Origin of the sequence: Cryobacterium shii, assembly GCF_004402595.1 — a bacterium.
GTDB classification, from domain to species: Bacteria; Actinomycetota; Actinomycetes; order Actinomycetales; family Microbacteriaceae; genus Cryobacterium; species Cryobacterium shii.
Genome location: NZ_SOFY01000018.1, coordinates 1 through 40,481, shown reverse-complemented (window position 1 = coordinate 40,481; position 40,481 = coordinate 1). Strand labels below are relative to the sequence as shown.

General features: G+C 69.6%; 33 protein-coding genes. 15 read left to right on the top strand and 18 right to left on the bottom strand.

The window, feature by feature from the left end; all coding sequences use genetic code 11:
* Nucleotides 1-276, top strand: a 276-nt coding sequence (locus E3O49_RS04785) for an ATP-binding protein (RefSeq protein WP_160141021.1), incomplete at its 5' end; no start/stop codon positions are given.
* A gap of 638 nt (nucleotides 277-914) precedes the next feature.
* On the opposite strand, the gene E3O49_RS04775 is transcribed toward E3O49_RS04785, so the two are convergent.
* The 7 genes from E3O49_RS04775 to E3O49_RS04745 form a co-directional block, all read right to left on the bottom strand.
* Complete coding sequence (locus E3O49_RS04775) at nucleotides 915-1,523, bottom strand: histidine phosphatase family protein (RefSeq protein WP_134367824.1); 609 nt, start codon at nucleotides 1,521-1,523, stop codon at nucleotides 915-917.
* A gap of 29 nt (nucleotides 1,524-1,552) precedes the next feature.
* Nucleotides 1,553-2,353, bottom strand: coding sequence for a class II fructose-bisphosphatase (gene glpX, locus E3O49_RS04770; protein WP_160141020.1), 801 nt, complete (start codon nucleotides 2,351-2,353; stop codon nucleotides 1,553-1,555).
* A gap of 158 nt (nucleotides 2,354-2,511) precedes the next feature.
* A complete protein-coding gene (locus E3O49_RS04765) occupies nucleotides 2,512-5,871 on the bottom strand; it encodes a DEAD/DEAH box helicase (protein ID WP_134403254.1) in 3,360 nt (1,119 codons plus the stop codon).
* 57 nt (nucleotides 5,872-5,928) lie between these two features.
* A complete protein-coding gene (locus tag E3O49_RS04760) occupies nucleotides 5,929-7,488 on the bottom strand; it encodes an APC family permease (protein WP_134367818.1) in 1,560 nt (519 codons plus the stop codon).
* A 16-nt stretch (nucleotides 7,489-7,504) separates the two neighbouring features.
* A complete protein-coding gene (locus E3O49_RS04755; protein WP_160141019.1) occupies nucleotides 7,505-8,392 on the bottom strand; it encodes a universal stress protein in 888 nt (295 codons plus the stop codon).
* 10 nt (nucleotides 8,393-8,402) lie between these two features.
* Nucleotides 8,403-10,367, bottom strand: a complete 1,965-nt coding sequence (locus E3O49_RS04750) for a primary-amine oxidase (protein WP_134451068.1) — start codon at nucleotides 10,365-10,367, stop codon at nucleotides 8,403-8,405.
* 64 nt (nucleotides 10,368-10,431) lie between these two features.
* The gene (locus E3O49_RS04745; protein WP_134367813.1) at nucleotides 10,432-11,871 is read right to left on the bottom strand and encodes a gamma-aminobutyraldehyde dehydrogenase; all 1,440 of its coding nucleotides are present in this window, start codon (nucleotides 11,869-11,871) and stop codon (nucleotides 10,432-10,434) included.
* A 266-nt stretch (nucleotides 11,872-12,137) separates the two neighbouring features.
* Here E3O49_RS04745 and E3O49_RS04740 point away from each other — a divergent pair, with 266 nt between their 5' ends.
* A complete protein-coding gene (locus tag E3O49_RS04740) occupies nucleotides 12,138-14,327 on the top strand; it encodes an ATP-dependent Clp protease ATP-binding subunit (RefSeq protein WP_134367811.1) in 2,190 nt (729 codons plus the stop codon).
* 203 nt (nucleotides 14,328-14,530) lie between these two features.
* Entirely contained in the window at nucleotides 14,531-15,577 is a 1,047-nt protein-coding gene (locus E3O49_RS04735) for a zinc-dependent alcohol dehydrogenase family protein (protein ID WP_134367809.1), read from the top strand.
* Between the two features lie 156 nt (nucleotides 15,578-15,733).
* Here the strand turns inward: E3O49_RS04735 and E3O49_RS04730 are convergent, their stop codons facing one another.
* The 7 genes from E3O49_RS04730 to E3O49_RS04700 all read right to left on the bottom strand — a co-directional run bounded on the left by E3O49_RS04730 (nucleotide 15,734) and on the right by E3O49_RS04700 (nucleotide 23,541).
* Nucleotides 15,734-16,327, bottom strand: coding sequence for a nitroreductase family protein (locus tag E3O49_RS04730; protein ID WP_134403252.1), 594 nt, complete (start codon nucleotides 16,325-16,327; stop codon nucleotides 15,734-15,736).
* 140 nt (nucleotides 16,328-16,467) lie between these two features.
* Complete coding sequence (locus E3O49_RS04725; RefSeq protein WP_134403251.1) at nucleotides 16,468-18,159, bottom strand: long-chain-fatty-acid--CoA ligase; 1,692 nt, start codon at nucleotides 18,157-18,159, stop codon at nucleotides 16,468-16,470.
* Nucleotides 18,159-19,244, bottom strand: a complete 1,086-nt coding sequence (locus E3O49_RS04720; protein ID WP_134451066.1) for a threonine aldolase family protein — start codon at nucleotides 19,242-19,244, stop codon at nucleotides 18,159-18,161. Before E3O49_RS04720 ends, E3O49_RS04725 begins: the two co-directional genes overlap by 1 nt.
* A 118-nt stretch (nucleotides 19,245-19,362) precedes the next feature.
* Nucleotides 19,363-20,496 carry an ABC transporter permease gene (locus tag E3O49_RS04715; RefSeq protein WP_241976202.1) on the bottom strand — a complete coding sequence of 378 codons (1,134 nt, stop codon included), beginning with the start codon at nucleotides 20,494-20,496 and terminating at the stop codon, nucleotides 19,363-19,365.
* A complete protein-coding gene (locus tag E3O49_RS04710; protein WP_134451064.1) occupies nucleotides 20,493-21,377 on the bottom strand; it encodes an ABC transporter ATP-binding protein in 885 nt (294 codons plus the stop codon). Before E3O49_RS04710 ends, E3O49_RS04715 begins: the two co-directional genes overlap by 4 nt.
* Before the next feature lie 60 nt (nucleotides 21,378-21,437).
* Nucleotides 21,438-22,157: an SDR family oxidoreductase gene (locus tag E3O49_RS04705; RefSeq protein ID WP_134367799.1), complete on the bottom strand. Its 720-nt coding sequence runs from the start codon at nucleotides 22,155-22,157 to the stop codon at nucleotides 21,438-21,440.
* 4 nt (nucleotides 22,158-22,161) lie between these two features.
* Nucleotides 22,162-23,541, bottom strand: coding sequence for a DUF6421 family protein (locus tag E3O49_RS04700; protein WP_134367797.1), 1,380 nt, complete (start codon nucleotides 23,539-23,541; stop codon nucleotides 22,162-22,164).
* Nucleotides 23,542-23,945: 404 nt separating this feature from the next.
* Here E3O49_RS04700 and E3O49_RS04695 point away from each other — a divergent pair, with 404 nt between their 5' ends.
* Complete coding sequence (locus E3O49_RS04695) at nucleotides 23,946-24,374, top strand: DUF1622 domain-containing protein (protein WP_134367795.1); 429 nt, start codon at nucleotides 23,946-23,948, stop codon at nucleotides 24,372-24,374.
* Between the two features lie 28 nt (nucleotides 24,375-24,402).
* Here E3O49_RS04695 and E3O49_RS04690 read toward each other — a convergent pair whose 3' ends face one another.
* Nucleotides 24,403-25,668, bottom strand: coding sequence for a methyltransferase (locus E3O49_RS04690; protein WP_134411038.1), 1,266 nt, complete (start codon nucleotides 25,666-25,668; stop codon nucleotides 24,403-24,405).
* A gap of 137 nt (nucleotides 25,669-25,805) precedes the next feature.
* Nucleotides 25,806-26,798: an LLM class F420-dependent oxidoreductase gene (locus E3O49_RS04685; RefSeq protein ID WP_134367792.1), complete on the bottom strand. Its 993-nt coding sequence runs from the start codon at nucleotides 26,796-26,798 to the stop codon at nucleotides 25,806-25,808.
* Between the two features lie 74 nt (nucleotides 26,799-26,872).
* On the opposite strand from E3O49_RS04685, the gene E3O49_RS04680 reads away from it, so the two are divergent.
* Nucleotides 26,873-28,075 carry a glycerate kinase gene (locus E3O49_RS04680; RefSeq protein WP_134367790.1) on the top strand — a complete coding sequence of 401 codons (1,203 nt, stop codon included), beginning with the start codon at nucleotides 26,873-26,875 and terminating at the stop codon, nucleotides 28,073-28,075.
* Here E3O49_RS04680 and E3O49_RS04675 read toward each other — a convergent pair.
* Nucleotides 28,072-28,941: a 2,3-bisphosphoglycerate-dependent phosphoglycerate mutase gene (locus E3O49_RS04675; protein ID WP_134405979.1), complete on the bottom strand. Its 870-nt coding sequence runs from the start codon at nucleotides 28,939-28,941 to the stop codon at nucleotides 28,072-28,074. The genes E3O49_RS04680 and E3O49_RS04675 overlap by 4 nt on opposite strands.
* 184 nt (nucleotides 28,942-29,125) lie before the next feature.
* Nucleotides 29,126-29,740 (bottom strand): hypothetical protein, encoded by a 615-nt coding sequence (locus E3O49_RS04670; protein WP_134367788.1) that lies wholly within the window; start codon nucleotides 29,738-29,740, stop codon nucleotides 29,126-29,128.
* Between the two features lie 139 nt (nucleotides 29,741-29,879).
* On the opposite strand from E3O49_RS04670, the gene E3O49_RS04665 reads away from it, so the two are divergent.
* From E3O49_RS04665 to E3O49_RS04620, 10 genes are all read left to right on the top strand, one after another.
* On the top strand, nucleotides 29,880-30,722 hold the full coding sequence (locus E3O49_RS04665; RefSeq protein ID WP_134403246.1) for an SDR family NAD(P)-dependent oxidoreductase: 843 nt from the start codon (nucleotides 29,880-29,882) through the stop codon (nucleotides 30,720-30,722).
* Nucleotides 30,723-30,908: 186 nt separating this feature from the next.
* Nucleotides 30,909-32,456: a GGDEF domain-containing protein gene (locus E3O49_RS04660; RefSeq protein WP_134367784.1), complete on the top strand. Its 1,548-nt coding sequence runs from the start codon at nucleotides 30,909-30,911 to the stop codon at nucleotides 32,454-32,456.
* A 141-nt stretch (nucleotides 32,457-32,597) separates the two neighbouring features.
* Nucleotides 32,598-33,632, top strand: coding sequence for a LacI family DNA-binding transcriptional regulator (locus E3O49_RS04655; protein ID WP_134367782.1), 1,035 nt, complete (start codon nucleotides 32,598-32,600; stop codon nucleotides 33,630-33,632).
* Between the two features lies 1 nt (nucleotide 33,633).
* Nucleotides 33,634-35,142 (top strand): sugar ABC transporter ATP-binding protein, encoded by a 1,509-nt coding sequence (locus E3O49_RS04650; RefSeq protein ID WP_134367780.1) that lies wholly within the window; start codon nucleotides 33,634-33,636, stop codon nucleotides 35,140-35,142.
* Between the two features lie 17 nt (nucleotides 35,143-35,159).
* Entirely contained in the window at nucleotides 35,160-36,131 is a 972-nt protein-coding gene (locus E3O49_RS04645; protein ID WP_134367778.1) for an ABC transporter permease, read from the top strand.
* 70 nt (nucleotides 36,132-36,201) lie between these two features.
* Nucleotides 36,202-37,146 (top strand): substrate-binding domain-containing protein, encoded by a 945-nt coding sequence (locus tag E3O49_RS04640; protein WP_134367826.1) that lies wholly within the window; start codon nucleotides 36,202-36,204, stop codon nucleotides 37,144-37,146.
* Nucleotides 37,143-38,117, top strand: coding sequence for a ribokinase (locus E3O49_RS04635; RefSeq protein ID WP_134367776.1), 975 nt, complete (start codon nucleotides 37,143-37,145; stop codon nucleotides 38,115-38,117). The genes E3O49_RS04640 and E3O49_RS04635 overlap by 4 nt, the downstream gene beginning before the upstream one ends.
* Nucleotides 38,114-38,497, top strand: coding sequence for a D-ribose pyranase (gene rbsD / locus E3O49_RS04630; RefSeq protein ID WP_134367774.1), 384 nt, complete (start codon nucleotides 38,114-38,116; stop codon nucleotides 38,495-38,497). The genes E3O49_RS04635 and rbsD overlap by 4 nt, the downstream gene beginning before the upstream one ends.
* Before the next feature lie 77 nt (nucleotides 38,498-38,574).
* A complete protein-coding gene (locus E3O49_RS04625; protein ID WP_134367772.1) occupies nucleotides 38,575-39,105 on the top strand; it encodes a pyridoxine/pyridoxamine 5'-phosphate oxidase in 531 nt (176 codons plus the stop codon).
* Between the two features lie 234 nt (nucleotides 39,106-39,339).
* Nucleotides 39,340-40,032: a hypothetical protein gene (locus tag E3O49_RS04620; protein WP_134367770.1), complete on the top strand. Its 693-nt coding sequence runs from the start codon at nucleotides 39,340-39,342 to the stop codon at nucleotides 40,030-40,032.
* The last annotated feature ends 449 nt before the right edge of the window (nucleotides 40,033-40,481 follow it).

Genomic DNA, 40,481 nt, shown 5'->3' with positions numbered 1-40,481 from the left:
GCCGATTTGATCGTGGTCGACGATATCGGGCTGCTCGAAGTCGGAGCCGACGCGGCCGAAGGACTTTACCGGCTCGTCGATGCCGCCTACGAGAAACGCTCCATCGCGGTCTCCTCGAACCTGCACCCGGCCGGCTTCGACGCCCTCATGCCCAAGACCCTCGCGACCGCGACCGTCGACCGGCTACTGCACCACGCGCACGTTTGCCAGACCTCGGGCGACTCGATCCGCCTCACCCAGGCCCTCGCCGGGAAGGGCGTCACCGCGATGAGTTAGAACGAGCACAACCACGCATGGCCAACGCCACCAAACCCCAGGTGGGCAGATCTGTTGGCCATGAGTGGGCAGTTTTCATGGCCACCAGCGGGCATTCCTACTGGCCGCCAGTGGGCAGTTCGGATTGGCCATTGACACCGGGCGGGGGCGCCGTCGCGGCGCAGGTTCGGTGCGCCGGCGCACGGTGGAACCTGCGCCCGCGCGCACAACCTGCGCCACGACAACGACAACGGGGGAGGGACGGTGCTCGGCCGGCCTCGGCGCGCAAGACCACGACCACCGGGACCAGAATGTCCTCGTGGGGGAGCCTGATAGTGAGTCGCGCCTCCGCCTCCGCCTTCGCCTCCACAACCGTCTGCCAGGTGCACGCAGAGGGCTACTGGCATGCGAACCATCGGGCGAGAGTGCCCATTCCGGTCGAGAGTTGTCAACGACTGGTGAATACTGACCCCGTGGCACCGGCCACTCTCGACCGGAATAGGCACAGTCGAGGCACGAGGCACGAGGCACGAGGCACGAGGCACGAGGCACGAGGCACGAGGCACGAGGCGGGGCCCAGAGGTCTGGGAAGTTAGAGGGCTGGGTGCCTGGGGATCCGGGTGGCTGGCGGTGCCGTGCCCTGGCGGGCGGGCGGGCGGCTACGGGGCCGGGGCCAGGGCGGTGGAGGAGGGGGCGCCGTTGAGCACGTCGAGAGTCCAGCCGGCCTGGTCGTGGGCCACGACCGTGAGGGCCGCGTTGGAGATGGTGCCGATCGGGCGGTCGAGGATGCGCATGAGGCTCAGCCGGATCAGCGTGCCGTGGCTGACGACGATGATGCGGGCACCGGGGTGCTCCTCGGCCAGCGCTAGCAGGGCATCCGCGCCGCGCGCGGCGACCGTCGCTTCCGCCTCGGCGCCATGGAATCCGCCGATGCCGGTGGGGTCGCCCGGGAGACGGAGCGCGTCCAGCTCCGGGCCGGCGCCGAGGCCCTCCGCGGGGCCATAGTCGCGCTCGACGATCTGCCCGATGCGACGGGTGACGGTGAGGCCGAGACCGTCGGCGATCAGATCGGCCGTCTCGGCCGCGCGGCTGAGGGGCGAGGAGACGACGAAGTCCCACTCGTAGTCGGCCAGGTGGCCGACGGCATCCGCTGCCTGGCCCCGTCCGGTGTCGTTGAGCGGGATGTCCGAAAGACCCTGGATGCGGAGCGCGGCATTCCAGTCGGTCTGGCCATGGCGGATAAGGGCGAAGGTAGTTGTGGAACTCACCGCTCCATTGTCCCTCGGCGGCAGGCCGTTCAGGTGACCGGGGCCGACGCGAAGAGCACTCGCGCACTGGAAACGAGATCGGTGGCGGTGAAGATCCGGGTGAGATCCAGGCCGGTGGCGCGTGCTCCGCGTTCCTCGGCGTCGCTCTGCGGGGCCAGCCGTCCCAGCATGACCCCTCCCAGGGCGCGCACGGCGCACGCCGCGATCACGCCCTCCGGCGTGCCGCCGATGCCCATGACCAGGTCGATCTCACCGCCCGGGGTGGCGGCGACGATGGCCGGGGAGACGTCGCCTTCCCGGGCGCGGATCACCCGGGCGCCGGCGAACTCGAGCTCCCGGATGAGTTCGACGTGGCGGGGCTTGTCGAGCACGGAGACGGTGAGTGCGGACTCCGGTACGCCGCGAGCGGCCGCCAGGGCACGCAGGTTCTGCGTCGCGGGGGCACTCAGGTCGAGCACGCCGCGCCCGACGGCGGCGGAGATGAGTTTGTCCATGTAGAAGACCCCGGCCGGGTCGAACATCGTTCCCCGCGGGGCGAGGGCGATCACGCAGACCGCTCCCGGCAATCCGAGGGCGGCGAGGGTGGTGCCGTCGAGCGGGTCGACCGCGATGTCGCACTCCGGTCCGAGGCCCGAGCCGAGGCGCTCCCCATTGGCGAGCATGGGTGCCTGGTCCTTCTCGCCCTCGCCGATGACGACGGTTCCGGTGAACGGCGCGGTCATCAGGACGGCGCGCATGGCCGAAACGGCGGCCTGGTCCGCGGCGTTCTTGTCGCCGCGGCCCACCCACGGCCGGGCCGCGTGCGCGGCCGCCTCGACCGAGGCGCGCACAGCCTCGACCAGCTCGGACGGCCACCCGGCGGCGCCGATGACGGTGGGGTCGGTGCGGGGGCTGGAAGGGGTGTGCTGAGGAATGGGGCACCTCGTTGATCAGGCTGCAGCCAGGTGACTGTTGCTCAAAAGCCTACCGGCGCGGGGCCGTGAGGGGATCAGGCGAGGAGCTCGCGGATGTCGGCGGCGGTGAGCGCCGTGCCGCGGGCCGCCCCATCCGTCATCACGCTCTCGAACAGGCGGGCCTTCGTGGCCTTGAGGGCCATCACCTTCTCCTCGATCGTGTCGCTGGACACCAGCCGGTAGACGAAGACGTTCTTCGTCTGCCCGATGCGGTGCATGCGGTCGACCGCCTGGGCCTCCGTGGCCGGGTTCCACCACGGGTCGAGCAGGATGGCGTAGTCGGCCTCGGTGAGGTTCAGCCCGAAACCGCCGGCCTTGAGGCTGATCAGGAAGACCGAGTCGTCGCCGGTCTTGAAGTCGCTGATGACCTTCGCCCGGTTGCGGGTCTTGCCGTCCAGGTAGGAGTAGCTGATCCCGGCGGCATCCAGTCGGGTGCGCGCCTTGCCCAGGTACTGGGTGAACTGGCTGAAGATGAGGGTGCGGTGCCCGCCGGCCACGATGTCGCCCAGCAGTTCGAGGAGCACGTCGAGCTTGGTCGACGGGGTGTCGGCATACTTCTCGTCGTAGAGACTCGCGTCCAGGCTGAGCTGGCGCAGCATGGTGAGCGAGCGGAAGATCTCGAACCGGTTCGAGTTCAGGTCGTCGATCAGCCCGAGCACCTTCTGCCGTTCCCGCTGCAGGTGGGTGTCGTACACGACCCGGTGCTTCGGGTGCAGGGTCACCTCCAAAACCTGCTCCTGCTTGGCCGGCAGGTCACCGGCCACCTGCTCCTTGGTGCGGCGCAGCATGAACGGGCGGATGCGGCGGCGCAGCTGGTCGAGCTTCTCACCGTCGGCATCCTTCTCGATCGGTTTCTGGTAGTAGTCGACGAACCTCCCGGGGCTCGGGAAGAGCCCCGGCGCGGTGATCGAGAGCAGCGACCAGAACTCCATCAGGTTGTTCTCCAGCGGGGTGCCGGTGATCGCGAGCTTGAACGGGGTCGTCAGGCGGCGGGCGCACTGGTGGGCCCTGGACTTGTGGTTCTTCACGAACTGGGCCTCGTCGAGGAGGAGCCCCGACCAGGCCAGGGCGTCGTAGTCGCCGAAATCCAGGCGGAACAGCGTGTACGAGGTGACGACGACATCGGCGCCGGCGTGCAGGGAGGCCAGGGTGCGGCTGCGCTTCCCGGCGGTCTCCGTGATCGCCTCGACGCGGAGGCCGGGCGCGAACCGGGCGCACTCGGCGGCCCAGTTGGAGACGACGCTGGTGGGTGCCACGACCAGGAACGGCGCCGAGGGCCCCGGCTGCTCCCGCACCCGTTCCATCAGGGCGATCGTCTGCAGGGTCTTGCCGAGCCCCATGTCGTCGGCCAGGATTCCGCCGAGCTGGTGGTCGTAGAGGAAACCCAGCCACTCGAACCCGGACTGCTGGTAGGCGCGGAGGGTGGCCTGAACCTGCTCCGGCACGGCCAGTGGCGGGATCCGGGCGACATCGGTCAGGCCGGACACCGTCTCCCGCCACGCCGCCGCCTGTCCGGCCACGATCCCTAGGGCCTGTAGTTCCTCCCAGAGGTCGGCCTGGAACGGGCTGATTCCCAGGGGTCCGGCGCCGGCGCCGGCATCCTGCAGGCTTCGGGCCTCCTCGATCAGGCGGCGCAGCGCGTGCAGTTCGGGCCGGTCGAGGCTGAAGTAGGTGCCGCTCTCGAGGATCATCAGCTGCTGCCCGGTGGCCAGCGCCCGGAACAGGCCGTCGAACGGGATTTCCTCGCCATCGATGCTGACGCTCACCTGCAGGTCGAACCAGTCGCGGTCGTCGGCGCGGGCGGAGGTGCCGACGCTGATCACCGGCGGAGCGTCGGCCGGGCGGTACTGTGGGGCATCCGCGGAGACGCTCACCTCCACGTCCGGCGACGACTCCAGGACGGGTATCACGGTGTCGAGGAACTCGATCATCGGAGGTCCGGCGAGGGTGGCCTGCTCGATCAGGAGGGGCCGGCCGGCCTGTTCCCCGACCAGGCCGGGGAACTCGACCAGGGGGTCCCGGATGCCGCGAAGGATGCGTTCCTCGCCGGCGGTGTCGCGGTAGCGGGTGTCGTTCGGCGTGGGCCGAAGGGCCTGCCGGTAGCCGGGATAGCGCCAGTCCCAGTGCAGGGTGATCCGGGCATCCGGCTGGTGGGTGAGGGTCAGGGCCAGGACCGGCTGCGGGGACTCCGGCGGCTGGAAGGAGTCGTCCCGGCTGGTCAGGGACACCCGGTTGCGGAGGAACGGGTAGAACTCGGCCAGGAAGGCGGGCTCGTCGGCCGGGGGGATGGCGATCGAGTCGGCCATGGCGAGGTCGCGGAGTTCGCGGTCGATCGGGCCGGTCAGCGGCGCCAGTGTGAGCCGCGGTTCGGCCACGCCGGCCACGTCTTCCCAGCTGTAGACGCCGTGGGCGGGTTCGCCGATGAAGCCGAACCCGCGGCGCGGCAGCGGGCGGTCGCCGAGGACCACCGCCGGGGCCAGGGTGAGCCCGGCCGGCGACCGCCGGATGTCCAGTTGCAGGCCGGCCGCCTCGGCGGACACGAGCACAGGCTCCTGACCGGCCGTGGCGGAGATCAGGGCCAGCCGGGCGGCGCGCGCCTCCTCGAGCAGGTCCCAGAACGACCGGTCGGGGAAGGCGTCGACCCGGATCCACTGGCTGGCGGCCGCGTAGTACGGGCGGCCCGCGGAATGCAGCGCGTACAGGGCCGAGAGCACGCGCAACTGCGCCTGATCGAGTGCCCCGCGGTCGTAGGTCATGTTGTCCCAGGTGATGCTGCCGCGGATCCACTTGCCCTTCTTGCCCATGATCATCGGGCGGGCGACCAGGCGCCGAACGGGGGTCGAGTCGGCGAATGACGTGCGTTCCGGCGCGAGCAGCTGGAACTGCAGGGCCAGGCCCAGACTCGTGCCGGCGGGCTGGACATCCGGCCGGGTCAGGGGCGCCAGGGCGCTCCGCCACGTCGGCGTCGACGAACGGGGCGCCGAACGGGACGACGACGGAAACAATGGCGGAGACGAGTGGACGGCGGGGCCGGTGGGTGGCCCGGTGGGCGGCTCGGACCGGGGGCTCCCGGGTCCGGTCAGGTCCCGGGCCGCTTCGGCGATGGCGATTCCGCTGTCGACGAGCAGGGCCGCGACATGCTTGCAGTTGCGTGTCACCGGGCAGGTGCAGACCCCGGATGCCTTCAGCACGGCCCCGGAGGCGCCCACTGTGAACGACACGCTCACGCTGTACGGACTGGGGCTCGAGCCCTCGACCTCTCCGAAGAGCTGCGTGCCGGTACTGGACCAGGCCGAGGAGGCGACATGTCCAGTGCGGGCATAGCGTTCGCCCCGCGAGAAGGCCTGGCTGCCCACGAGCAGTGCGATCTCGTGAGAGGTCAGGGTGTAAGGCATAGGGGAGACGATTCCATCCGGTGGTCGGTCCTCATTCTCCCATGCGCATGATCACGGTTACTGCATGTGCAGGTGCTCCTTGGAGGACCCCTGCGTGAGCGTCTTGCCCTGGAAGAAGGCCGGGTTGACGCTGCGCTGGATCAGCATGAGCACGATCCCGCCGATGAAGAGCACCATTGCGAGGATGAACACGAGTCCGACCCCACCGATGTTCGAGCCGCTGCCGTACTCAGGGTTCATGCTGTCGTACAGCGTGGTCGCGAAAATGACGAGCAGGATGACGCCGCCGAGCAGCGGCGCCAGGAACTTGAGCAGGAACGCGCGGATGGTGCCGAGGGCCTCGGAACGGAAGTACCAGACACACGCAAACGCGGTGACCCCGTAGTAGAAGCAGATCATCATGCCCAGGGTGAGGATCGTGTCGGTGAGCACGTCGGTGCTGAGCACCCGCATCACGGCGTAGAAACCCCAGGCCACGATGCCGGCCATCAGGGTGGCGAAACCCGGCGACTTGTAGCGGGGGCTGATCGACGCGAACCGCTTGGGGAAGGCCTGGTAGTGCCCCATCGACAGCATTGTGCGCGCCGGCCCGACGAAGGTGGACTGCAGGGACGCGGCTGAACTCGACAGCACCGCCAGCGACATCAGGATGGCGAAGGGGCCCATCACCGGCCCGGCGAGGGCGGCGAACACATTGCCCTGGATCTCCTCGTTGCCGAGACCCAGTGCGCCGGTTCCGACGCCGGAGAACATCAGGGTCGCGACCGCGATCAGGATGTACAGCGCGAAGATGATGCCCACGGTGAGCGTGGCCGCGCGCCCGGGGGTGGTCTTGGGGTTCCTGGTCTCCTCGTTCATGGTGAGGGTGACGTCCCAGCCCCAGAAGATGAAGATCGAGAGCGAGACGCCCGCGGCGAACGCAGTGAACGAGGGGGCGAGGAACGGGTTGAACCAGTCCGCGCTGAAGGCGAGGGCATCGAAGGCGCTGCCTTCGGCGACCTGCACCAGGGCGGCGACGCTGAACCAGACCAGCACGATCAGCTGGAAGGCCACGAGCACGTACTGCACCGCCTTGGTGGTCTCCATGCCGCGGTAGGAGATGTAACAGGCCGCCACCATGAACACCAGACAGGTGAGCACGTTGATCAGCACGTTGCCGGTGAGGTCGGCGAGGTCGGGGTTGCCGAAGAGCTGGGCCAGCATGAGATAGAAGAAGTCGACGGCGACGCCGGCGAGGTTCGATAGGACGACCACGGTCGCCACGATGAGTCCCCAGCCGCCCATCCAGCCCAGCCATGGCCCGAAGGCGCGGGTGGCCCAGGTGAAGGAGGTGCCGGCATCCGGCATGGCGTTGTTGAGTTCACGGTAGCCGAGCGCCACGAGCAGCATCGGGATGAAGCCGACCAGGAAGATGCCCGGCATCTGGGTGCCGACGGCCGCGACGGTCGGGCCGAGGGAGGCCGTGAGGGTGTAGGCCGGCGCGATGCACGAGATGCCGATGACCGTGGCCCCGAGCAGACCGATCGAGCCGGCGCTGAGGCCCTTCGAGGAGATCCCGCCGGTGCCGGAGTCGGATGCCCCCGGCGTTGGGCCGGAGGAGGGGGAGTGGGTAGTCATGTGACTGTCCTTTCGGTCAGTGCGGCTTACGGGCGTCAGTGCCGGTGGGAACCACGATGAGGGGAACGGGGAGTGCGTGCAGCATCCGATGTGCGGTGATGCCGAGGAAGATCGTGGTGGGCTGAGCCAGCCGGCTGGAGCCGACGAAGGCGATCTCGGTCTTCTGCCAGTCGAGGGCCTCGATCGCGGCTTCGACGCTGTGACCGGACGCGACCTCGGTGGTGATCTCGCCATGGGCGCGCGAGCGGGTCGAGAAGTACTCGAGCACGCTGGCGAGGTGGGCCTGGCTCCCGGCGTGATCGACGGGGTGGCCGCGGCCGGCGTCGACCTCGACGAGGGTGACGAAACGCAGGTCGACCGTGAGGCCTTCCGAGAAGGCCAGCAGGGAGTCGAGCAGCGGGGTCCAGCCCGGCCGGGTGCCGATCGCGCAGGTGATCCGGGTGAGCTGCTCGGGGGCTGTGTAGCCGCGCGGCGCGAGGGCGACGGGCACCGAGGATGAGTGCAGCAGCGCGTTCGCCACGCTTCCGATCGTGAACCGGTTCATCAGGCCGCGGCGCGAAGCCCCGACGACGATGCGGTCGGAGTCGAAGGTGGCGGCCGCCTGGAGCAGGCCTTCCGTGGTCGAGTCGGCATAGAGCAGGTGAGTGGTGGCGACCACGTCCGCTGGGACCCGGGCCCGACCCTGCTCGAGCCACTCGAGGGCCTGCTCCTCGAGGAGCGCCTGATAATCGGGCGACGAGGCGGCGCCGACCCGCGCCGGCACGGTGGAGGCGTGGTGCGGGAGCACCAGGCACAGGCGGAGCTCTGACCTGGTCAGGCGCGCGAGGGCGACACCCAGCTCGACGGTGTCATTCCCCCGTTCGGTCGCTTCGTAGGCGACGACGTAGTTGGCTACTCGGGTCACGCTGGTCTCCTCAGTGTTCATGGGCGTGGTCGGAGTGCCCGGCGTGCCCGGCGTGGTCGCCCGCCGCGGGAGCGCAGTGCGCGCTGGGACTCGGTTCCACGTCGAGCGACGGGTTGCGGTCGAAGAATCCGACCGGCTTGAGCCAGAAGGAGACGGTGTCGGCCGGCATGATCGGCCACTCTTCGGGCCGGGTGATGTGGTGGATGCCGAAGACGTACCAGAGCACGAGGTCGGTGTTACGCACGGGGCGTTCGGCCTGGATCCATTCGGGCAGCCCGTGGTCCACGGCGCTCTGGTTCACGAACTCGCCGCACGGCCAGCGTTCTGACTCGTCGTTCGGGGTGACCCAGACCGTGTGCCCGATCACCTGGGCGCGCTGGAACGCGGGCGCCGCCGGGTCGAAGAACGACGGGATGGCCGCGCCGGGGACGAGTTTGTACGACACCGGCGTGCCCAGGCCGTTCATCGAGTTCTCGTTCACGACCTTCCAGGCGCGCTGGGTGTCCCAGTTGTAGTCGTCGAACCCTTCGGTCTCCACCGGCGTGTTCTGCTGGGTGAGGGCGAGGCCGAGCGGGTTGGCCTCGTTGATGGGCTCGATCCGGGTTTCGGTGCGGAACACCGTGTTCTCGGGGCCGTCGATGTCGAGATCCATCCGGGCCACGATGAAGTGCTGGTGGAACGGCGCGTAGGTGCGCTTGTCGACGAGGGTGCCGTTGGGGTGGCCCTGCCCCTCCTCGAGGTGCGTGACCACCATGATGCCGGTGGCGCGAACCTCGCACTCCATGTTGCCGTCCTGGTAGAAGCGCCAGTAGACGAGGTACTCGTAGTTCGCGACCGTGACGTGGAAGGACACGACGAGGCGGCGCATCCGTCTCACCTCGGCGCTGCCGTTGTGGTCGACGTGCTTCCAGAGGACCGCGTTGTCTTCCTCGTGGATGCAGAACGCGTTCGGGATCGTGTACGGCTCGCCCTTGCTGTTGTGCAGCACGGCGTCGAGATAGCGGATCTCGCCGAGGCAGTCGCAGCCCAGCTCGAGCGAGGTGGTCATGAAGCCCAGGCCCCATTCGCCGATGTCGAAGGCGGTGCGGCGGAAGTGGTCGATGCTGGGGTCGCGGTAGGGCACGACCATCTCGGCGAACGACAGCCGGTTGGCGATCGGGCGCAGCCGGTCGCCGTCCCGATAGCCCACATTGTGCAGGGTCATGCCCTCGCGGTAGTTGAAGCCGACCCGCAGCGACCAGTTCTGCCACTCGACGAGGTTGCCGTCGAGGGAGAAGCTCGGTCCGTCAGACTGCACGATGTCGAGCGGTTTGATCGGCGGTCGCTTGCTCTTCTCCCGGATGCGCTCCGGAATCAGGTGCGGCACGTACTCGCCCATCACCTCGGGACGCGGGATCGTGAAGGAGTCCTCGATCTCGAGCAACTCCATGGTGTTCACATCGATCACGAAGTGCAGGCCGCTCACCGGCCCGGCGTACGGGTTGCCGGTGGTGGAGGCCCTGACCCAGATGTCAGCCCAGCCCAGCCGACGCCCGCGGTACTGGTCAGGGATGACGGCGTCACCGTAGGTCCAGGTGTCGATGAAGACATTGTCCAGGTCGACGATGCCGCGCTTGGCGAGGGCGGTGATCACGTCGGGGTGCGCGCGCAGGGCGGCATCCGCTTCGTCCCACTCGTCCACGGTGAAGTTCGCCTGCACGCCGGGCACGTTGCCCCACTCGAGCAGGGTGTCGGTGGTGAGCGACACGACGGCCACCCAGGTGGTGTTCTCGGCGCGGTTGAGCACGACGAGGCGGGCCAGGCGCTCGGGCGCGACGCCGGAGGAGGCGAACTCGGCGATGACGCTCTTGGCCGGTTCGACCAGTTCGATCGAGGCGAAGCGCCAGCCCTCCGCCACTCCCCGCTCACGGGCGAGAATGCCGGCGGCGGCGGTGAACTCGGCTGCGGCCAGCGGGTCTAACGGATGAAAGGTCAACGGGAGTCCTCTGTTCTTGTCGGAGCGGGATCGTGATTGGGACGGTGTCTTCTGGTGCGGCCTGCTATTCGAGGGAGCTCATGACGTGTTTGATGCGCGTGTAGTCCTCCACACCGTACATCGACAGGTCCTTGCCATAGCCGGAGTACTTGAACCCGCCGTGGGGCATCTCCGCGGTCAGCAGGATGTGCGTATTGATCCACACCGCCCCGAAATCCAGGTCCCGGGAGACCCGCATGGCGGTGCCGTGGTCGAGGGTCCAGACGCTCGACGCGAGGGCGTAGTTCACGTCGTTGGCGAGCGTGACCGCGTCTTCCTCGGACCCGAAGGACTGCACGGTGATCACCGGACCGAACGTCTCCTCCTGCACGATGGCATCGCTCTGCCGCACGTGGGTGACGACCGTCGGCTCGAAGAAGAAACCGTCGGTGCCGATCTGGTGGCCGCCGGTGGCGATGACGGCGTGGTCGGGGAGGGCCGCGACCTTTCGTACGACGTCCCCGAAGTGGTTGACGTTGTTCAGCGGGCCGAAGTAGTTGTCCGCGTCGTCGGCTGAGCCGGTGCTGCGGGTGCGGGCCTCGGCGACGAAGGCCTCGACGAATTCGTCGTGAATGGACTCGTGCACGAGCACGCGGGTGATGGCCGTGCAGTCCTGGCCGGCGTTGTAGAAGGAGAAGTCGGCGATCTCGGCAGCGGTCTTCGCGACATCCACGTCGGCGAAGACGATGGCCGGGGCCTTGCCGCCCAACTCGAGGTGGGCCCGCTTGAGGGTCTTTGCGGCGCCGCTGGCAACCGCCATGCCGGCCCGCACGCTGCCGGTGATGGAGACGAGGCCGGGCACCGGGTGCTCGACGATGGCCGCACCCGTGCCCCCGTCGCCGAGGACGATGTTCATCACGCCGTCGGGCAGGATGCCCTGGCTGATCCGAGCGAGTTCGAGGGTGGATTCGGGGGTGGTGTCGCTGGGCTTGAGCACGAGGGTGTTGCCGGCAGCCAGTGCCGGGCCGATCTTCCAGACGGCCATCAGGAACGGGAAGTTCCAGGGCGTGACCTGGCCGACGACCCCGATCGGCTCGCGCCGCACCCAGGAGGTCATGCCCGGCAGGTACTCGCCCGCCGACTTGCCCTCCAGCAGCCGGGCCGCGCCGGCGAAGAAACGCAGCTGGTCGGCTCCGGCCGCGACCTCGTCGCTCGCGATCGTGGCGCGCGGCTGGCCGGTGTTGCGGTGCTGGGCTTCAACGATGGCGTAGCTGTTCGCGTCGATCGCGTCGGCCAGGCGCAGCAGCGCCCGCTGCCGCTCGGACGGGGTCGTGCGGCGCCAGCTGCGGAATGCGGTCTGCGCGGCCGTCATGGCGTCGTCGACATCGCCGGGAGTGGAAACGGGGGCCCGGGCGACGAGCCGGCCGGTCGTGGGATCGACGATGTCGAGCAGTGCGGTGCCGTTCGGTTCGACGAACCGGCCATTGATGAAGTTTTTGAGGGTGGGGGTTGCCACGGGTCTCATCCTCTGCGCTGAGTGAAGAAACAGATCATTTCTTCGGTAAGTATGGCAGTTGACAGACGAGACCGGATACCAGGGGCGTTTCGAGGCCCGCCCTGCTGCCCTGGAGCGTGCCGCCGGAACGCCGACGGACGTGCCGCCGGAATGAGCTGGAGGACGGGCCTCGCGCCGCTAGTGCGATGTCGGATTCTCACCTAATCTTGAGTCCAACAGGCTCAGCTTTCGCCGCGAGGCGGCGTGAGCGGCCGGCCCCGAGAGAGGATCCTCTGATGCAAGCAGGTCAGCAACCGCCCCAGGAAGAAGCCAAGACGGCGCTCGAGCAGTACGGCGTCAATCTCACCGAGATCGCCAAGAGCGGCAAGCTCGACCCGGTGATCGGGCGCGACGCGGAGATTCGCCGGGTCAGCCAGGTGCTCACCCGTCGCACCAAGAACAACCCGGTGCTGATCGGGGAACCCGGTGTCGGCAAGACCGCGGTGGTGGAGGGGCTGGCCCAGCGCATCGTCGCCGGCGACGTGGCCGACTCGCTCAAGGGCAAGCAGCTGGTCTCCCTCGACCTGGCTGCCCTCGTGGCAGGGGCGAAGTACCGCGGCGAGTTCGAGGAACGGCTCAAGGCGGTGCTCAAGGAGATCAACGACGCCGAGGGCCAGATCATCACCTTCGTCGACGAACTGCACACCCTGATGGGTGCCGGCGGCGGGGAGGGATCCGTGGCCGCCTCCAACATGCTCAAGCCCATGCTCGCCCGCGGCGAGCTGCGCCTGATCGGCGCCACGACGCTGAACGAGTACCGCGAATTCATCGAGAAGGATGCGGCGCTCGAGCGCCGCTTCCAACCGGTGCTGGTCGACGAGCCCAGCGTCGAGGACACCGTTGCCATCCTGCGCGGGCTCAAGGAGCGTTACGAGGCCCACCACAAGGTGTCGATCGCGGACGCGGCGCTGGTGGCCGCGGCATCCCTCTCGAATCGGTACATCACCGCACGCCAGCTGCCGGACAAGGCCATCGACCTCATCGACGAGGCCGCCAGCCGGCTGCGGATGGAGATCGACTCCGCCCCGGTCGAGATCGACGAGCTGCGGCGCAGCGTGGACAGGTTGAAACTCGAGGAACTCGCCCTCAAGAAGGAGAAGGACGACGCCTCGAAGGCGCGGCTCGAGAAGCTGCGGACGGACCTCGCGGAACGAGAGGTGAACCTGAAAGAGCTGCAGGCGCGCTGGGACAAGGAGCGCGCGTCGCTGAACCGGGTCGGCGAGCTCAAAGAGCGGCTCGACACCGCGCGGATCGCGGCGGATCGCGCCCAGCGCGAGGGCAACCTGGAGAAGGCGTCGAGGCTGCTGTACGGGGACATCCCGGTGATGGAGAAGGAGCTGGCCGCAGCGGAGAAGTCGGAGTCTGAGGGCCCCCGGATGGTCAACGAGCAGGTCACCGCGGAGGACATCGCCGCGGTGGTGGCCATGTGGACCGGCATCCCGGTCGGCCGTCTGCTGCAGGGCGAGACGGAGAAGCTGCTCAACCTCGAGGGTGAGCTGGGGCACCGCCTGATCGGGCAGAAGCAGGCCGTGCGGGCCGTCGCCGATGCGGTGCGCCGCAGCCGGGCCGGAATCTCCGACCCGGACCGGCCCACCGGCTCGTTCCTGTTCCTCGGACCGACCGGCGTGGGCAAGACGGAGCTCGCCAAGGCGCTCGCCGAATTCCTCTTCGACGACGAGAAGGCCATGGTGCGCATCGACATGAGCGAGTACGGGGAGAAGTTCTCCGTGTCCCGACTGGTCGGGGCGCCCCCCGGCTACGTCGGCTACGAGCAGGGCGGGCAACTGACGGAGGCCGTTCGCCGCCGCCCGTATTCGGTGATCCTGTTCGACGAGGTGGAGAAGGCGCATCCGGAGGTCTTCGACGTCTTGCTGCAGGTGCTCGACGACGGCCGGTTGACGGATGGCCAGGGCCGCACCGTGGACTTCCGCAACACGATCCTCGTGCTGACCTCGAACCTCGGGTCGGCGTTCCTGATCGACCCGGTGCTCAGCCGGGACGAGAAGGAGGCGGCCGTGCAGGCGCTCGTGCGCCAGACGTTCAAGCCCGAGTTCGTCAACCGTCTCGACGACATCGTCGTGTTCGAGTCGCTGTCGATGGAGGACCTCGGCCAGATCGTCGGGCTGCTCGTGGACCGGCTGGAGAAGCGACTGGTCGAGCGCCGGCTCGAGTTGGGGGTGACCCCGGATGCCCGCACCTGGCTGGCCGAGCGCGGCTACGACCCGATCTACGGGGCCCGCCCGTTGCGGCGCCTAATGCAGACCGAGATCGACGACCGCCTGGCGACCGCGATTCTGTCCGGCACCGTGCGCGACGGGGACACGGTTCGCGTGGACCTGGCGTCGGACGGGGACTCGCTGGTCGTCGCATCCGTGCCCCTGCTAGTGGTGGACCCGGCCGACCTCGACGACGACGCGCTGCTGTAACCAATTCGACGGAGATTTTGCCGAAAACGGCCCCGAACCCGGCGCGAACGGGCTTTTAACGCAAAATCTCCGTCGAATTGGTGAGCGTGGCCGCCGATCGGCGTGGTGCGCACCGGTTGCGCGAGCAGCGGAATTCGGCGGGAATACGGGCGGAGGGGGGGCCGGAACCGATGAGGTTCAGGGGGCTGGCCTAGGCTCGAACCATGCGTGCAACAGTGATTTACGGGGAACGGGACATCCGCCTCGAAGAAGTACCCGATCCGATTCTCTCCACCGGCGGTGACGCCATCGTGCGTGTCGTCGCAGCCTGCGTCTGCGGCTCAGACCTGTGGCCCTACCGGGGCATCCAGCCCACCGACGAGCCGAAACGAATCGGCCACGAGTTCGTCGGCATCGTCGAGGAAATCGGCGCCGACGTCACGAAGATCAAGGTCGGCGACTTCGTCATCGCGCCGTTCTATGACTGCGACAACACCTGCCTCAACTGCCAGAACGGCACCAGCACCTCCTGCCTGCACGGCGGCTGGTGGGGCGCGGACGACCAGCTCGGCGGCTTCGCCGACGGCGCCCAGGGCGAGAAGGTGCGCGTGCCGCACGCCGACGGTTCCCTCGTGGCGACGCCGACGCTGCCCACCGAGGACCAGGTCCCCGGCCTGCTGACCCTCGCCGACGTGATGGGCACCGGGCACCACGCCGCGGTCTCCGCCGGCGTGACGACCGGCAGCACCGTTGTTGTCGTCGGCGACGGTGCGGTCGGCCTCTGCGCCATCATCGCGGCCAAGCGACTCGGGGCCTCCCGGATCGTCGCCATGTCCCGCCACCCCGAACGGCGGCTCGTGGCCCGCGAATTCGGTGCGACCGACGTGGTCGAGGAGCGCGGCGAGGCCGGCGTGGCCCGGATCCGTGAGCTCTTCGACGGCATCGGCGCGGATTGCGTGCTCGAGTGCGTCGGCACCAAGGAGTCGATGGAGCAGGCCATCGCGTCGGCTCGGCCCGGCGGAATGGTCGGCTACGTGGGCGTTCCCACCGGCGGCCCGATCGAGGTTCGGCCGCTGTTCGGCCGCAATGTGGGACTGAACGGCGGCGTCGCATCCGTGCGCGGATACGTTGAGGAACTGCTGCCGGAGGTGCTCTCGGGCGCCATCAACCCGGGGCGCGTGTTCGACCTGCAGCTGCCGCTGACCGAGGTGGCCGAGGCCTACGCCGCCATGGACGAGCGCCGCGCCATCAAGGTGCTGCTGCGCCCGTAGCCGGCGCGCCTTCGGCACAGGTGAAGGGCCCCCTCACGAGTCGTGAGGGGGCCCTTCGCGCGAGCGGATGCGGCGAGAGTGCCCGTTCCGGTCGAGAGTTGCCGGCGTAGCGGGCACTCTCGACCGGAACGGGCACTTTGGTGCAGCCAGCAGGGGTCAGTCGTTGACGAGGAGCAGCTCGGCGAGGGGTTTGCGGGTGCGGGGGGCGGATTCGCGCTCCTGCAGCTCGGGGGAGAGCAGGCCGACGTCGCCGAGCATGCCCAGCGCGGTCACGGACACGACGGCCTGGTTCTCGGCCAGGCCGAAGGAGAGGGCCAGCGCCGGCCCGTCGAATCCGCCGAGCTGGTGGGTGTGCAAGCCCTCGTGCTGCGCCTGGATCGTCAGGTGCGCGACCGCCTGGCCGAGGTCGTAGCGGGCCCACGGGTTGGCGCGCTCCTCGCCGACCGGCAGGGTGGCGACGTTCACGATCAGCACGGATGCGGCATCCGCCCAGGCCTTGTTGAATCCCATCAGGGTGGCGTGGATCCTGGCGAAGCTGTCGGACCCGCGCCGGGCGACGATGAAGCGGGCCGGCTGGATGTTGCTGGCCGACGGAGCCCACCGGGCGGCCTCGAACACGGTGGTCAGGGTGTCTTCGTCGACCAGGGCGGCCGGGTCGAAGCCGCGCGGGCTCCAGCGGGCCGAGAGGACGGGCAGGATGGGCGACGCCGTGTCGGCGGCGCGGCTGATGGTGTCGGTGATGAGGGTCATGGAGCCGTCTTTCGGTGGAGAGTGGAGGGGCAACGCTGACCCATCCACTTCAACGCGGGGCGCCGGGATCTATTCCGCGGCATCGCTCAGGACCGCGTGCTCGCCGAACCTCTCCCAGGAGGGGCGCGGTGCGGGCGGGGCTACTGCTCGGTGAGTCCGTTGCGCACCTCGCGGCGGAGCACCTTGCCGATCAGGGAGCGGGGGAGCTCGTCGACCTGCACGATCCGGCGGGGCACCTTGTAGGCCGAGAGCCGGGTGCGGCAATGGGTGCGCAGGGCCTCGACATCGAGGCTGGTCCCCTCCGCCAGGACGACGACGGCGACGACATCCTCGCCCCCGTTCGCGCTGGGCAGCCCGACGGCGGCGGCGTCGGCGACGTCCGGGTGCGACAGAAGGGCCGCCTCCACCTCCGACGGCGACACGTTGAAGCCTCCGGTGATGATGAGCTCCTTGATGCGGTCGACGACCGTGATGAACCCATCGGCCGAGACGCGCACGATGTCGCCGGTGCGCAGCCAGCCGCCCTCGAGCAGCACCTTGGCCGTTTCGCTCGGCTGGTCCCAGTAGCCGGAGAAGACCTGCGGGCCGCGGATGAGCAGCTCGCCCTCCTCCTCGATGCCGCGGTCGACGGTCGGGTCCGCCGGGTCGATCACCCGGATCTCCGTGCTCGGGAACGGCACGCCCACCGTGCCGGGACGCCTTGTCGGGCCCATCGGGTTGCCGACGGCGATCGGGGAGGCCTCGGTCACGCCGTAGCCCTCGACCAGCAGTCCGCCGGTCGCCTTCTCCCAGCGCTCCACGATCGACACCGGCAGGCTCATCGCGCCCGAAATGGCGAAACGGATGCTGCGCAGGCTCACGTTCTTCTTCTCCGCGGCGCGCATCAGCCGGTCGTAGATCGGCGGGACCGCCGGCATGAACGTGGGCGGGGTGCGGCGGGCCGCATCGAGCAGCAGCTTCTCGTCGAACTTGGGGAACAGCACCAGCCGGGCGCCGGTGGCCATCGCGTAGGTGAGGCACAGAGTCAGGCCGTAGGCGTGGAACATGGGCAGCACGGCGTAGAAGACCTCTTCGCCCCGGTGCAGCCCGGGCACCCACGCCTCGCCCTGCAGCGCGTTCGCGCGCAGGTTGAAGTGGCTGAGAATGGCGCCCTTCGGGGTGCCGGTGGTGCCGCTGGTGTACTGCAGAACGGCCGTGTCGGTGATCTGCGGGCGCGGGTGGTTGTGGCGGAGCTTCCGTGAATCCACCAGCGAACGCCAGGTCAGCGCGCCCTTGCGCAGCGGGCCGGCGGTGAGCGCGTCGCGGGACTCGCGGGCCTTGGCCACGGGCAGGCGCAGGAGGAAACGCTTGGAGAGGGGCATCGCATCCGTCAGGTCGACGGCGACCACGGTGCGCAGGCCCATGTCGGCGGGGAAGTCGGACACGGTCTGGTAGACCTTGTCCCAGACGATGGCCAGGGTGGCGCCGTGGTCCTCGAACTGGTGCCGCAGCTCGCGTTCGGTGTAGAGCGGGTTGTGCTCGACGACGACCGCGCCCAGGCGCAGCGCGGCGTAGAACGCGACGACGTGCTGCGGGCAGTTCGGCAGCACGAGCGCCACCCGGTCGCCGGGCTTGACGCCGAGCCGGAGCAGCCCGTTGGCCACCCGCGAAATCTGCTCGCCGAGCTGCGCATACGTGGTCGTGGCGCCGAAGAAATCGAGGGCCACGTTCTCGCGGAAGTGGTGCGCGGACATCTCGATCATGTCGGAGAGCGTCTCGGTCGGCTCGGTGATGGTGCTCGGTACGCCCGAGGCGTAGGAGCCGAGCCAGGGCTTGTTCTCGAAAACGTTCATCAGACGGCCAGCTCTCTGATCAGGGCCACGACGAAGGCGTCGATGTCGGCTTCCTCGGTGTCGTAGCCGCACATCCAGCGCACCTCATTGGTGGCCGGGTCCCAGTCGTAGAAACGGAACGAACCGCGCAGGCGGTCGGCCACCCCCGGCGGCAGCACCGCGAAGATGGCGTTGGCCTGGGTGGCCTGGGTGAACGTCACTCCGGTGACGGACCTGTCGGCGATCCCGGCCTCGAGGGCGGTGCGCAGCCGCTTGGCCATGGCGTTGGCGTGGCCGGCGTTGCGCAGCCAGAGGTCGCCGCCGAGCAGCGCGATCAGCTGGGCCGAGATGAAACGCATCTTCGAGGCGAGCTGCATGTTCAGTTTTCGCAGGTAGATCAGGCCGGCGGATGCCTCGGGGTTCAGCACCACGACGCACTCGCCGTACATCATGCCGTTCTTCGTGCCGCCGAAGCTGAGCACGTCGACGCCGGCGTCGCGGGTGAAGGCGCGGAACGGCAGTCCCAGCGAGGCTGCGGCGTTGGAGAGGCGGGCGCCGTCCATGTGCAGTTTCATCCCGTTGGCGTGCGCGTGGTCGGCGATGGCCCGCACCTCCTCCACGGTGTAGGCGGTGCCGAGCTCGGTGGTCTGGGTGATCGACACGACCAGCGGCTGCGCCCGGTGCTCGTCGCCCCAGCCCCAGGCCTGCTGGTCGATCAGCGCGGGGGTGAGCTTGCCGTCCGGGGTGTCGACGGTGAGGAGCTTGATGCCGGCCACCTTTTCGGGGGCGCCCGCTTCATCCGTGTTGATGTGGGCGGTCGACGCGCAGATCACGGCGCCCCAGCGCGGCAGCATCGACTGCAGGCCGATCACGTTCGCGCCGGTACCGTTGAAGACCGGGAATGCTTCGACGCCCGCGCCGAAGTGTTCGGCAAACACCTGCTGCAGCCGGGCGGTATAGACGTCCTCGCCGTAGGCGATCTGGTGCGCACCGTTGGCGGACACGATCGCATCGAGAATCTCGGGGTGGACCCCGGAGTAGTTGTCGGAGGCGAACCCGCGCGAAGAAAGGTCATGGAGTTGAGTCACCCCTCCATCTTTGCGCATCGGGCTGTTCCGCTTCTGTGCGGGCGTCGTGCGAATTCGACGGAGATTTTGCGTCAAACGGCCGATTTCGGGCCGAAACCGGCTTGGGGGAGCAAAATTTCCGTCGAATTGGTTAGGGCTAGCCGCGGAGGGCCTGGCGGAAGGTGACCCGGGCGCCCATCCGGAGCAGGGAGTTCGCGTAGATGCGGGAGCCGAGCAGGATGACCATTAGCGTCGCGGCGAGCAGGATGGCCAGGGAGGCCAGCGGCTCCCACCACGCGGCCGTGCCCAGGAAGAGGCGCATCGGCATGCCGACCGGAGCCGAGAACGGGATGTACGACATGATCGCGAGCACCGTGGGGTTGTCGTTGAAGAAGATGACCAGGAAGTAGGGGATCATCACGAGCACCAGCACGGGGGAGGTGGCCGACCCGACGTCCTCCTGACGGGACACCATCGACGCGGTGGCGGCGAAGAGTGCGGCGAGCATCACGAAGCCGAACGCGAAGAACACCGCGAACAGGGCGATCGACGGACCGATCGCGCCCAGCAGCCCGCTCTGGCCGGTCGCGGCCATGCCGATCGCCACCAGGGCCCCGATCATGACGATCTGCCCGAACGCCATCACGCTATTGCCGACGATCTTGCCGCCGAGCAGCGCCCGCACCGGGATGGTCGTCATCAGGATCTCCACCACGCGGGTCTGCTTCTCCTCCACCACGCTCTGCGCGATGGTCGAGCCGAACGTGATCGCCGACATGAAGAAGACCAGCCCGAATCCGATGGCCACCAGGTAGGCCAGGCCGCCGCTCTGCGGGGACGGCTCGAGCAGGCTCACCGGCGGGCTCACGCTCAGGGCGCCCAGCAGCACCAGCGGGGCGGAGTCGAGGGCGATGACGCGGACGTCGAGCGGTGAGGTGTCCCCGGTGGCGGGGACGACGGCAGCGGAGACCGTTCCGGCGCGCACCAGCGCCTCGGCCGCGGCGACGTCGTCGGCCTTCACGGCCGTGAAGGCTTCGGTTAGCTCCACCAGCCGGCCGGCCGCCCCCACCACCGCCACCTTCGGATGGGCCTGGTTCTGGCTCGCGATGCCCCCGGCGACGACGGAGCCGATCGAGATGAGCAGCAGGATGCCGGTCGAGATCAGGAACGCCTTGCTGCGCAGCCGGGCGACGATCTCGCGGGTGGCGACCAGCCAGACGCTCCGGCCGAAGCCGGGCGCCGGATGCCGGGGGCGGGCGCGCACCCCGTCGGTGGTGCGGGCGGGTCTCACTGCGCGACCTCCTTGAAGATCGCGGCGAGGCTGGGTCGCTGTCGGCTGAAGGAGACCACCGGTCCGCGCTCGACGGCCAGCCGCAGCACGGCCTGGCTGGCGGCATCCGTGTCGGCTTCGAACACGGCGAGGCCGCCGTCGAGGTCGATCACCGTGATGCCGGGCACGTTCCGGACCCAGCCGGCATCCCCGGCGCAGCGCAGCTCGAAGCGGAGGCTGCTGTGACGCTCGCGCAGCTCATCCCGGGAGCCGTTCGCGCGGATCTCCCCGTCGGCGATGATCACGAGGTCGTCGCAGAGGCGTTCGACGATGTCGAGCTGGTGCGAGGAGAACAGCACCGGCGCGCCCTGCGCGGCGAAGCCTGCGAGCACCTCCATGACCGCCTCCACCGCGATCGGGTCGAGGCCGGAGAACGGCTCGTCGAGCACCAGGAACTCGGGGTCGTGCACGAGGGCGGCCGCGATCTGGGCGCGCTGCTGGTTGCCCAGCGACAGGGACTGCACGAGGTCGCCGGCGCGCTCGCCGAGGCCGAGGCGCTCGAGCAGTTCGGCGGTGTTGCGGCGGGCGGATGCCGGGCTCAGCCCGTGCAGGCGGGCCAGGTAGACGAGTTGCTCACCGACCTTCATCTTCGGGTAGAGGCCTCGCTCCTCGGGCATGTAGCCGAAGCGGCGGCGGTCGTCGACGCTGAGCGGGACGCCGTCCCGGAGGACGGTGCCGGAGTCGGCGGAGAGCACGCCCACGATGATGCGCATGGTGGTGGTCTTGCCGGCTCCGTTGGCGCCGACGAAGCCGGTCAGCCGGCCGCCTCCGACGCCGAAACTCAGGTCGGTCAGCACCATTCGGGTGCCGTACCGCTTGGTCACACCCCTGATCTCGAGCATGCCCGCCCCTCCGTCGCCTGTGCGCACCACGTTAGCGCGCCGCGGACTGCCGGCGACCGGTCAGGCGGCGGGCGGGGCCAGGAGAACCCGGGTGTTGTTGACGGATGCCGCCGGCACGTCCCAGAGGCCCGCGACCGCGGCCGCGAGCCGGCCTTCGAGCCCGTCGAGGGCCCGCACGACGAAGATGACCGCCGCGGCATCCGTGCCCGCCTTCGCGAAGCCCTGGCCGACCGCGCGGGTCCAGGTCTCGGCCGCGGCCTTCGCTGCGGCATAGTTCGCGCCGCCGGGGGCCGGTTTGTCGACCGACACCGACGAGACGATCGCCAGCCGGCCGGCCGGGGAGGCGAGCAGGTCGTCGTTGAAGGCGCGGGTGGTGTTGCGCAGGGTGGTGACGACGTGGGCGTGCAGGAAGTCCCAGTCCGCGTCGGTCTGGCCGACCAGGCCGCCGCCGCCGCGCCAGCCGCCGACGAGGTGGATCAGGCCGTCGATCGGGCCGGCGTCGGCCCGAACGGCGTCGGCCAGGGCGGTGACGGCCGCGAAATCGGCGAGATCACAGCGGTACGTGAGCAGGCCGGGCAGGTCACTTTGCATCGTCTGCAGGCGCTCGGCGTTGGAGCCGACCGCGATCACGCGCGCGCCGGCATCCGTCAGTGCGGACGCCACCGCGCGACCGGCCGCGCTGGTCGCACCGGCGATGAGCACGGTGCGGCCAGCAGCGGCGCGGCTTGCGGCGTCAACCGAGCGGCCGGCGTCGGGCGCCGGCCGCTCGGTTGCGCCCATGCTGTCAGTCACGCCCGGTGAGCCCGGCCGTCGACTCGATCACGGACTTCATCTTCTTGTCGAGCGCCTCGAAGAACATCGACAGCGGGAACTCGTCGTCCAGGACCAGGTCGGTGTACCCCTTCGGCGAGCCGGCGAGCACCTCCAGCGGCAGACCGCGGGACCACTGCGACGCCGGGTTGGGCGTGAGGGTCTTCGCGATCATGTCGTAGGCGGCCAGCCAGTGCGACTTCTTCGGCCGGTCGATCGACGCCCAGTAGAGGTCGTCGATCTGCTTGCCGAGCGCGATCACCACGTCGGGGACACCGTCCCAGTCGAAGGTGAGGGCCGTGTCGGTCCAGTGCAGCACGTGGTGCTGATGCATCCACGCGAACAACAGTTGACCTCCGAGGCCGTCGTAGTTGCGCACCCGGCTGCCGGTGATCGAGAACCGGAAGATCCGGTCGAAGATCACGCCGTACTGCACCAGTTTCGCGTGCCGGCGCGCCTCCGGGCTGGCGCTCTCGTCCCGTTCGATCGTGACCGATTCGCGGAACGCGGTCAGGTCGCAGCGCAGCTCCTCGAGGGAGTAGAGAAAGAACGGCATCCGCTGCTTGATCATGAACGGGTCGAACGGCAGGTCGCCGCGCATGTGCGTGCGGTCGTGGATGAGGTCCCACATGACGAACATTTCCTCGGTCAGGTGCTGGTCGTCGAGCAGCGCGGCGGCGTCCTCCGGCAGTTCGAGTCGCGTGATCTCGGCGGCCGCGCGCACGACCCGGCGGAACCGGGCAGCCTCGCGGTCGGCGAAAATCGCACCCCAGGTGAAGGTGGGAATCTCGCGCATCGCGACCGTCTCGGGGAACAGGACGGCCGAGTTGGTGTCGTAGCCGGGCGTGAAATCGAGGAACCGAATCGGCACGAACAGTTTGTTGGTGTATTCCTGCTCCAGCTCGTCGATGAATTCCGGCCAGATGACCTCGATCAGCACGGCCTCGACCAGCCGGTTCGAGCTGCCGTTCTGCGTGTACATCGGGAACACGACCAGGTGACGGATGCCGTCGGCCCGGTGCTGCTGCGGCTGGAACGCCATCAGGGAGTCGTAGAAGTCCGGCAGGCCGAAGCCCTCGCTGCGCCAGCGCTCGAAGTCCCGGACCGAGGCCGCGAGGTAGGCGGCGTCGTGCGGGAACAGCGGCGTGAGTTCGTCGATGGCCGCGATGATCACGTCGACGTGGGCCTCGGCATCCGTGTGGGCGTCGGCGTTCGGGATCGAGCCGTCCTGAACCTGGCCGGCCTGGAGCGCCGTGGCGGCGGACTTGAGGCGGAGCCAGGCCGGGTGGGTGGCGACATCCTCGAGAACCTCGGGCTCTCCGACCAGTGCGTCTTGCGCAACATAATTCGACATGGGAACCTCCCGTCCTTCGTGAGTGCCGCGGTCGCGGCTTTGGTGATGGTGCGGCGGCGCCAGCATCGGCGCCATCGTCCAGAGTATCGGGAGCTGGCCGGTGTTTTCTTGCGACTTCTCGCAACGAATCGCCGCTTTGCCGGCATCACCGCGACGAAAATCACCGTTCGGTGCGGACGTCCCGTGGCGAGTGTCGCCGATTGCGCCGAATGACGCCGTCCCGACGGCGACGCTGGGTGGCGACGGCGACTCTCGGGCCCGGTTGCGGCGTTTGAGTTCGGGCATGACGGATGCGGCGGCGCTGCGCCGTCGCTGCCGGGCGATGGATCGGCAGCCGCCGATGTCGACAGGCCCGACCGGCGCGCGGTATCGTCACAACAACCACACAGCGAGGAGCGCGGCCGATGGACTTTGAGCAGGTGATCGCCGTGGTCATCCGGGTCGTCGAGGCTGCCGGTGCGGCCATCATGGTGCTCGGTGGTGCGGCCGCGGTCATCGCCGCGGTGCCGGCGGTGCTGCGGGCCGACACCCGGCCGGGCGCCTACACCGGGCTGCGCCGCAACCTCGGCCGGGCCATCCTGCTCGGCCTCGAGGTGCTGATCATCGCCGACATCATCCGCACGATCCTCGTCGATCCGACCCCGCAGAGCGTGCTGGTGCTGGGCGCCATCGTGGTGATCCGGGTGCTGCTCAGCTTCTCGCTCGAGGTGGAGATGGACGGCGTCTGGCCCTGGTCCCGCTGGCGTCTGGCCGCGGGCAAGGGAACGGCAACGGCAACGAGCGCAGGCACGGGCACGGATGCGGGCGGCGCTGCCGCGCATCCGCTCAGCTGACTCAAGCAGATCAAGCAGCTGAGTCGGGTCAGGAATCCGTCGGGGAGGCCGCCGTCAGCCGCCAGAGCGAGGTCGTTTCCTTCGACCGGGCCGCGTGCAGGGGGTCGGCCGTGTCGGCGGCGCGGCGGTGCACCGGCTTGGTGTCCAGCCGGGCCACGACCGCCAGGCCGGCGTCCTCGATCAGGTCGAGCAGGGCGCCGCGGGAGCGGAGGCCCAGGTGCTCGGCGATGTCGGAGAGGACGAGCCAGCCCTCGCCGGCGGGCGCGAGGTGGTCTGCCAGTCCGGCCAGGAAACCCCGCAGCATCCGGCTGTCCGGGTCGTAGACGGCGAAGTCGGTGGCGGTGACGGCCGAGGCGGGGATCCACGGCGGGTTGCAGACCACCAGGTCGGCGCGCCCGGCGGGGAACAGGTCGGCTTCGACGATGTCGACCGAACCGGCCAGCCCGAGCCGGGTTATGTTCTCACGCGCGCAGGCCAGGGCCCTCGGCTCCTGGTCGGTGCCGACCACGTGAGCGATGCCGCGGCGCGCGAGCACGGCCGCGAGCACGCCGGTACCGGTGCCGATGTCGAACGCGGTGCCGGTGGGGCCGGCGGCGGCGTCCGGGAGCGGGGCCGTGTTCACCAGGTCGAGGTATTCGCCGCGCACGGGGGAGAAGACGCCGTAGTGGGGGTGGATGCGCGCACCGAGCGCGGGGACGTCGACGCCGGTCGTGCGCCACTCATGCGCCCCGATCACGCCGAGCAGCTCGCGCAGGGGGGTCACCGAGGCATCCGTGGCCGGACCGTAGGTCTCGGTGCAGGCCTGCCGCACATCGGGGGCGCGGCGCAGCGGCACCGTGTAGTCGGCGTCCAACGGGACCAGGACCAGGGCCAGCAACTGCGCGCGGCGCAGGGCCTCCGACCGGTAGCGTCGGAACGCGGAGGCCAGGTCGGTCGCGGGCGTCTGCCGGCCGCGGTCGACCCGGCGGCCGAGGGCGCTGAGCAACTGGCGGGCGCCCAGGAAGTCGCCGCGCCAGAGCATGCCGGTGCCGTTCTGCGCGAGGCGGTAGGCGGCATCCGCGGTCATCGTGTCGTCGGCGATCACGACGCGTTTCAACGGGGCCCAGCCGCTCTCCGAGCGCCACAGGGCCGACCGGGGATGCCCGGACTCCTGCCAGGCGATGCGGGCGGTGGCGCTTGCGGTGGCGCTTGCCGGTGCGCCGATCGTCGGCGACGGATGCCCGGCGTCGCCGGTGTTGTTGGTGTTGTTGGAGTTGCCGGTGTTGCCGGTGTTGCTGTTCCTGATGGTGCTCATGGGTTCCATCCTCGCGCTCTGATGCGCCGAGTTCGACAGTTGCGGTCGAGTTCGAGTGGTGTGCCGGTCGAACTCGACCGGAAGCGGCGAATTCGTTGGGCGGACGGGCGGACGCGCGGGCGCCGTGGGAAGAACGGCTAGCGCAGCGCGGGCATGACCTCGCGCTCGAACAGCTCGATGCCGGAGCGGTCGTAGGCCGCCTCGGGGAAGTAGTGGATGGCGTAGCCGAGGCCACGCTCCTTCATGCCCTGCAGGCGCCGGGCGACCTGCTCGGGCGTGCCGACGCCCTGGGCGGTGCCGCTGCGGTACTCGGCCATGAACTCCTCCGCGCGGGACTCGCCGAGGTAGGGCGTGACCCGGGCCTGGATGGCGTCGAGACGCTCGGCGACCTCGGCCTCGGTGGCCCCGATCACGGTGTTGTAGTTCGCGGAGCGGGTGATCGCGTCGAAGTCGGTGCCGACGGCGGCGCAGTGCGCCTGGAGCAGGTCGCTCTTGTGCGTGAAACCCTCGGGCGAGCCGTCGAAGTTGGTGTAGTCCGCGTACTTCGCCGCGATCTTCAGGGTGACCTTCTCGCCGCCGCCGGCGATCCAGATCGGGATGCCGCCGTCCTGCAGCGGGAGCGGCCGCACGATGGCGCCGTCCACCTGATAGTGCTGCCCGTCGAGGGTGGCCTTCCCGGTCGTCCAGGCCTGGCGCATGATCTGCACACCCTCGTCGAGGCGGGCCAGGCGCTCGCCGGCGCGCGGGAAGCCGTAGCCATAGGCGCGCCACTCGTGCTCGTACCAGCCGGCGCCGATGCCCATCTCGACCCGTCCGCCGGAGATGATGTCGATGGTCGAGGCCACCTTCGCCAGGTAGGCGGGATTGCGGTAGCTGATGCAGGTGCACATCTGGCCGAGTCGAACCCGGGAGGTGGTCGCGGCGAACGCGCTCATCAGGGTCCAGGCTTCGTGGGTGGCCTCTTCGCTGGGCACCGGCACGGTGTGGAAGTGGTCGTACACCCAGATCGACTCCCAGTCGCCAGCGTCGGCGTGCGCCGCGAGGCCGCTCATGGCGGCCCACTGCTCGGCCGGGTCGATGCCGACCAGATCGTGACGCCAGCCCTGGGGTATGAAGAGTCCGAATCGCATGGATTCGAGCCTACGCGCCGCGCCGCCGCCCGGTCCGGTTTGCGGCGGGCATCCGTGACCGGGAGGATCGTTTCATGAAGTTCGTTCTGGCCCCCGACTCGTTCAAGGAGTCCATGTCCGCGGCCGAGGCCGTCGCCGCCATGGAACGGGGCATCCGGACCGTGTTCCCCGACGCCGAGTGTGTGGGTCTGCCGATGGCGGACGGCGGCGAGGGGACCGTTGACGCGCTCGTCGCCGCCCGTGGCGGCGCCCTGATCGTGGCGAAGGCCCTGGATGCGCTCGGCCGGCCGAGGGTCGCCCGGTACGGCTACGTCGCCGACGAACGGCTGGCGATCATCGAGATCGCGGCGGCCGCGGGCATCCAGCTCATCGACCCGGCCGACCGCGACCCGCGGAACGCCAGTACCTTCGGCGTGGGGCAGCTGATCACCGATGCGCTGGACCGGGGCGCCCGCCGGTTCGTGATCGGGCTGGGCGGATCGGCGACCACCGACGGCGGCGCCGGGATGCTGCACGCCCTCGGCGCGCGTCTGCTCGACGCAAACGGCCGGGACCTTCCCGGCGGGGGCGCCGCCCTGGCACGGCTGGCCCGGATCGACCTGGCCGGATTCGACCCGCGCCTGTTCGACGCGACGTTCGAGATCGCGAGCGACGTGACCAACCCGCTGCTCGGCGCGGAGGGGGCCGCCGCCGTCTTCGGCCCGCAGAAGGGCGCGGACGAGGTGATGGTGCGCGAACTCGACGCGGCCCTCACCGTCTACGCCCGGGTGCTGGCCGAGACCACCGGATACGACGTCGCCGGGGAGTCCGGGGCCGGCGCGGCGGGCGGTCTCGGCGCGGCCTTCCTGGGCTGCTTCGACTGCCGGATGCGGCGCGGCATCGAGGTGGTGATGCAGGCGGCCGGCCTCGCCGTGCGTCTGGACGGGGCGGACTACGTCTTCACCGGCGAGGGCAGCGTCGATGCCCAGACCCTCCGCGGCAAGGCCCCGCTCGGGGTGGCCGAGGTCGCCGCACGTGCGGATGTGCCGGTGATCGCGTTCGCCGGCCGGATCGGCGACGGCGCCGAGGCGCTGTACGACCACGGGTTCAGCGTTCTGGTGCCGATCGTGGCGGGGATCAGCGACCTGTCGCAGGCGCTTCGGGACGGCCCGAGGAACCTCGAGCGGGCGGTCGCGACGGTCTGCCGCCTCCTGGCGCTCCGCGCCTCAGGCAGCGCGCGCCCGGGAGGCGGCGCGAGCGGGGATCCCCTCGGGACGGACGAGCCTGCAGCGCGCTAGGTTCCGCCCTCGCTCGCGAGCCTGACCGCCGCCGCCAGCGCGGTCACGGCGTCGAGATACCGGCCGCCGGCCGGGTTGGGCCGGTCGGCGGAGTCGAACCGGTAGACCAGCGGATGCCCGGTGGGCAGGTTCAGGTCGCGGATCTGCTGGTCGTCCAGGCCGTCGAGAACCGCGCACAGGGCGCGCAGCGAGTTGCCGTGCGCGATCACGAGCACCGTCTGGCCGCGGGCCAGCAGCGGGTCGACTCGCTCTTCGAGGACGGCGCCGACCCGCTCGATCACCTCGCTCAACGCCTCGGTGCGGGTCAGGGCCGCCGGCGGCAGGCCGCGGAACAGGGCCGAGCGGGCGAATTCGTCGTAGAGAGCGTCACTCATCGGCGGCGGGGCCGCGTCGACGGAGCGGCGCCAGGCCACGAACTGTTCCTCGCCGAACTCCGCCCGCACATCGTCCTTGGATCGGCCGGTCAGGGCGCCGTAATTGCGCTCATTAAGCCGCCAGTCGGCGTCGCAGCCGGCCGGCGGGAGGGCCAGCCCGGCGGCCACGATGTCGGCGGTCTGCCGCGCGCGCGCCAGCGTCGAGGTGAGGAGGGTGACCGGGGGCGGGTCGGCGCCGGCGCCGGCGCCGGCGCCGGAACCGGGCAGGAGCTCGCCCGCCAGCGCGAGGTTGAGCAGGGCGGTGGCGGCGTGCGCCTCGCGGATGCCCTGCTCCGACAGCGGCGCATCGAGCACACCCGTGAACAGCCCGGCGGCATTCGCGGTGCTCTCGCCGTGCCGCAGCAGGATCAACACCCCGGCTTCGCGCACGATGACCAGCCCTGTTCCAGTCTCAGCCGACGGATGCCGCGGCACACGCCGTCGCGACGCCATTCCACCGCGAATCCTCAGGTTACAGCCCCGCCACTGTCCCGGCACGGCAGTCGTCCCGCCGGGTCCGCCGTCCGGCCACGAGTGCGGGTGAATCGTCGGTATGGGGCGTCCAAACCGACGATTCACCCGCACTCGCGGCAGGGGGCAGGGGGAAGTCGCGTGGGCGGGTGGAGGGGCGGGTGGCTCAGAAGCCGAAGTCACCGCCGAAGTCTCCGCCGCCGCCGAAGTCACCGCCGAAATCTCCGCCGCCCGAGGCACCGCCGCTCGCGTCGCCGTCGCCGCCGCCGGAGTCTCCACCGGAGTCGCCTCCGCCGGAATCGCCCGAGTCGCCGGAGGCATCCGTCGAACCGGAATCCATGGGCAGGAAGGCGCTCACCAGCGCGGAACCGATCACGTAGCCGGCGACGGTGCCGAGCAGGGAGCTGCCGACCATGCTGCCGAAGCTCGGGCCGCCCTGGCCCGAGCCGCCCTGGTTGCCGAAGCTGCGGGCGAGGGTGCCGGGCTGCCGCAGTTCCGCCCGGGTGGCCGCCTGAGCCAGCGCGGCCGGCTCGGCGTTCGCCGGGCGTTCGCTCGCGCCGACGCTCTCGCTGAGCTGGCGGAAGAGGAGGTCCCGCTGCTCATCGGTGAGTTTGCTGAACGCCTCCGTGTGCACCTGCTCGATCGTCTCGGGCGGCGCCGTGCGCAGCAGGTACTGGTAACGCTCCACGGCGATCTCGTCGTCGGTGCGCTGGGGTGGGCGGGGCCGCTGCTCGCGTTGCGCCTGCGGTTCGGTTCCGAAGAGTCGGTCGAAGAATCCCATGGTGTGCTCCTTGGCTCGGGTGCTGAGTCGGGGATCTCTACGATCCCATCCGTCGCTGAGTAGCCGCTGGAATGCGGATCAGCGCCGAGCCGGCGCCCGGCGTAAGACGCGGGTCCGCCCTTCTTGGGATGATTGGTCCATGACTCGAACCGTTTCCGGAGCCCGCGTGCTGATCACCGGCGCAGCCATGGGCATGGGCCGCCTCTACGCGGAGCGGGCCGTGGCCGAGGGCGCCGAGGCCGTGATCCTCTGGGACCGTGATGCCGCGGCGCTCGCCGTGACCGCCGCCATCCTGACCGAGCGATCGGCCGGCCGCACCCTCGTGGCCCCCTTCGTCGTGGACATCGCCGACCTGGGGGCGATTGCGCAGACCGCCCAGCGGGTGCGCACCGAGGTGGGACACCCGGACATCGTGATCAACAACGCCGGCATCGTGCGCGGATCCTTCTTCTGGGAGCACGACAACGGTGACGACACCCGGCCGACCATGCAGGTGAACGCGCTCGCGCCCATGTACATCACCCGGGAATTCCTGCCGATGATGATGAACAACCCGGGCCGGGAGTCCCGGATCGTGAACGTCGCCTCGGCGGCGGGGCTGCTGTCCAACCCGCGGATGAGCGTGTACGCGGCGTCCAAGGCGGCCCTGATCGGCTGGAGCGACTCGCTGCGCCTCGAACTGGTGCAGCAGAGGTACGGCCACGTGAAGGTCACCACCGTGAGCCCGAGCTACATCTCCACCGGCATGTTCGCGGGGGCCCGCGGGCCGCTGCTGACTCCGCTGATGACCCCGGATCACGTGGTCGACCGGGTGTGGCGGGCGATGCTCGCCGGCCGTCCGATGCTCACGATGCCGTGGACGGTCGGGCTCTCCACCGTGGTGCGCGGAGTGCTGCCGTTGCCGCTCTGGGACGCCGTTGCGGGCCGGGTATTCGGCGTCTACCGGTCGATGGACGCGTTCACCGGACGTCCCCGGCCCTAGCCACAGGCCCGCCGAGTGTGACCGTTCCGGTCGAGTGTGACCGGCGCAACGGGCACTCTCGACCGGAATGGACGCACTGGCGGTGCGAGAGGGATGGCGGGCGACCGGCACCCGGCGCCCGCCTGCCCCCGAACTGGGGTCCTCGTTTAGGGGGACACGGCGGCGGCCGTCGCCTACGTTGAAAGCATGGACGCAGCGGCGCACGGCCTCGTGCTCGATCGGGCCCGCCCGATTGCCGCGGCGCGGCCCCGGGGCGTCGCGGACGGCGTCCGTTGGCTCTTCCTCTGGCTGGCCGTGGTCTCGGCGGCGCTCACCGTTCCCGGCGTGCTCCTCGGCGCCCGCGGCGGCCTGATGATCCTTGGCCCGGCCGCTGCGCTGATGCTCACTGCCTCCTGGATCTTCGGCTATCGCCGCGGGAGTGCCCCCGTCGGGCTGGACATCGTCGATGCGGCGGCGCTCATCGGCATCGCGCTCGCCTCACCCCAGCCCGGGGCCGTGGTGATTGTCGTGTTCGGGGCCCTGTGGTTTCGCAGCCTGTACGGCTCCGCCTGGCAGGCGCTGCTCCGGGTCTGCCTCTATGCGGCCGCTCTGGGGTTGCCCTTCGGGCTGTGGCCGCTGCTGTTCGGGACCGAGTTCGGAATCGATCCCGGCATCTACTCGGCGGTGCTTCCCGCCCTCTTCGTCACCGTGGCCATCGCCCGGCAGCTGGGCAAATCCCTCGTGGCCCGGGACCAGAGCATCGGCCGCGACCGGGTTCTGGCCGAGACCGGTGCCCAGTTGCTCGGCGCGGTAGACCCTGACGCGATCATCGCCCTGGCCTGGGATGCCTCGACCGATTTATGCGCCGCCGCTCCCGGGCTGCGCCTGCTCAGAGTGGTTGCGGAAGGCTCTGACCTCAGAGTGGACGGAACCGCCGGCACCTTCCGCACGGCGCCGACCCGGCTGGCGGCCGACGTGCTGTTCACCCGGCCGGGGTCCGCCTACGCGCGCATCCTCGACCCGGCACCCCTCAACGCCGCCGTCGGAACGCCCGTGATGTGGGAGTGCCTGGCTTTCGAGGGCCGCGATCACCGCGGCTGGCTGCTGGTCGGCGCCCCCAGACGGATGCCCGCCGAGGTTCTCTTGTCGGTGCGGGGCCTCGTCGCCCAGGTGGCCCTGGCGATCCGCACCAGCGACGCCCACCGGGACCTGACGATGCTGGCCCGCACCGACTCGCTGACCCTGCTCGACAACCGATCGTCGTTCCTGGCCGGGTTGGCCGAGACGATCGCCGAGGCCGGTTCGCATGAAACGCAGGTGCTGTTCCTCGACCTGGACGACTTCAAGGACGTCAACGACGCCTTAGGTCACGGCGCCGGCGATGCCCTGCTGGTGGATGTGGCAGCCCGGCTGCTGCGCTGCACCCGTCCGACGGACCTCTGCGCCCGACTCGGCGGCGACGAGTTCGCGGTGCTGCTGCGGGACACGACCCCGGAGGCCGCGGCCGCGGTGGCCGAGCGGATGGTGGCGGCCATCCACGCACCCTTCCCGATCGGCGGCGGTGCAGGCGGGCGCTCCGTGCGGGTCGGCGCCAGCATCGGCGTCGCGACGGCGATCCCCGGGGTCGGCGTCGAGGGTTTGGTGCACCGGGCCGACGTGGCGATGTACGCCGCCAAGGCGCAGGGCAAGAACCGGGTCGAGTACTTCGCCCTCGGGCTGCTTAACGCGGACCGGGGCCTCGCGCCCCAGGCCTGATCGGCCGGGTCGGTTCTCCGCCCGGCAGGGGTCGGCCCGTTGCGGCTCGCAGGGCGGCACGCATTGACATTCGCTCACCTCGCGATCTAGTATGGAATCGATTCCATGGAAACGATTCCATGAACACAAAGGGGTGACACGATGGCGGAGATCACGATCAAGGATGTGGCGTCGCTGGCCGGCGTCTCGGCGGCCACCGCGTCCCGTGTGCTTTCCGGCAACCCGGCCACCTCGCCCGGGGCGCGGGCCAGGGTGGCCGCGGCCATCACCGAGCTGGACTACCGGCCCAACGCCCAGGCGCGGGCACTGCGCTCCACCCGCAGCGATTCCATCGGCCTGCTGGTGTCGGATGTTCGCAACCCGTTCTTCGCCGACCTCGCCCACACCGTCGAGCAGGCCGCGCTCTCCGAGGGGTACGTCACCCTGCTCGGCAACGCCAATGAGCGCAAGGAACAGCAGGACCGCTACCTGGACACCCTGATCTCTCGCCGGGTGGACGGCATCATCGTGGCGCCGCTCGGCGACGGCAGCGGCAGCATCGCCTCCCTGATCGAGCGGGAGATCCCCACGGTGTTCGTCGACCGCACGGTGGACGGCATCGATGTGCCGAGCGTGACGACCGACAGTGAGGCCGGCATCCGCCAGGCCGTCGAGCACCTCTCATCCGTCGGTCATACCCGGATCGGGTACATCTCGGGCCCGCAAGCCACCTCGACCGGTCGGGAGCGGTTCGCGGCCTTCACCTCTGCCGTGGCGGACACCGGGCTCAGCCAGGACCCCGAACTCGTCTACTTCGGTGACTTCCAGGCGGCGAGCGGCTCGGCGGGCGTGCATGCGCTGCTCGACCTCGACGAGCCGCCCACCGCCCTGCTGGCCGCGGACAGCCTGATGGCCGTGGGCGCCCTCGCCATCCTGCACAAGCGGGGCTTGCGTATCGGCACGGACATCGCGATGATCGCCTTCGACGACGTCGAGTGGTTCGCCCTGCTCAACCCCGCACTCAGCGTCATCTCCCACAGCGTCGAAGACATGGGCCGATTGGCCGTCGAGATGCTCCTGCAGGTCATCGCCGGCGGTACCCCGGAATCGGTGGTGCTGCCCAGCGAACTCATCATCCGGGCCTCATCGTCGTCGCCCATCTCCCCCTCAGCCGGGCTCCGCCCGAGGAAGAACTGAAATGAGTCAAGAACCACTGGTCACCCTGCAGAACGTGGGCAAAAGCTTCGGCCCGGTGACGGTCATCAAAGACGTCACCGTCAGCGTCTACGCCGGCCAGGTGCAGGTGCTGCTCGGCGAGAACGGCGCCGGCAAGTCCACCCTGATCAAGATGATGGCGGGCGTGTACCAACCCGACGCCGGTCACATCGTCGTCGACGGGAAGACGGTCGTCCTGCCCACGACCCGGGCCGCCGAGGAGCTCGGAATCGCCACCATCCACCAGGAACTCAACCTGGTGTCCACGATGAGCATCGCCGAGAACGTCATGCTCGGACGCACGCCCACCAAACACGGCATGGTCGACCGCAGCGCCCTGCGCAACCGGGCGCGCGCCGCCCTCGCCCTGATCGGGCTCGACGTCGACGTCGACACCCTGGTCGGCGAGCTGGGCATCGCCCAGCAGCAACTGGTCGAAATCGCCAAGGCCCTGAGCATCAATGCCCGCATCCTGATTCTGGACGAGCCCACCGCCGCCCTGACCCGCCACGAGACCGAAAGCCTGTTCGCCGTGATGGCGGACCTGCGCCGCCGCGGAGTGGGGATGCTGTTCATCAGCCACCACCTCGACGAGATCGCCGAGGTCGGTGACACCGTCACCGTGCTGCGCGACGGCGAATTCATCGCCGAAGTGCCCGCGTCCACGCCCGAAGCCGACCTCGTCAAACTCATGGTCGGCCGCAGCATCGAGGACCAGTTCCCGCGCGTTGCCGGACATTCGGGCGAGGCCGCCGAGATCCTCCGGGTCGAGAAGCTCACCTCGGCCGGAAAGTTCGACGACATCAGCTTCACCGTCAAGGCCGGCGAGGTGCTCAGCATCGCCGGGCTGGTCGGAGCCGGCCGCACCGAACTGATCCGGGCCATCGCCGGGGTCGACAACTACTCCTCCGGCTCCGTCGCGGTGCGCGGACAGGTCCTGCCCCACGGCAGCATCCCGGCGGCCATCGCCGCGGGCATCGGGCACGTGCCCGAGGACCGCAAGGGAGAGGGGCTGGTGCTCGACGCATCCGTCAACGACAACCTCGGCTACGCCACCCTCGCGTCCACCGCCAGGATGGGGCTGGTCGACTTCACCGGCCAGCGCCGCCGGGCCTCGGAAGTGGCCAAGAAGCTGCGCATCCGGATGCACACCATCGACCAGCCGATCCGCGCTCTCTCCGGCGGTAACCAGCAGAAGGCCGTGTTCGGCCGCTGGATCATCGCCGCTTCCACGGTGCTGCTGCTTGACGAGCCCACCCGCGGCGTCGACGTGGGCGCCAAGGTCGAGATCTACGAACTGATGAACGCCATCACGGCGGCCGGGGGAGCCATCCTGATGGTCTCCAGCGAGTTGCCCGAGATTCTCGGCATGAGCGACCGCATCCTCGTGATGCGCGACGGCCGGATCGCGGGCGAGCTCACCGCGGCCGAAGCCACCCAAGACGCAGTCATGACACTCGCCGCCCGCGATGTCGACGAGCAGAACGATTAGAGATAGGGAAGCACACCATGTCCACCACAATCCTGCCGGCGAAGCGCCGAAGCTTCAACTACAAGAAGTTCCTCGCCAACAACGGCGCCCTCGTCGGCCTCGTCGTTCTCTGCATCGCCCTGTTCATCGCGACCCCCGACTTCCTGACCGCGCAGAACCTGCTCAACATCGGCATCCAGGTGTCGACCGTGGCCGTGCTGGCCTTCGGTATGACTTTCGTCATCGTCGCGGGCGGGATCGACCTGTCGGTGGGCGCCGTGGCGGCCCTGTCGGCCATGTCGTCCGGCTGGCTCTTCGCCAGCGGCGGCCTCCCCGGCTGGCTCGCCCTCCTGGGCGGCCTGGCGGTCGGTCTCCTGGCCGGGACCATCAACGGACTGGCCAACGCCTACGGCAAGCTGCCCTCCTTCATCGCCACCCTCGCCATGCTCAGCGTCGCCCGCGGCCTGACCCTCGTCATCTCGGACGGCCGCCCGATCAAGACCGCCGCGGAGGTCTCCTTCCTCGGCGGCAACATCGGACCCGTGCCGATGCCGATCGTGATCCTCGTGCTCGCGGCCCTGGTTGCCTCGTTCCTGCTCAACCGCACCGTGATCGGCCGCTCCATGTACGCCGTCGGCGGCAACGCCGAGGCGGCGCGGCTGTCCGGACTGCCCGTCAAGCGCATCCTCGTCACCGTGTTCGCCCTGGCCGGCCTCTTCGCAGCCCTCGCCGGATTGCTGCTGGCCGGCCGCCTCGACTCCGCCCAGCCCCAGGCGGCGGCCGGCTACGAGCTCGACGCCATCGCCGCGGTCGTCATCGGCGGTGCGTCCCTCTCGGGTGGCCTCGGCAAGATCTCCGGCACCTTCGTCGGCGCCCTGGTGCTCGTCGTCATCCGCAACGGCCTCAACTTGCTCAACGTCACCTCGTTCTGGCAGCAGGTCGTGATCGGCCTCGTCATCGCCCTCGCCGTCGGAGTCGACGTGTTGCGCCGCAAGACCCGCAACAGCTGACCCTCTCACCCCGCACCACCCAACTACACCAACTACACCAACTACACCAACTACACCCAAAGGAAAAACAATGAAGTCGTCCTCGTTTTTGAAAATTGCAGCACTGACTGCCACCGCGGCACTGATCCTGGCCGGAACCACCGCCTGCGGCCGTGGCGGCGGGGGCGAGGCCTCCGGCGACAAGATCGTGATGGCCATCTCCACCCTGAACAACCCGTTCTTCGTTGAACTGCGCGACGGCGCCCAGGCCGCCGCCAAGGACGCCGGAGTGCAGTTGAACATCGTCGACGCCCAGAACGACTCGGCCACCCAGGCCAACCAGCTCGCGACCGCCGCCTCGGGCAGCACCAAGGCCGTGATCGTGAACCCGGTTGACTCGGATGCCGCCGCCTCGTCCGTGAACGCCCTGCTCAAGGCCGGTATCCCGGTCATCGGTGTTGACCGCACGGTCAACGGTGCCGACCTCGACTCCCTTGTCGCCAGCGACAACGTGGCGGGCGGCCGTCAGGCTGCCGACGAACTCGCCAAGGCCATGGGCGAGAAGGGCAGCGTGATCCAACTGCAGGGCGTCTCCGGAACGTCGGCGAGCCGCGACCGCGGCGCCGGTTTCGAAGAGGGAATGAAGGCCTACCCCGGGATCACCGTGGTCGCCAAGCAGACCGCGAACTTCGACCGAGCCGCCGCGCTCGACGTCACCACCAACCTGATGCAGTCCAACCCGGGAGTGACCGGACTCTTCGCCGAGAACGATGAGATGGCGCTCGGCGCCATCCAGGCCCTCGGCGCCAAGGCCGGCACCGAGGTCTCCGTCGTCGGCTTCGACGGCACCTCCGACGGACTCGCCGCCATCAAGGCCGGCACCCTCGTCGCCACCATCGCGCAGCAGCCGGCCGAACTCGGCAAGCTCGCCGTCGAACTGGCCGTCAAGGCCATCAAGGGCGAGAAGATCGAGAAGAACGTTCCCGTCGAGGTCGTCTCCGTCACCAAGACGAATGTGGGCGACTTCGCCAAGTGAGTGACTTCACCGGCAGCACTCTCCCTGCACCGTCCGGCGACACCGGGCCCGGGTCGGTGGTCGTCGTCGGATCCATCAACGTAGACCAGCTGATCCGGATCGACCGGCACCCGCAGCCGGGCGAGACCCTCATCGGAACGTCGATGGAGTTCCTGCCCGGCGGCAAGGGCGCCAACCAGGCCGTGGCCGCGGCCCAGCTCGGCGCCTCCGTGCGCATGGTCGGCGCCGTCGGCCGGGACTCGCAGGCCCAGGTGGCTACGGCGATCCTGACCCGCGCGGGCGTCGACCAGTCGGCCGTGCGAACTGTCGACGGTCCCACCGGGCTCGCCCTGGTCGCGGTGGCCGACGACGGGGAGAATACGATCGTGGTCATCCCCGGTGCCAACGCGATGATGGGGGCCGAGGCCGTCGAGGCCAACGCGGCCGTCATCGCGTCGGCCGCCGTGGTGGTGCTCCAGGGCGAGATCCCCGCCGCGGGCATCGTCGCCGCAACGCGGCTGGCGACGGGGCGCGTCGTGCTGAACCTGGCGCCCGTGATCCCACTGGATGCCGCGGCGATCCGCCGCGCGGACCCGCTGGTCGTGAACGAGCACGAGGCCGCCCTCGTGCTCGCGCAACTGGAGCCGGACCGCCCGATCCCGACGGAGGACGCCGAGCTTGTCGCCCGGCTGCTGGAGTGGGGCGTCGCATCCGTCGTGCTGACCCGCGGCGCGAAGGGAGCCATCTGCGCCGACCGGGACGGCACCCACACCGTGGCCTCGCCCACGGTCGTCGCCGTGGACAGTTCCGGAGCCGGCGACGCCTTCGTCGGCGCCCTGAGCGCACAGCTGGCCGCGGGGGTGACCCTGTCGGAGGCCGTTCGGCTGGCCGTGCGAGTCGGGGCCTTCGCGGTGCAGAGCCGCGGAACCCAGACCTCGTATCCGACCCTCGCCGACGCGCTGCCGACTCTGGACGGGACGGTGCCCGCATGAAGCGGCGGGGCATCCTGAACGCCGAACTGTCGGGCGCGCTGGCCCGGCTCGGGCACACGGATATCGTTCTCCTCGCGGACTGCGGCATGCCGATCCCTCGGGGGGTCCCCGTGATCGACCTGGCGCTGGTGCACGGTATTCCGCGGTTCGAGCAGGTGCTCGACGCCCTGCGCGACGAGCTCGTATTCCAGGGCTGCGTCGCGGCGGAGGAAGCCAGGACCGCGCCCGCCGGGGCGTGGCTGTCCGAGCGCTTCGATGAGATCGAGTACATCAGTCACGAGGACCTGAAGAGCCTCTCCGCCTCGGCGAAGCTCTTTATCCGCACGGGCGAGGCCACGCCGTTCGCGAACGCGGCGCTGGTCTGCGGAGTCTCGTTCTGACGCTCTCCGCCTGAATCCAGGCTGCAGGGCGAACCACCGGTCAGGATCCGGCAGGGAACGCGCACTAGGCTCGCGGCGTGAGCGAATCATTCCGCAGCATGCTGCGTTCCCTGCCGGATTTTCCCGTTGATCTTCCGGTCTTCGACCCGGCCACGGCGCCGTCCGACCCGGCCGACCTGTTCCGGGAATGGCTGGGCGACGCACTCGACGCGGGCCTGCCCCAGCCGCACGCGTTCACCCTCTCCACCTCCGACGCTGCCGGTGCGGTGTCGTCGAGAATGATGATCCTGAAGAACCTCGACGCCGAGGGCTGGCACTTCGCCACCTCGAGGGCGTCGCGCAAGGGCCGGGAGCTGGCGGAGCATCCGCGGGTCGCCATGAATTTCTTCTGGTCTGGCCTCGGCCGCCAGGTACGCGTGGTCGGCACCATCGTCGAACTGTCAGCCGAGGAGTCCGCCGCAGACTGGGACGAGCGGCCAGGCGCCGACGGTTCACCGAACCCGACCTGGCAGCTGTACGCCGTGCGGCCGGTGGAGGTGGAGTTCTGGCAGGCCAGCACTGACCGCCGGCACGTGCGCCACCGCTACCTGGTTACCGCCGACGACTGAGCCGGCCCCGGCCGAACCGTTCGTCGACCCAGGTCCGATTCAGGCGGGTATGTCGCCCATCATGGCGTCGAGGTGTCTCGCTGTTGCCTGCGCGTCGTCGTTTAAATCCATCGCCTGATTCTGTGACGAACGCCCCCCGAGATGCGACTACATCTTGAGAGATTCTCGCGGGGACCGTTTTCCGTCTCGGCGGGACCTCAGGTCCATATTCGTATCAGTAGAGGAGCTATTGCCATGGCAACATACGACTCAACCGGTTCAAACATCAATCGAAACATTGACGATCCCGGCTCCGTCGCTGGGGTCCCCGCGGGAAATGGGGCGACCATCCGCGACGAGGGCGTCCGCGGCGACGACGGCGTCCGCCGCGACCCGGTCGTCGGACGCGACGCGGCCCGCTTCGGCGGAATCCAGTGGGGATCGGCTTTCTTCGGCTGGCTTACCGCCACCGGCACCGCAGTGATCCTTACCGCCCTGTTCGCTGCCGCCGGAGCCGCAGTCGGCCTGGGCGAGTCCGATTCCGCCGATCAGGCTGCCGGAACTGCTGCCGACAACGCCGGCACCATCGCACTGATCGGAGCCATCGTGCTCGCAGTCGTGGTGTTCGTGTCCTATTTGTGCGGCGGCTACGTGGCCGGTCGCATGGCCCGCTTCGACGGCATCAAGCAGGGAATCGCCGTGTGGGTGTGGGCGATCGTGATCGCCGCCGTCGCCGGGACCATCGGTGTCATCGCCGGCGGCCAGCTGAATATCCTGGGGAACCTGAACAGCCTTCCCAGCATCCCGCTCAATTCGGGAGACCTCACGGCAGGCAGCATCATCACCGCGATCGTCATCGTTCTGGTCAGCCTTGCCGGCGCAATCGTCGGCGGACTCGCCGGGATGCGGTTCCACCGTCGCGTGGACCGCGAAGTACTCGGCCGCTGACTCTGGCACGGATTACCAGCACAGGGCGGCTGGGCGGCCCGTTCCGCCCGGCCGCTTCCGCACTCTCGCACCCAAAGAACTTCAGACGAAAAGAGATCGCCATGCCTCGCCTGCTCAAGTACGTCCCCGTGGTCGTGACCCTGGTCACCAAGTACCTGCGCAGCCCGCAGGGCAAAGCCGTGATCCAGAAGATGCGGGCGTCGCGCCCCCGGCCGTAGAACGTCGTCCACACCTGACCGAAGGCCTGAAGAAGCCCGTCCGGGTCGCTGGTCGGGCCCCGGTGGACTGCATGTCGACCCCTTCAGAGGGCGATGTCGACAGGCTCGATCACCGGTGGCCCGACCCATCGACTAGATGAGTGAGTCCTAATGGTCGTAGGCGATGAGGGATCGTTTGTTGGGTGTTCCGAGGAGCCAGTTGTGCCAGATTCCGGCGGCGAGGGCGAGTAG

Bases quoted from the DNA above. Each gene is read 5' to 3' on its own strand.
- E3O49_RS04650 (WP_134367780.1), top strand. From the start codon at position 33,634: ATGAGTCAAGAACCACTGGTCACCCTGCAGAACGTGGGCAAAAGCTTC.
- E3O49_RS04640 (WP_134367826.1), top strand. From the start codon at position 36,202: ATGAAGTCGTCCTCGTTTTTGAAAATTGCAGCACTGACTGCCACCGCG.
- E3O49_RS04705 (WP_134367799.1), bottom strand. From the start codon at position 22,157: ATGGGCGCAACCGAGCGGCCGGCGCCCGACGCCGGCCGCTCGGTTGAC.
- E3O49_RS04760 (WP_134367818.1), bottom strand. From the start codon at position 7,488: ATGACTACCCACTCCCCCTCCTCCGGCCCAACGCCGGGGGCATCCGAC.
- E3O49_RS04645 (WP_134367778.1), top strand. From the start codon at position 35,160: ATGTCCACCACAATCCTGCCGGCGAAGCGCCGAAGCTTCAACTACAAG.
- rbsD (WP_134367774.1), top strand. From the start codon at position 38,114: ATGAAGCGGCGGGGCATCCTGAACGCCGAACTGTCGGGCGCGCTGGCC.
- E3O49_RS04655 (WP_134367782.1), top strand. From the start codon at position 32,598: ATGGCGGAGATCACGATCAAGGATGTGGCGTCGCTGGCCGGCGTCTCG.
- E3O49_RS04685 (WP_134367792.1), bottom strand. From the start codon at position 26,798: ATGCGATTCGGACTCTTCATACCCCAGGGCTGGCGTCACGATCTGGTC.
- E3O49_RS04660 (WP_134367784.1), top strand. From the start codon at position 30,909: ATGGACGCAGCGGCGCACGGCCTCGTGCTCGATCGGGCCCGCCCGATT.
- E3O49_RS04700 (WP_134367797.1), bottom strand. From the start codon at position 23,541: ATGTCGAATTATGTTGCGCAAGACGCACTGGTCGGAGAGCCCGAGGTT.
- E3O49_RS04740 (WP_134367811.1), top strand. From the start codon at position 12,138: ATGCAAGCAGGTCAGCAACCGCCCCAGGAAGAAGCCAAGACGGCGCTC.
- E3O49_RS04620 (WP_134367770.1), top strand. From the start codon at position 39,340: ATGGCAACATACGACTCAACCGGTTCAAACATCAATCGAAACATTGAC.
- E3O49_RS04680 (WP_134367790.1), top strand. From the start codon at position 26,873: ATGAAGTTCGTTCTGGCCCCCGACTCGTTCAAGGAGTCCATGTCCGCG.
- E3O49_RS04670 (WP_134367788.1), bottom strand. From the start codon at position 29,740: ATGGGATTCTTCGACCGACTCTTCGGAACCGAACCGCAGGCGCAACGC.
- E3O49_RS04765 (WP_134403254.1), bottom strand. From the start codon at position 5,871: ATGCCTTACACCCTGACCTCTCACGAGATCGCACTGCTCGTGGGCAGC.
- E3O49_RS04745 (WP_134367813.1), bottom strand. From the start codon at position 11,871: ATGAGACCCGTGGCAACCCCCACCCTCAAAAACTTCATCAATGGCCGG.
- E3O49_RS04725 (WP_134403251.1), bottom strand. From the start codon at position 18,159: ATGAACGTTTTCGAGAACAAGCCCTGGCTCGGCTCCTACGCCTCGGGC.
- E3O49_RS04735 (WP_134367809.1), top strand. From the start codon at position 14,531: ATGCGTGCAACAGTGATTTACGGGGAACGGGACATCCGCCTCGAAGAA.
- E3O49_RS04695 (WP_134367795.1), top strand. From the start codon at position 23,946: ATGGACTTTGAGCAGGTGATCGCCGTGGTCATCCGGGTCGTCGAGGCT.
- E3O49_RS04665 (WP_134403246.1), top strand. From the start codon at position 29,880: ATGACTCGAACCGTTTCCGGAGCCCGCGTGCTGATCACCGGCGCAGCC.
- E3O49_RS04720 (WP_134451066.1), bottom strand. From the start codon at position 19,244: ATGCGCAAAGATGGAGGGGTGACTCAACTCCATGACCTTTCTTCGCGC.
- E3O49_RS04710 (WP_134451064.1), bottom strand. From the start codon at position 21,377: ATGCTCGAGATCAGGGGTGTGACCAAGCGGTACGGCACCCGAATGGTG.
- E3O49_RS04730 (WP_134403252.1), bottom strand. From the start codon at position 16,327: ATGACCCTCATCACCGACACCATCAGCCGCGCCGCCGACACGGCGTCG.
- E3O49_RS04675 (WP_134405979.1), bottom strand. From the start codon at position 28,941: ATGGCGTCGCGACGGCGTGTGCCGCGGCATCCGTCGGCTGAGACTGGA.
- E3O49_RS04690 (WP_134411038.1), bottom strand. From the start codon at position 25,668: ATGAGCACCATCAGGAACAGCAACACCGGCAACACCGGCAACTCCAAC.